Source organism: Rhodanobacter sp. C01 (assembly GCF_002001045.1).
Lineage (GTDB): Bacteria > Pseudomonadota > Gammaproteobacteria > Xanthomonadales > Rhodanobacteraceae > Rhodanobacter.
Genome location: NZ_MUNR01000004.1, coordinates 57,672 through 114,297 on the forward strand (window position 1 = coordinate 57,672; position 56,626 = coordinate 114,297).

Consider the following 56,626-nt stretch of genomic DNA (forward strand, 5'->3'; position numbering starts at 1 on the left):
GGGCACCAGCGCGAGCAGGGTCGCGTGGCACGCACCGTGGTGCTGAAACTGAAGACCGCGGACTTCCGCACGCTGACGCGCAGCCTCACCCCGGTGCAACGACCGCTCTCGGCAAACGAACTGGCCGACATCGCATGCGCGCTGCGCGAACGCGTCGAGCGCCCTGCCGACAGCCGTTACCGGCTCGTCGGCGTCGGCCTGGCCGGCTTCGTCGAGCAGGACAGCTACCAGGCGCAGAGCGACCTGTTCGACAGCCCGGTGTCGGAAGTCAGGCCCTGATCCAGCGCAACAGCTCGCGCCACGACGGCTTCTTGCCGTACATCAGGATGCCGGTGCGATAGATCCGCGCGGCCAGCCAGATGCAGGCGAGTAGCGCAAGCACCATCAGGCCCAGCGACAGCGCCAACTGCAATGGAGGTACCGAGCTCAACGACCAGCGCACCGGCATCGTGAAGGGTGCGAACAGCGGGATGTACGACATCGTCACGCCCAGGCTGCCGGTCGGATCCTTGATCAGGCTGAACACGGAGAAGAAACCCACCAGGATCGACATGGTGACGAACACCGCGTACTGCTGGGTCTCCTGGATCGTGTTGCACATCGCGCCAATTGCAGCGTAAAGCGCGCCGTAAAGCAGGAAGCCCAGCGCGAAGTAGAGCAGGAACACCACCAGCAGGCCCGGCGCCATGCTCGGGATCGGAAAGCTGCGCACCGCATCCGCACTCATGCCGAAGATGCCAGCCAGGTGCACGCGCTGGCTGCTGACCAGGAATACCGAGCCGCCCCAGATCGCCATCTGCGCGAGACCGGCCATGCCCACGCCAAGCACCTTGCCAAGCAGCATCTGGAACGGCGTCAGCGACGAAGTCAGCACCTCCATGATGCGCGAGCTCTTCTCCTCGATCACCGAGGTCATCGTCTGCTGGCCGTAGAGCAGGATCGAGATGTACAGGATGAAGCCCATGAAATAGGCGATCAGGAACGAGTCCTGACCGCTCTGCCCGGTCAGCCTGCCGTCGGACACCTTGGTGGTATCCATCTCGGCCGGCGCCATCGCGCGCTTCACCAGCGCCGCATCCACGCCCGACTTGCCGAGCCGCACGCCGGCAAGTGCGGTGGACACGCTGCGCTGCAGTTTCGACATCGAATCCAGCGAACCGACGTTGCTGCCGTAGTAGTCCAGCTTGCCGCTGGTCAGGGTATCGTCGGTGAGCACCAGCACGCCGTCCCAGCCGTCTTTCTGCCCCTTGCCGGAGAAACCGGTACTGGCGATCAGACCGTCGCGTACCGCAGCCAGGTTCGCAGCCGTGGCGGGAAACACCTGCACGCTGTAGCGCGCCCTGGTCGAGGAGCCATCCCCCAGCTTCTCGGACTGCATTGCCTGACTGACCGACGGACCCAGCCCCACCGAGGACGCATCCACCACAGCGACCCGGCTGGTGCGGTCCGAGCCGCTCATCATCAGCCCCGGTAGCACGGCCATCATCACGATGAACACCGGCAGCAGGATCGTGGAAATCAGGAACGCCCGGGTTCGCACACGCTCGACGAACTCCCGGCGGATCACGGCGATGATCTTCTTCATGCGGCTGCTCCGGCGTGCGCGATGGCGGCATCGGCACCGACCTTGGCAATGAAAATGGCATGCAGCGACGGCTCGACCACTTCGAACCGGCGCAGGCCGACCCCTGCGTGCACCAGCGCCGCCAACAGTTGCTCGGGGTCGGCACCATCGACCATCTGCAGTTCCGCCGAGGCACCGTAATCGTCGACCCGGGCAATCAGCGAACGGTCGGCAAGAATCGCCTCGGCACGCGGCTTGTCGTGGCTGAAGCCAAGCGCCACATGCCGGCCGCCGAAACCCGCCTTGACCTGCGCCACGGTGCCGCTGACCACGGTCTCGCCGCGCGCGATGATTGCGATGCGGTCGCACATGCGCTCAGCCTGCTCCATCACGTGGGTCGAGAACAGCACGGTGCGTCCGCTGGCGGCTATCTCCACCACGATGTCCTTCATCACCTGGGCGTTGACCGGGTCGAGACCCGAGAACGGTTCGTCGAGGATCACCAGCTCCGGCTCGTGCAGCAAGGCACCGGCAAACTGCACCTTCTGCTGCATGCCCTTGGACAGGTCCTCGACCTTCTTCAGCGCCCACTCGCTGATGCCCAGCCGTTCCAGCCACGCCTGCGCGCGACGGCGCGCATCGGCACGCGAGATGCCCTTGGTCTCGCCCAGGAAGATCAGGTGATCGAGCACCTTCATCTTCTTGTACAGCCCGCGCTCTTCCGGCAGGTAGCCGATGCGCGCCGACAGCTTGCGGCTGCCATGCGCGGAACCGAACAGCGACACCCTGCCTTCGTCCGGCTCAAGGATGCCCATGATCAGGCGGATCGTGGTGGACTTGCCTGCGCCGTTCGGCCCGAGCAGCCCGAAGATGCCGCCAGCGGAAACCTCCAGCGAAAGACGGTTGACTGCGGTATGTCCTGAAAACCGCTTGGTGACGGATTCGACGCTGACGCTAGGCAATGGCATGGTCCCGTGTCCCTGGCATGTCGGGCACGTGGCCCCCCTTTCGCGAAAATAGCATGCAGGCGCGAAAGCACGTAGATGACTTGTGGCGGGGTGCGCAGACGCCATCGCCAGCCGTGCCACGCAGATCGTGTACGCTGTGTGCCCCGCATTGTCCGTGACTGGAACAGTGACATGCATTTCGAACTGCCCAGAGTCCGCATCCACTCGCTGAAGGACTTCATCAAGCATTACCTGATGATCGTGCTCAGCATCCTCACCGCACTCGGGCTGGAGGCATGGATCGAACATGCACACCACACGCATGCAGCGGAGGCGGCAAGCCTGCAGATGACGGCCGAGCTGCGCCACAATCTCGCCGAGACACGCGATTCGCTGCGACGGAACGACGCGACCCTGCAGGCTGTCGGGAAGCTCGACGCGATGGTCATCGCCGACCTGAAAAGCGGCCTGCCGGCAGCCACGATCAACCAGCACATCCGTGCACAAAAAGCGGGCTTCCTGCTCAATCTGAATTGGCCAAGCCTGCCTTCGTCAGCCTGGGATGTGGCCGTGGCGAATCAGTCGGTAAGCTGGATCGAATCGGCCAGCCTGAAGAAGTATTCCGCCGCCTACGCAGCCCAGCGTGAATTGAACGACTGGGTGCAGCACGACAGCATGCTGATGCTGGACATGCCCAAGGTGATCAATTTCAAGACCGACCTCGACCTGGACCACGACGTGGATCCCCAGGCGTTTCTCTACACACTGCAGCAGATGAAGACGACCAACGCGAGCCTGAAGAACAACCTGCAGGAACTGGAGAAACATCTCGTCGATGCCGTGCCGGACGAAACGGCAGCGGGCCAGTAACCGAACCGTGCCGTGCTGGGCCGACGCCCATGTTCGCTCAGTCCGTGGCGGGCAGCGTGTACTCGAAATCGTAGAAATGCTGGCCACCGGTGATCGTGATCGCCAGTGTGCCGGCCAGCCCCTGCAGCTCATCGCTGCCGGAATCGGGCACCACCGTGATGACCAACTGCGGCGTACCGCGCGTCATTGTGCCGCTGTGCTGCAGTGCGAACGCGCCGCTGCGCCCATGCAGCGTACCGCTGACCCGCTCCAGCGCGACATAGCCGGCTGAACCGTCGACCGCGGTGCGAGTGGCCAGCATCTGGCCCTTGCCGGTCGCCGCGAGGTCGCCATGATACTGCTTGTCCAGCGCCATCCGACCGATGCTGGCATCGCCGACACTCTCTTCGGCCGGCTGCGGGATCATCTTCACTTCGAACGTGCCGCTGGCAAGCATGATGGCAACTTCCCGTGGTGTGCGAGGCGACCGGGCGGCTCCGACAGGCTCAACCGGTCATCGAAAGTACACTATATCCCTGTCTGGAAGGCCTTCCAGACGCACTCCTCATGGGCCTGACACTGTGCTGGTACCGGACGGAGACTTGCTGCTCATGGCAGCGCGAAAACTTGCCGCCAGGAAGTGCCTTGGGACACCGTTATCGGCCGGGGTTCTTTTGAGGAAGGCAGCCGCAGCAGCATCGTGTTTCAAGTAAGCGTCGAGGAAATTCATGGTATAGCGCGCGACCCAGGCGTAACTCGTGTTGGCATCATCCTGTCCGTAGTCGGCCACCTGATCTTCGGCAAAGCGCTGCGCACTCTTCCTGCGTCGAAACATGGAGCTGAATTCCCCGTGCGCCATGCCCACCATGTTGATGGTGAAGAGATCGCCGTGCATCCAGGCGTTCAGAACGTTTGGCCCCACCCTGTCCGCTGGAGGGCCGTCATAATATTTCTCGAAATCTTCAAGAAAATTCGGATATTCCGACGTGAAGAAAACAAGCGGAATGTCCATTCGCTCTGGATGAACATCACCGGCTTTCTTCACGAGCCCCGGGAAATAACGCATGCTGCCGTCCATCTCTGCCAAGGCGCGGATGCGGGAGTCCCGTGCCGCGGCAAACAGGCTCGATATGCCTCCCCAGCTCCAGCTCACCACGGCGACCCTGGTCGAATCCGCATCGGCAAGCGTTCTGGCAAACGCAATGAGGAAAGAGATGTCGCCAGCCTGCGCATTGATCCCGTCAAGGTCGTCCGTCATGTCACGCGTCGACACGCCCATCGACGGACTCGCAAGAACGACGTAACCGTGACTGGCCAAGTACTCGCACAGATCGGCGTTCTCCCAGGAGACAGAAGAATCGCTGGGTGCATAAATCAGAACCGGATAATGACCTTCTGATGCTTTCGCTTCCCGTACCGCCAACAGTTGGATAGCGAAGGATGTCTTCAACAATGAACGCCACCGGTTGTCTTTTTCAGCTGGAGCGTTGAACTGGATCTCGGTGTCGGCCAGCCGGACATAATCCCCAACAGTCATGGGTTTGGCTTGGCTTTTCAGCGCCGGATACCAGATCAGGGTTTGCAGCGGACGGGCGCCATCCCTGATCGATGGCTTTCCAGGGCTCTTGGGTGTCGAAGGGAAGCTTCGGGAGTGATCGTACTGATTCACCACCTTCAGCCCCACCGGATACGGTCCCGGCTTTTCCAGGAACCGGAATGAAGACGTCTGGGCCACCGCGGACGTGGAACTGAAGCATGCGAATAACGCAAGCAAGGCGACCAGGATTCTGGAATGCACGCAACTTTCCTTCCGGCGAAGCGCAGGGGATTTCTGCCGAGGATGGCGAGTCCGACGCGCCGTGCATCGGCACGTCGGACGCAACTCAGCTGAGCCGACGCGAGATCGCGAAGAATGCCAGGTTGCCCAGGCCGGTGGCACCGGCCAGCACGGCGACCAGGCCGGGAGTGACTTCCTGCCAGTTGAACCACTGGATCAGACCGAAGCCGACCGCGACCGACACCAGCACGATGCCCCAGCGCAGCGAGGAGTTGCGCCGACGCAGTGCCTCGTCGCGCAGGATCGAATTGACCAGTTCCTCGGAACCGCCGGCGTTGACCATGTGCCGGCGCACCATGGCGTCGACGCAGACCTTGATCGAGTAGGCAATGCAGATGAACAGGCTGATCGGGATGAAGTCGCCGAAATTCATGGGGTTCTCCTTGGGTTGATGGCTGAATGACTGGCTGTCGGGAGCATAGATACGGCCACCCTCGCGACGGTTGCAGCCATCCGCTTGCAACCATTGTGGCAATGCGCGTATCCCTTGCGGCATGGAAGACATCCGCAGCAGCCCGGACCGCGAACTGGTCGACGCCGTGCTGGCCAACCGGCCGGGCGCGTTCGAGCGCCTGGTCCGCGAGTATCAGGGCCTGTGCTGGCACATCATCCATCGCATGGTGCGCCACCCCGAGGACGCACGGGAGCTGTGCCAGGACACCTTTCTGCGCGTGCACCAGTGCCTGCACCAGTATCGCTACGAGAGCGCGCTGAAATCGTGGATCGGGCGCGTGGCATACACGATCGCGCTGCGCCACCTGCAGCACAAGCGCATCCCGCTGCTGGAAAACACCGGTGACGGCGACGACCATGCGCTGGTGGAAAACATCGGCGACGGCTTCGACCTCGAAGCCGCCTGTGCCGACGCGGAAACGACGCAGCACCTGCATGCCGCCATCGAGGCGCTACCGCCCTTGCAGCGGACCGTGCTGACCCTGTATTACCTTGAAGAAATCACGATACCCGAAATTGCCCGGATCACCGGGCTGGCCAGCGGCACCATCAAGAGCCACTTGTTCCGGTCACGACTGCGCCTGCGCGGCGAACTCGAAGCCCGGACCGGAGTTGCAGCATGAACCACGACATCGACGACACCATCCCGTCCTTCGACGACCCAGCCCACGAACGCGAATGGCTGTCACAGGAACGCGCCATGCGGCGCGAGCGTCTGCACCTCGACCCCGCAGGCGATGATGCCAAGGCCTTGCGCTACCGGATGCTGGCACGCGCATTGCGGCAACCGCCGCAGGAGTCCTTGCCGCCCGATTTCGCCCGGCACGTGGCCAGCTTGGCCGGTGCAGGCATGACGGCCAAACCGACATCCGGCACCCGCTTCGAACTTGCCCTGACGATCTCCCTCGTCATCGTCTTCGCGCTCGCCGGCTGCTGGGCGACGGTGATCTACGGTAGCGCGTGGTTGCCCTCGATCAGCGCGACACTACCCGCGCCCGATCCATCGGCCATCCGATGGCTGCTGGCCTTCGCCGGCTGCATCGGCATGTCATGGCTGCTGGGCTCGTGGCAGCAGCACAGGCATGGGCGCGACTGACACCGGAGATATGCACCGGCCGATCACTGCCGATCAAATATCCAGCACCGCATCCAGTCCACGATGCAGGCCGATGAGACCGGATACCTTGCGGATCGCCAGCAACGCGCCACCGACGTAAGGCTTCGCACTGCTGCCGGCGTTGTGGCGCAGGCTCAATGTCTGATCCGGCATGCCGAAGATCGTCTCGACCCCGATCACGAAACCCGGCAGGCGCAGCGCATGCACCTGGCTACCGGCCAGCGTGCCGCCGCGTGTTTCGCGCATGCCAATGGTCTGTTCCAGCGGCACCTCCAGTGTCGGCTGCCGCACCTTGCCCAACCGTCCGGCCAGCTCACGCACGGTGCCGCTGGGCGCATCCGGCTTGCCGGCTGAGGCATAGTCGATGATCTCCCATTGCGGAATCAGCTTCGCCGCCATCTCGGCAAACTTGATCAGCAGCACTGCAGTGAGCGCAAAGTTGCCGCAGGCCAGCACGCCACGCTGGCGCTCGCGCGCCAGCGCATCGATCTGCGCGTAATCCTCGTCGGTGAGCCCCGACGTGCCGACCACCACATGCACGCCGTGTTCCAGTGCGGCAAGGATGTTCGCCTTCGCGTTGTCGGGCTTGGTGTATTCGACGAAGACATCGCAGGGCTGCGCCAGCGCTTCGGCGGCGCTGGCAAAGATCGGCGCCGCCAGTCGCGGCTCACCCAGCACCTCGCCGAGTTTCTGCCCAGCGTGCTTGCGCGCCACCGCGGCGACCAGTACGAGATCCTCGGCGGCGGCGATGCCGCGCGTCAGTTCGGAACCGGCCCATCCAGTGGCGCCGGCAATACATACTTTCAATGACATGGTGACCTCTTGGTTCTTCATGGCGTTATCACGGCAGAGTAATCTGGCGGCGAAGAATTGTCCTGCCGGACAAACCAGCGGATCGAGCATGACCGTCAAGAACCAGCCCATGTCGATTGCGGTCCTGCTCGGCTCGGTACGTCATGCACGAATGGGCATACGCGCCGCGAAACTGGTCATGCAGGCGCTAGCGGCACGCGGCCATGAGGCTGTCCTGGTCGATCCGATGGAAGTGCAGCTGCCGCTGCTCGACCGCATGTACAAGGAATATGCACCGGGTACGGCGCCCGAAATGCTGGAGAACCTGGCCATGCTGTATCGCCGCGTCGACGGTTTCCTGATCGTCAGCGGCGAATACAACCACGGCATCCCGCCAGCGATGAAAAACCTGCTCGATCATTTCCTCGAAGAGTATTTCTGGCGACCGTCCGGCATCGTCTGCTATTCCGCCGGCCAGTTCGGTGGCGTGCGCGCGGCCGTCGCCTTGCGTGCCACGCTGGCCGAACTGGGCATGCCGAGCGTCCCCAGCGAGTGCACGATTCCGCGCATCGCTTCATCGCTCGACGAAGAAGGCCATGCACAGAACGAACATGTCACGCACACGCTCGATCGCTTCCTCGACGAATTCCTCTGGTATGCCCGCGCCTTGAAACGCGAGCGGCTGGACGGTACGCCGTATTGAACGCTCAGACACAACCCCTGGAAGCGAACGGCAGCTGGTGTCTGTACCTGATCGAATGCCGCAACGGCAGCTACTACGCCGGCATCAGCAACCGCCTCGATGCACGCTATGCCGCCCATGTGGCCGGCCGCGGCGCGCGCTATACCCGCGCCAACCCGCCGCTGCGGTTGCTGGGATTTCGCAGCTATCCGGATCGCGCCAGCGCTTCGCGTGCGGAATGGCAGATCAAGCAGCTGCCGCGGGAGCGGAAGCTGGCGTTTCTATTTGTCGATTCGTCGGAATAGTTGTCGATACCAGCATTGAGCGTTTGATCAAAACGTAGCCATGTATGGTCCGAATAAGTCTTTGCGTCATCCCAGCAAAAGCTGGAGGTGCTTTTCAACGGTGAATACCGATCATCCACTGTCGTTGCAAGGTGCTGCAGGCACTGGATTCCAGCTTGACCAGTTCGCTGTTGAAAAGCTCCTCGCTGGAATGACGAATTGTTCAGGCCACACCGAGCGAGCACTTTGCACCCGTCACCTCAATACCCGATCACTTCGCCATCCTTGCGCATCTCGGTGGCGCCCCAGTACACGTGCTGCTTGGCGTCGAACATGATCGCCTCGTAGCCGCCGAAATTGCCGGTACCCGGCACGACCTTGTAGCCTCGCTTGACCAGTTCGGCCTTCACCCCAGGGTCGAAGCCCGACTCCATCTCCACCGTGCCGATGCCCTGCGAGGCTTCGCCGGTGGGTTCGGCGTTGCCGTAGTGGCGCCAACGCGCGGCATCGCCGGCGTCCTGCACGTTCATGCCGTAATCGATCATGTTGGTCAGCACTTGGATGTGACCCTGCGGCTGCATGTCGCCGCCCATCAGGCCGAACGACATGTACGGCGCGCCATCCTTCATCACGAAGCCCGGGATAATGGTGTGGAACGGCCGCTTGCCGGCAGCGTAGACATTCGCCGCGCCAGGCTTGAGCGAATACAGCTCGCCGCGATCCTGGAACATGAAGCCGAGCCCGTCGGCGACCAGGCCCGAACCCATGCCGCGGTAGTTGGACTGGATGATCGAGACCATCATGCCGTCCTTGTCGGCGGTGGTGAAGTACGTGGTATCGCCGTTGAACAGCTTCGGATCGCCGGGACCGATGTCCGCGTTGGCGTGGTCGAGATGAATCAGCTTCCGCCGCTGGTCGGCGTAGCCCTCGGACAGCAGGCCCTTCATCGGCACATCGACGAAACGCGGATCGGCGTAGTACTTGGCCAGATCCTCATAGGCGAGGCGCTTGGCTTCCAGCATCGCGGTCAGCGCGTCGGCGCTGCCCACGCCCATTTTCTTCAGGTCGAAGCCCTTGAGCAGCTGCAGCATTTCCAGCGCGGCGAAGCCCTGTCCGTTCGGCGGCAGTTCGTAGACGTCGTAACCGTGGTAGTTCACCGACTGCGGCGTCACCCACTCGCCGTGATAACCGGCAAAGTCCTCGTAGCGCAGGTCGCCGCCGATGCGCTTGAAGTAGGCATCCATGGTGTGCGCGATCGCGCCCTTGTAGAACGCATCGCGGCCGCCCTGCGCGATCAGCGTCAGCGTGCGGGCCAGATCGGGATTGCGGAACACCTCGCCTTCGGCCGGCGCGTGACCGTCGATCAAATAGGTGTGGCGCGCATTGGCACTTTCCTCGATCAGCCCGTGCATCCGCTCGAACGCGGCCATGTTGCCCTTCCAGTACTGGGCAACCAGCTGGGTGACCGGGAAACCGTTCTGGGCATAGCCGATCGCCGGCGCCAGATCGTCGGCCAATGAGAGCTTGCCGAACTTGTCGTGCAGCGCGCCCCAGGTATCGACCGTGCCAGGCACGGTGATCGGCAGCGAGCCGACGGCGGGAATGTGATCCTTCACCGGCAGGCCGGCCTTGAGATACGCGGCCTTGACCTCGGCCTGCATCTTCGCCAGATCGCGGCCCTTTGCCGACGGGCCGGAGCCGTTGTAGCCGTAGAGTTTGTGCGTCTTCGGATCCCACACGATCACGAAGCAGTCGCCGCCAATGCCGTTCAACACCGGCTCCATCAGGCCGAGCGCCGCGTTCGCCGCGATCGCGGCATCCACCGCACTGCCGCCCTTCTTGAGGATGTCGATCGCGATCTGCGAGGCCAGCGGCTGCTCGGTCGCTGCCATGCCATGCTGGGCCAGCACCGGCGAACGGGAGGCCCAGGGATGGCCGGAGTAGCGATCACCCCGGCCGACATCGGCACTGACATTCGTCGCGGCCGTCAGCCCCACCAACAAGGCGACGGCAGCGCCGATCCGGATCTGCGAGTGACTCATCACGACTCCTTCGGGGCGACCCGAGTTTTTGTTTTATCGCGGCGGCGCGACTTACTTCTTCTTCGGCAGGTACAGGTCGGTGATCGTGCCTTCGTACACCTCGGCCGCCATGCCGATCGACTCGCTCAGCGTGGGATGCGGGTGGATGGTCAGGCCGATATCAGCGGCCTCGCTGCCCATCTCGATCGCCAACGCGACTTCGGAGATCAGCTCGCCGGCATGCACGCCGACGATGCCGCCGCCGACGATGCGATGGGTCGCTTCGTCGAAGATCAGCTTGGTGAAGCCCTCGGTGCGGTCGATGCCGATCGCGCGGCCGCTGGCCGCCCACGGGAACTTGCCCACGCCGATCTTCAGGCCCTTTTCCTTCGCCTCGCGTTCGGTCAGGCCGACCCAGGCGATTTCCGGATCGGTATAGGCCACCGACGGAATCACCCGTGCATCGAAGTAGCTCTTCTGCCCGGCGACGACCTCCGCGGCGACCTTCGCCTCGTGCGTGGCCTTGTGCGCCAGCATCGGCTGGCCGACCAAGTCGCCGATCGCGAAGATGTGCGGCACATTGGTGCGCATCTGGCTATCGACGTTGATGAAACCGCGATCGGTCACCGCAACACCGGCCTTGTCGGCGCCGATCTTGCCACCGTTCGGCGAGCGGCCCACCGACACCAGCACGCGATCGAACAAGGTGGTTTCGGGGATGCTATCGCCTTCGTAGCTGACTTCGATGCCCTTCTTGGTCGCCTTCGCCTCGACCACCTTGGTCTTCAGATGCACGCCCTTGAGCTTGCCGCCGATGCGCTTGGCCAGCGGCTTGATCAGGTCGGCATCGGCACCTGGGATGAGCTGATCCATGAACTCGACCACGGTCACTTCGCTGCCGAGCGCGGAATACACCGTCGCCATTTCCAGGCCGATGATGCCGCCGCCGACAACGAGTAGCTTGTTCGGTACGTCCTTCAGCTCCAGCGCGCCGGTGGAGTCGACGATGCGATCGTCGTCCCACGGGAACGAGGGCAGCTTCACCGACTGCGAACCGGCGGCGATGATTGCGTTCTCGAAGCGGACCAGCTTCACGCCGTCCTTGGTCTGGACTTCCATTTCGTTCGGCGAGACGAAGCTGCCGTTGCCTTCGAGCGTACGCACCTTGCGCTGCTTCGCCATCGAAGTCAGGCCGCCGGTGAGCTGACCGACCACCTTGCTCTTGAAGCCACGCAGCTTATCGATGTCGATCTTCGGCGTACCAAAGCTGACGCCGTGCGAGGCCATCGCCGCGGCCTCATCAATCACCGCGGCCGCGTGCAGCAGCGCCTTGGACGGAATGCAGCCCACGTTGAGGCAGACGCCGCCAAGCGTGGCATAACGCTCCACCAGCACGGTGTCGACGTCGAGATCCGCGGCGCGGAATGCGGCGGTATAGCCACCGGGACCGGAGCCGAGTACGACCAGCTTGCATTCGATGTCGGCCTTGCGGCCGGAGGCGCTCGCCGCCGATGGCGCCGGCGCAGCCTTGGCCGGAGCGGGGGCAGGTGCAGCCGCCTTGAGGGCTTCGGTCGGCGCGGCCTCAGCCTTGGGCGCAGCGACATCGCCGGCAACCTCGAGTACAGCAATCACCGCGCCTTCAGACAGCTCGTCGCCCACCTTCACTTTCAGTTCCTTGATCACGCCGGCGGCGCTGGAAGGAATCTCCATCGTGGCCTTGTCCGACTCCAGCGTGATCAGGCTCTGATCCTTGGTCACACTGTCGCCGGCCTTCACCAGCACTTCGATCACCGGCACATCGTGATTGCCGCCGATGTCGGGAACCTTCACTTCAATCGTGTTCGCCATCATCCGTCTCCTGTCAGAGCAGCAGGCGACGGATGTCGCCGAGCTGGGTGGCCAGGAAGGACGCGAAGCGCGCGGCGAGCGCGCCGTCGATCACGCGATGGTCGTAGGACAGCGATAGCGGCAGGATCAACCGCGGCGCGAACTCCTTGCCGTTCCACACCGGCTTGGTCGCAGCCTTGGAGACGCCGAGGATCGCCACCTCCGGCGCGTTGACGATCGGCGTGAAGCCGGTGCCGCCGATGCCGCCGAGCGAGCTGATCGAGAAGCAGCCGCCGGACATCTCGGCCGGCCCGAGCTTCTTGTCGCGCGCCTTCTTCGAGATCTCGCCCAGCTCGCGGGCCAGGTCGAGCAGGCCCTTCTTGTCGCAATCGCGAATCACCGGCACCACCAGGCCGTCAGGCGTATCCACCGCGATGCCGATGTGGAAGTACTTCTTCAGGATCAGCTTCTCGCCGCTCTCGTCGAGCGAGGCGTTGAACTGCGGGAACTGCTTCAGAGCCGCCACCACCGCCTTGATCTGGAACACCAGCGGGGTGACCTTCAGGTCCTTGTTCTCTTCGCCCAGCTTCTTGCGGAACGCTTCCAGCTCGGTGATATCGGCGTCATCGTGCTGGGTGACGTGCGGGATCATCGCCCAGTTGCGCGCGAGGTTGGCGCCGGAAATCTTCTGGATGCGCGAGAGCGGCTTCTCCTCGATCTCGCCGAACTTGGCGAAATCGATCTTCGGCCACGGCAGCAGGCTGAGGCCGCCGAGCGATGCCGCGGCGCCACCGGTGGGGCGTGCGCCGGAAGCAAGCGCGTGCTTCACATAGGCGCTGACGTCCTCGCGCTGGATGCGGCCGCCGCGACCGGAACCCTTCACCTGGGCGATGTCGACGCCCAACTCACGCGCGAAGGCACGGATCGCCGGGCTGGCGTACGGCGCATCGCCCGGCATCACCAGGCGTGCATCCAGCGGCGGTCGCGCCGCAGGCGACACGTCACCCTCCGGCACGTTACCGGGCAACACGCTGCGACCACCGATCGGCGCGGGCTTTTCTTCGACCTGCGGCGCTGCCACCTTGGCTGGCGCAGGTGCAGGCGCTGGCACCGGAGCAGCGGCTTTCGGCGCCTCGGCGGCAGGTGAGGCGACCGCGCCGTCCACCTCGATGATCGCAATGAGCGCGCCCTCGGACACCTCGTCGCCCACCTTCAGTTTCAACTCCTTGATCGTGCCTGCGAACGGTGCGGGCACTTCCATCGTGGCCTTGTCCGACTCCAGCGTGATCAAGCTCTGTTCCTTCTCCACGCGGTCACCGACTTTCACCAGTACTTCGATGACGGGCACGTCGGCATGGCCGATATCGGGAACAAGGGCTTCTTTGAGATCGGCCATGGGGACTCCTGCGATGGAAGGCGTGCCGCTCGGGGATGGCGGACGCATAGAGACCTCAATCATAGCGAAGCTGTGCCCGATTCGTATTGCACGAAAGCATGGCAAGCCCGTGCCGGCGCCAACCATGCGCATGCGTATGCATGACCTTGAGCGCACGCAGCCACGCCATCCATGCCCTAATCTGGAGCTCAGCCAACACCGCGCCGGGCGGTACAAGGAAGCAAACCATGCTGACGATTCGCGACCTGTCGAAAACCTACGCCAACGGAGTTCGGGCACTGCGCGGCGTGTCGCTGGATATCCCCAACGGCATGTTCGGGCTACTCGGCCCCAACGGTGCAGGCAAATCGTCACTGATGCGCACGATCGCCACCTTGCAGGATCCGGACGAAGGCACGATCAAGCTCGACGAGATGAATCTGATGGCCGACAAGCAGGCCACCCGCCGCCTGCTCGGCTATCTGCCGCAGGAATTTGGCGTGTATCCGAAGGTCTCGGCCGAGGCGATGCTGGAACACTTCGCCGTGCTCAAGGGCGTCACCGTGAAGAGCGAGCGGCGCGAGCTGGTCGAATCGCTGCTGCGCCAGGTCAACCTGTGGGACGTGCGCAAGCGCAAGCTCGGCACCTATTCCGGCGGCATGCGCCAGCGCTTCGGCATCGCCCAGGCGCTGATCGGTGACCCGCGCTTGGTGATCGTCGACGAACCCACTGCCGGCCTCGACCCGGAGGAACGCAACCGCTTCCTCAACCTGCTGGCCGAGATCGGCGAGCGGGTGGTGGTGATCCTGTCCACGCATATCGTGGAAGACGTCACCGACCTGTGCTCGCGCATGGCGATCATCGGCCAGGGCCAGGTGCTGCTGAGCGGCGAACCGGTCGAGGCGATCCGCTCGCTCGATGGCCGCGTGTGGCGACGCACGATCGACAAGGCGGAGCTGGACGGCTACCGCGCCCGCATGAACATCCTGTCCACCCGCCTTACCGGCGGTCGAACTCAGCTGCATGTGCTGGCTGATGCCCGGCCCGAGGAAGGTTTCGAGGCCGTCGCGCCCGATCTGGAAGACGTCTACTTCGGCCGCCTGCGTGTGCAGGCCACCGCCAAGGCCGCCTGACGCCAGCCGCTGTTTCGGCAGTCTTCCACTACAGGGACGGGAATATGTTCTTCGAGATACTCCGATTTGAATTGCGCCAGCAGCTGAAGGCGCCGCTGTTCTGGATCATCGCGGCGGTGTTCGGCACGCTTGCCTTCACCCTGGTGACTACCGACGCGGTGACCCTCGGTGGCGCCAGCGGCAATGTGCTGCGCAATGCGCCACTGGTGATCGTGAGGCTGCTCAGCGCACTCACCGTACTCAGCATGTTCCTGGTCACGGTGTTCGTCGCCGGCGCCGCGCTGCGTGATTTCGACCAGCGTACCGCCGAGCTGTTCTTCACCACGCCGATGAGTCGCCGCGCCTATCTCGGTGGACGCTTCGCCGCCGGCTATCTCGCTTCGCTGGCGATCATGCTGGCCTGCGTGCTGGGCATTGCCCTCGGCGGCATGATGCCGTGGATCGACGCCGCACGACTGGGCCCCGCCAGCTGGCATGGCTACGCGTGGGCATTCGGCGTGATGGTGGTGCCGGACATGCTGTTCATCGCCGCGCTGCTGTTCCTGCTGGCCAGCACCACGCGCTCGCTGCTGGCGACCTATATCGGGGTGATCGTCTACTTCGTGCTGCAAAGCATCGTTGGCCAGCTGACCAAGGACGTCAACAACCTCTTCGTTGCCGCCATGCTCGATCCGTTCGGTGGCCGCACGGTGGGACTGGTCACCCGCTACTGGTCGGCTTACCAGTCCAATCATGAACTGCCCGCACTGACTGGCGTGCTGTTGTTCAATCGATTGCTGTGGATCGGCGTCAGCCTGGCCATGTTCGGCGCCACGTTCGCCCTGTTCCGGCCGAACCGCGAGGGTCTGCAACTGCCACGACGCAAGAAGCGCGCGGAACCGCCGATGCTGCGTCCTCAGGCCAGCCATGCCGCGTTGACGCTGCCCAAGGTGCACCTCGCCGACGATCTGCGCGCACACCTGTTCCAGCTGCGCACGCAATTCGGGTTCGACACGCTCGGCGTACTGCGCGGCGTACCGTTCCTGATCATGCTGGTGCTGGGTCTGGCCAACCTGTTCGGCGTGCTGATGCTGTCCGGGCAGATCTATGGCACCGCCACGTGGCCGGTCACTCACCAGGTGCTGGAAGGCGTGCATGGCAGCTTCCAGTGGCTGCTGTTCATCATCATCACCTTCTACGCCGGCGAACTGGTATGGCGCGAGCGCAGCCAGCGCTCGGCCGAAGTCACCGATGCATTTCCGTTGCCGGACTGGATCCCCCTGATCGCCAAGCTCGGTGCCCTGCTGGCAGTGATCGTGGTGTTCGAGTTGATCGGCTCGTTGGTCGGCATCGGCTGGCAGCTGGCGCACGGCTATACCCATCTGGAGCTTGGCCTGTACCTGGAAACGCTGGCGCTGGATACGGTCCAGTTCGCGTTGCTGGCGGCGCTGGCGCTGTTCCTGCAGGTACTGTCGAACAACAAGTTCCTCGGCTATCTGCTGACCATCGTCTGGTTCGTCTGCCAGATCGGCTTCGGCCTGCTGCACTGGGAGCAGAATCTGTACAACTACGGCAATGTGCCTTCCACGCCGTATTCGGACATGAACGGCTTCGGGCATTTCCTCAAGGCCGCGTTGTGGTTCGACTTCTACTGGGCCAGTTGCGCGGTGGTGCTGCTGGTGCTGGCCGCGCTGTTCTGGGTGCGCGGCACCGGCCAGACATGGCGCGAGCGGATCCGCGAAGCGCGGACGCGGCTGCATGCGCCGACCAGGATCGCCATGGCACTCGGCCTGCTTGCCTTCGTCGGCAGCGGCGCGTGGATCTACTACAACACCAACGTGCTCAACCATTACCAGAGCAGCAGCGACAAGCTGCAGCAGCGCGCCGACTACGAGAAGAAATACGCCAAGTACAAGGATCTTCCGCAACCGCGCATCACCGCAGTGAAGGCGGATGTGGACATCTATCCATACCAGCGCAAGCTGGAGATTCGCGGGCATTACACGCTGGTCAACAAGCACGACACGCCCATCAGCGAACTGCATGTGAACTACACCGACGGCTTCACGCTGAAGTCGCTGGATTTCGCACCGCATGACACGCTGAGCGAGGACAAGGACCTCGGTTACACCATCTACAAGTTGAAGACGCCGCTGGCACCGGGGGCGTCGATGAACTTCGACTTCGATCTGGAATACGCCCCGCAGGGTTTCACCAACAGTCCGGAAGGAACCTTTCTCGCCTACAACGGCACCTTCTTCAACAACAGCGTGATGCCGCAGTTCGGCTACCAGACCGAAGCGCAGATCACCGATCGCAACGACCGTCGCAAGTACGGCCTGAAAGGCGAGGTGCCGAGGATGCCGAAGCTCGGCGACGAGAAGGCGCGTGCGGATACCTACATCAGCAACGACGCGGACTGGATCAGCTTCGACACCACCGTCTCCACTGCGGCCGACCAGATTGCGGTAGCGCCCGGTTACCTGCAGAAGGAATGGACGGCCAATGGTCGGCACTATTTCCACTACACCATGGACAAACCCATGCTGCCGTTCTTCTCGTACCTGTCGGCACGCTACGCCGTGAAGCAGGTGCCGTGGAAGGGCGTGGATATTTCGGTGTACTACAACCCGGCACACGCATGGAACGTGGACCGGATGATCCAGGGCGCAAAGGATGCACTGGACTACTACGACGCGAACTACACGCCATACCAGTTCCGCCAGCTGCGCATCCTGGAATTCCCGAACTACGCCGCCTTCGCGCAGTCGTTTGCCAACACGATTCCGTTCTCCGAGTCGATCGGCTTCATCGCCGACCTGCGCGACACGTCGAAGATCGACTACGTCTACTACGTCACTGCCCACGAAGTGGCACACCAATGGTGGGCGCACCGGGTGATCGGCGCGAACATGCAGGGCTCGACCATGCTCAGCGAATCGCTGGCGCAGTACTCCGCGCTGATGGTGATGAAGCAGAAGTACGGCGCCGACCAGATGCACAAGTTCCTGAAATACGAACTGGATAATTACCTGACAGGTCGCGCCACCGAGAAGCTGGCCGAGGAGCCCCTGGCGAAGGTGGAGAACCAGCAGTACATCCATTACCGCAAGGGCTCGCTGGTGTTCTACGCGCTGCAGGATTACATCGGCGAAAGCACGCTTGACGCGATGCTCAAGCAGTTCCTCATCAACAAGGGTTTCCAGCAACCGCCCTACACCACCTCGCAGGAGTTCATGGACGCCCTGACCAAGGCCGCCGGCCCGAAGTGGCAACCCCTGCTGGATGACTTCTTCTGGAAGATCACCCTGTTCGACAACCGCATGACCGAGGCCACCGCGAAGAAGCTGCCGGACGGCAAGTACGAAGTGACCATGAAGGTGCACGCCGGCAAGGTCTACGTCGACGGCACCGGCAAGGAAACCGATGCCACGCCGGACATCCCGATCGATATCGGCGTGTTCGCTGCCCCAGCCGACGGCAAGGATGGCAAACCGCTGTACCTGAAGAAGCAGATGGTGGCGAACGGCGACAGCACGATCACCGTGACCGTCGACAGCAAGCCGTTCGACGCCGGCATCGATCCGTACAACGAACTGATCGACCGCGTCTCCAGCGACAACCGGCGACCGGTGACGCTGCAGTAGCGGCCGCTCAGTCCGGTTTCGCGACGGACGGGACCACGCCCTGGACCAAGCGGATGTCCAGCGGCGTGGTGGGAATGCCGATCTCCTGTGCGTCGATCCGTTGCTTGATCGCGCACAGCAGGTCGGCCTGGACCGCGGAGTTGTCAGCGACGCGGGTCCAGCCACGCAGTACCAGGTTCACCTTCTCGCCGGCCAGGCTGTCGATCGATACGCCTGGCGACGGATTTTTCAATATCCGGGCATCGACTTCGAACAGCTGCGCGATGGCGCCCATCACCTTGTCGATGTCGTCGCGATGGCTGACACCGAACTTCAATTCGAAGCGTCGCGTACCACGGCGATTGAAATTGAGAATGGCGTCGCCACCAATTTTCGCGTTCGGCACGATCGCCTCGCGGTTGTCCGGCAGGATCAGAAGTGTGTGCATCAGGTTGATGGTTTCCACCGTGCCCTCGATGCCACCGGCAGTCACGTAGTCACCGACACGGAATGGCTGGAACACGACGAGCAGCACACCCCAGGCCAGGTTGCTCAGCGAACCTTGCAGCGCCAGACCGACCGCCAGTCCGGCCGTGCCCAGTGCGGCGACCAGGGGCGCTGAAGGGATGCCGGCCTGGGTCAACGCCATCACGATCAGCACCGCAACCAGCACACCGTAGATCAGATTGCGCAGGAAGCCGCTCAGCGTGGTGTCCACCTGCGCACGCTGCAGCGCTCGCTGTGTGAAATTGGCCAGCCGTGCGGCCAGCCAGATGCCCAGCAAGAGAATCAGCAACGCTTCCAGCAGGTGCAGTCCGTTCGTGATGACGGCTTCGGCAAGATCGTGCCCGAACAGGCGTTCCAGAAAATCATGCATGGCTGGCGCCTCGCGAAAAAATCCGCGCCAGCCTAGCAAATCTGCCATGAAGAATTCGCCGATGGCGACAACTCCATGACTCAGTGCGTGGGCGAACCGCCAAGCATCCGGCGTACTGTGCGCAACGAACATACCTCCCAGATCGCCACCAGCATCAACACCGCGGTCGTCGCCATGCCCAGCCGCGCTATCGACCAGTACGTGAACGTCAACGCCAGTGCGGCCAACAAGCCGAGCCCGACCAGATGTGACAGCGGCAGGTTGGTATTGTTCGCCGTCTTCTTGAACCACGCATTGCCGAACAGATACAGCGCCGGACCACCCAGCAGCACGGCGCCGCTGGTCGTGTCGACGCGCTGCGAGGCAGCGTGCAGGGTCAATTCGTCCGCCACTGCGCAGACGATGATGCCGGCGACGATCAGCAGATGCAGGTAGGTATAGGCGACCCGCGCCGTGCGTCCCGGATCAGTCGATTGCCGGATCGCCCGGCTGCCACGCTCGGCACCCAGATCGAAATAGATCCACCACATCGCGACACTGCCGGCGAAGGCACTGATGAACGCCAGCAGCGCCTGCGGCTGTGACAAGGTGTCGGCAAAGCTCGACCCGGTCACCAGCACCGACTCGCCAAGCGCGATGATCACGAACTGGCTGCATCGTTCGGCCAGGTGGCCGCCATCGATGTCCCAGTCACTGGTGCTTGATCGACCCATGCCGGGCACGTAGAACGCCAGCGCCGGCCCGAGGTATTCCAGCAGCAGCGCGGCGATCCACAGCGCCCAGCGCCACTGGCCATCCTGCCACCCGCCAGCCAGCCAGAGTGCACCGGACAGGACGAGCCAGACCGTGATGCGCTGGAAGTTTCGCTTGTTCGCCGGTGCGGCATCGCCCAGCGCCCACAGCATGAACAACGTGCGCCCCACCTGCATGAAGACGTAGGCACCGGCAAACAGCAGGCCGCGTGCACCAAACGCCTCGGGCAGCGCGATCGACAGCAGCAGCCCGGCCAGCATCAGCACCAGAAGCAGCAATCGCACCAGCGGGCGTTCGGGATCCAGCCAGTTGGTGACCCAACTGGTGAACACCCAGACCCACCACACGGCAAGGAACAGCAACAGCACCTGCAGCGCACCCGTCGCATTCAGGCCATGCAGCAAGGTGTGCGACAACTGGGTCACCGCATAGACGAAGACCAGATCGAAGAACAACTCGACATTGGTGACCTGGCTGTGCCCGCCGGCATGGCGCACGCGCAGCAAGCTTGGCCCTGACGGGCGAGGTTGGTTGGCTGATGGGGGAATGCTCACGATGCGGCCTCCGGCATGTCCCCGCATTTATCGCATGACGGGCCCGCAGGCCGCCATGCGGGCGTGGCTCAGCGCCGCTCGTCCTCGATATTGCTGACCTTGCCGTCGACGAGGGTCACGATGGTCACATGGTCGCCGCGCCGGTACTGCCACTTCTCGCCACCGGCATCCTTGCCTGGCGTGGCTGCCGCGCGGCTGCGGCCATGGCTGCCACGACCACTTTTGCGTGAACCGCTGCTGCGTGAACCACGGCCGCGGGATTTGTATGACGGCTTGCCCAGCAACTCGGTGACCCGCACCGCGCTGTCGCCGACGACGAGTACCTGGCTGCCCACGCGCATGCTGGTGGACGCCTGGACGGCGGTACTGAACACGAACAAGGCAACGATGAGACGAATGCGCATGACCTGCTCCCTGTCTGGATGAAATCCGGTCGCTCCCTCCACCACACCGCGATTCGGCACACAACGTGGGTTACCGGAAAAGCGCACGCCATGAATACCTCACGGTGTCGCCGAGCATAAACGCGGCATCGCCCCCGTCATCCACACTGCTCCAGCGCCATCTCCGCACGTGGCATCCCGATCTGTTTCGCGGCATATTCCGGCAACGCCCTGTTTTCGGCCCCTCGCAGCCATCGGCCGGCGCACGCGGACGCCGGTGATGGCGATTGCCGCTCGTCATCGGGATTCCATGTCTGACAAGGTGACACGCATCGGGCCGACGCCATCTGCAGCCAACCGCCATCACCACGATGTCAGTAGCGTGCGCTGCCTGCCAGGCTGTGCATGTCCAGATGAATGCCGCGCAGGCGTGGCAGCTGCCGGCGCAGCATCAGTGCCGATTCGGCCGGCATGCGCTCGATGGCCTGCTCGAACGCGTGCAGCAGCGCGCTCTCATGGTGGGACAGGGCGCGAATCCAGGCACCGTCGCGCCGCGCCACCGTGCGCACCAGCCAGCCCGTCACATGGCGATGCACGACACCACGCCAGCTGCCATGCTCACGCGGCTCGACATCGCCGTTACGCAGCTGCTCCTGCAGGTCAGCGATCAGCAGCCCCAGCGTATGCACGTTCTCGCCCAGCACCATGCGCAACCCCGGTTCGCAACCCGCGGCGGCATGCCGATACAGCAGCTGCAAGTCGATGCTGCGCCGGATCAGGGCATTGCACATGGCGGATAGGGGGCGCGGCAGCATGGCGTCCTCCTGGCTGGATGATGGCTGGATCACGGGGCCATCATCGTCCCCGGCGACTTAGCCGGAGATTAACCCGCGTCGATCAGGCGCACGGTGGTCAGCTGGCAGCAGATTGCGCTCTGCCCGGGCAATCCAGCTCACTGGCCAATCTGCAGCAGGTTCAACGGCCGACCGTCGCTGCCGCGCACGCCCTGCTGCAGCTCCGCCAATCGCTGGATCGACGGGCACAGGGCCTCGACCTGCGGGCGCAGCGCCTGCATCCGCTGCTGCAGGCGCGGTTGCAATTCGGTGGCCAGCGTCGTGGCACGGTCGCGCAGGCTTGCCGCCGTCTGCATGTCACCGTTCAACGCCGCATTGATCGCCTGCTGGCCGAGATCGGCCGCCAGCAGCGGCACCAGGTCAGACGCGATCTGGTTCATGTACTGGTCCACCGCATCACCCTGCCAGTCATGGGTGCTGCGGCTGGCCGCGATGCGCTGCTTGAGATCGCTGGCATGAGCGGCCAGCCGGCGCTCGAATTCCGCACGGGTCCCATCGCTCAGGCCGATGCCGGCAACCTCGGCGTGCAGGGCCTGCACCGCCATGTCCACTCCGTGCTCGCCCACCATGCGCACCCGCGGCGCCAATGCGCGCAATTCACGTTCGAACAGCGCCAGGCGATCCTGATCCTCCGCATTCAATGGCACGGCGACACCATCGGTACGCAAGGCACCCTGCTGCAGGTCAACGTGGAACGGTGCCGGCGATGGGCGATCGAACAGCAGGCTGTCAGGTTTCAGCGTGACGTCGTAGCTGCTGGTGGCGTGGCAGGTGGCGGCCATGTCCTGCGCATGCAACGGCAACGCGATCAGCAATGACAGGAGGCACAACGAACGAGACAGAGGCATCGGAAAGGTTCCATGAAGCGGGGCAATGCAGCGATACCTGCCGACAGACCAACCCATGCTGAATACGCGATACCCTGGAATGAAAACACCCCGACAAGCGGGGCGTTTTCATGGATGTCGTGGACTCAGCCGCCGCTCAGTGGGGTGAGCAAGTCGAGTGATGTGTCGGCCAAGAGCGCCCCGCCTTCAGGTACGGCATCTGCGCTCCCCAGCGAATCACGCCCGGACGCCCAGTCCGGCCTTTGCACGGGACCAGGCACATAGGCCTGCCATTGGCCGTAGGCCGCCTCCCGGACGGCAACATGTGTATCGAAAGCGACCGGAATCCTGACCACCCAGAAAGAACGGTTCACATCCTCGCCCACGGTGGGTAGGTTGAATCTGTCCCGTTTCATTGCATACAGGGCGGCATCGGCCAGAACCCTTCGGCACCAAACCATTTCGCTAGTGTTGCTCGGAACGACCCGGAGATTCACCTGCTCCGCCACTGCATCAGTGACATTGCCGTCACGGCCTACTTTCAGCAGCACGTACACCGTACCCGACACCTGTCTATCCGCCGCGTCACGTGGATAGACGGGTTGCGCCCTGGTCTTGTAGCTGATTGTTTCTGCCGATACCTCCGACTGATTCTTTACGCCGTCGCCGAACCAGACGGCCACGACACTGACGCTGTAATTGCCATCCCCCTGCGGCTTGGCCACCACGCGCAGACTCATCGGCGCCTTGGCGGCTGCCGGCTTGCCATCCACCATGACCGGCCGGAACCGCCACGCCGGTACGGCCTGGGCAAGCAGCCCGGTGACGACCTTGGGCAATGCCTTAGGATGGTCGAGCGTGTAATGCGTCACGCTGCCATCTGTCGCCACCTCGACCGTGCCCGAAACCAGCATGCTGGCCTGCACGCTCTTGCGCACGGCACTCGGCTCGTCGGCCATCACCACGCCCGATAGCAGCACGCAGAACAACCCCAACAATATGCGTTTCATCCATGCACCCCCACAGTGTGTGATACCAAGTCTAAAACCGGAGCCCAACGCTTGCAGCATGCACCGCGAAACCCATAGTGACCAGAAAGTCAGCGGCGGCCAAACTGCGCGCGTACCATCGGCCGGCCCAGCTGCCACGCCAGCCATAGCAGCAAGGGTATCGCGAGTGCCTTCAACGCCAATCCGACCTGCCAGATCCGCTGAGCACGGTTGATCATCCAGATCGCCATCTCGGCCACTTGTGGCTGCGTCAGTGCATGCTGGCGGGCGGTTTCGAAATCGTCCCAGTGCTGCAGCATCAGCACGCCGGTGGCCAGGGCCCACAAGGCGAGCAGCACGGCGATCACGCGCATGGTCGGCCGCGCCCACGCCTGCCGCAGGATGCAGCCGGCACAGACCACGACGACGATCAGTGCGGCCAGCAGATAGGCGTACTCGCCATGCTGCAGATACTGCACGCAACCGAGCGCGGCAATCAGCAGCAGGACCCACGGGGCGATGGCCCAAGCCGCGAAGCGCCGCGCCGGCGAGGATTCGACACGCACCGTCAGCGGCATCAGGACTTCGCCTTCAGCGTGGCCAGATCGCTCATCACCTGGGCGGAATTCTTTTCCGGGTCGACATCCACATAGACCTTGGCGATCCTTCCCTGCGGGTCGATCAGGAAGGTGGTGCGCTTGGCGTAATGCATGCCCATGTGTTCGGTGAGTACACCGTAGCTGGTGGCTACCGAGCGATCGGCATCGGCCAGCAGCGGGAACGGCACGTGGTATTTCGCGGCGAATTCGGCATGCGATTTCACGTCATCGAGGCTCACCCCGACCACCTCGGCACCGGCCTTGCGCAGCCTGGCGATGTCATCACGGAACGTGCATACCTCGGTGGTGCAACCCGGGGTGAAGTCCTTCGGATAGAAATACAGCACCAGCCAGTGGCCATGGAAATCGGCCGGCGTGTGCCAGTGGCCGTTCTGATCCTGCAGATGGAACGTGGGAGCGGAGTCGCCCACCTGTGGCCCGGCGGCAAAGGCCGAGCTCGCCAGGGTACACAGCAAGGTCAATACGAGCAGACAAGAAAGACGGCGCATGACGAAACTCCAGCAGGGAGAACCAGGGAAGAAATACAAGCTCGGAGTTTACGCGCACAAAAAACGAAAGGCGCCATGCGGCGCCCTTCGTCATCACATCACGTCTGCCGGGAAGCGCTACGGCATCAGCGCGGTTCGATGGTGAACTTGCCTACCGAAACACCCAGGTTGACACCCTCGCCGGTGCCGGCCAGTGCCAGTGAGGTGGTGCCCTTGGTCAGCACCTGCGCGGTCGAGCTCTTGACCACGCCAGCCTCGGCTCCGGCCTGCGCATAGTCGCCATAGACTTCGCGGATACCGTGCACATTGCTGATCTCGCCCTTGCCGTCATTGATCCGGTACTTGCCGGCGGTGATACCGCCACCGACCACGCTGATCTTGACGTTGGCACGCTGACCGTTGTCGCAACGGATGGTGCCGTTGCCTTCGGCATGCTTGTAGATCAGCGACCAGCCCGCCAGGTTGAACCTGAGATGGCATTTCACCGTAGCCTCGTCGGCATGTGCACTGGAAACCGGCAATGCCGTGGCCGCCGTCGCACAGGCCAGCACCAGGGCAGCCATTCCGAAAGTACGTTTGATCATGAGTCATCTCCTTGAATGAAATTCCCGACGCAGACCCGAACGCGCCTTTTCGGCGAATCGGCCCCACTGCGTGGTGGACACAGCGTGTGCATCATGACGTGATAACGGTGTGCAGAGCCATGAGCAGCCGTTCAGGTTTCCGGCCTTGATACTTCGGTAACAGGCGTCCGCGCAGACTGGCGACGGTTCCGCGAAGCCCGTGACGAGCTTGTGGGATGGCGGAAACACTGCCTAGACTCGGCATGACTCTCCGATGCCGGAACGCAGCGAAGGAAAACCATGGTCAAGTATTCACTGGTGGGTTACGACGGCTCCGATGCCTCCCGGCGTGCCTTTCAATTCGCCATCGATCTGGCTCGCTGCAGCGGGAGCCGGGTGCGTGTGGTCTCGGTGTTGCAGGTCACCGAAGGCGGTGCCGATGCCTCCACCCTGATGATGGCCGACTCCGGCACCCAGCGCGTCAAGGAGCTGCTGGATGAACTGACCACGATCGTGCCCGACGCCTCCAGCCTGGTGGATGTCGAGATGACGTATGGCAGTCCGGGTGATGTGCTGCTGGGCCAGATCGATCTGCATGGCGTCGATCACATCGTGATCGGGCATACCGAGCGCGGCGCGCTCGCGCGCTGGCTGCTCGGCTCGGTATCCGGCAATGTGCTGGCGCGCGCCCATGTGCCGGTGACGGTGGTGCGCTGAGCAATCACCGTTGATGACAACACGGCAAGTCGGCGCGCGTTAATCCGCAATCGGTGCAGTAACCGTATCCTGTGGCACCGCGTCACGCGATGGCAGCCTTCGAGGCCGCTGTCCCGCCGCGATGCAAAACAGGATGCCCGCTTGAGCCATTCCAACGCTCTGCCATGGACTCTGGAGAGTCTTGATTTCAACCGTATCGATGTCGCGCGTGTGCGCCACAACGAGGACCTGTTCTTCCTGCTGTGCAGCTCGTCGTTCGTCGAGAGCGGCTCGGATCTGTATACGCAGAACCTGATCGACCATTTCGCCGATGACCAGGAACTGCAGACCTGGCTGCGCCATTACTGGGAGCATGAGGAGCTGCAGCATGGCCGCGCGCTGACCGCTTATGTACGCTGCGTGTGGCCGGAGTTCGACTGGGATCGCGGCTTCAATGCGTTCTGGAACGAGTACGGCGCGGTGTGCACGGCCGAACAGCTCGAACCCTGCCGTGGACTGGAACTGGCCGCGCGCTGCGTGGTGGAGACCGGTACCGCCAGCCTGTACCGCGCACTGCACGAGATCACCGACGAGCCAGTACTGAAACAACTGACCAACCACATCAAGAGCGACGAAGTGCGCCACTACAAGCACTTCTACCAGCACTACCGGTTGTATCGGGAGCGCGAGGGTTTCGGTCGATACAAGGTGTTCCGCGCGATCCTGCGCCGGGTCAAGGAGATCAAGGGCGAGGACAGCGACATCGCGCTGCGTCATGTATTCAACCAGTGCTATCCACAGCACCTGGGCAACGAGACGGAATTTCGCCGTATCAGCGACCGTGCGCAGGGCCTGCTGCGTCGGCATATCCCGGCAGGAATGACGGTGAAGATGCTGTTGAAACCACTGAACCTGCCGAGTTCGCTGCAGAACATGCTGGAAAAGCCCCTGGCGCGCATGAGCGGGAAACTGTTTCTGCACTGAAGCGGCTGCCGACGCATTCCGCACTGGACGTGCAACCGATCCCTGACGATCGCTCCTTCAGTTGCCACCCACAGGCGACGCTGGTGTGCCGTCCTTGTTGTCACGGGCCATGACCTCAACATGGCGTCGTGCTTCCTTCTCGAGCCTGAAACGCGCCATATCCACCGGACGGATCTGCCTGATGGCGCAGGGAAGATAGCCGCGTGTCGTCAGTATCTTGTCGAAGCCCACCGACACTTCGCCGGCAAAGGAGGTAAATCCGATGCTGTTGGTGACGGTCAATCCGCTGCACGGCCAGGTATCCAGCAGGAACGCGCGCGTGGGCCGCGTATAGACCACCAGCTGGGTATCGTCGAGTGGCTCCCATGAGTAGACCGACTCGCCCGCGACCATGCGAAAGCTGTGTACCGGCGCACCGGCAGCGGCCCCGTAGGCGGCCTGCCGCTGCTGCATATCCTGGGCAGACGGCATGCTGGCGCAGGCGGCGAGCAACCCGGCCAGCACGCAGCCGGTCAACAGCAGGCACGCGCTGGACATTACTGCGCGATTCGCCCGGGTGCCCATGTCACTGGTTACCGGCTGGCTCGCGCGGCTGTTCGTCGATCTGGCGCTGGGCCTTCTGCGCGTTCCTCAGACGGGCCACGTCGATCGGGCGGATCTGGGTGATCGTGCAAGGGAAGTAGTTGCGCCCGGTCAGCACGTGATCGAAACGCACTGATACATCGTGGAAGCTGGATGTCAGCCCGACCACGTTCGCAAACGTCAGGTTCGGGCAGTTGTCCACATCGAGCAGCCACGCCTGGTTGGGGCGGACATAGACCGCCAGCTGCTGGTTGCTCAGCGCCTCCCACGAATACAGCGGGCTGAAGAAGTGGAAACTGCGCACGGGTGCACCGGCCGCCGCCGCATACTCCGCCTGACGCTGTGCCTGACGCTGCGCATACGGCACGCTGCTGCAGGCAGCGAGCAATGCGGCGCCGAGCAATCCCGACAAAAGATGAATGGCTTTCATGGCAATAGTCCGGTTGTGAACCAGGTTGTGTGGTTCCGACTGATAACGCACGACTCGACCACCGGCTTACGCCGGGTTACTTCTTTTTTCCCTTGCCGACGCTGGCCCACTTGGTCGGATCGAAGCCGCCGACTTCGTAAACCAGGGTCTGCTTTTTTTCGCCTTCGGCGAAAGTCACATCCATGCCGATCTTCCTTGCCTTCTGCAGCATGGCGATGAAACCCTTGTCATCGACCATCATCAGTGCCGGCTCGCCGGTCGGCGGCGCGAATGCCTTGATGTGGACCGGCTTGCCATCCACCGTGACGGCGAGCGTGCAATTGCCGCGGCAGACGAAACCGGGCTTGCTGCCATACAGGAACGCGCTCTGGCCCCAGCTGGTATGCCGGCGCAGCACCAGCTGCACGCGGTCGGCGCCACCGGAGGGCAGGCTGTTGACGATGGTGGCGGTGGACTGGGTGCCACCGGCCATCGGCGAGACCTGATAAAGCCACAATGCGGCCAGCCGGTTCTTCTCGCTGGCCACGGTGTAGCGCTGCTCGATTTCCGGCAGGGTTTGTTGCACCTCTTTTGCTGCGGCGCTGTCCGGGTAGCGGCTGACGATGTCCTTGCCCATGGTCACTGCCATCTCGTCGTTGTGGATGCGCAGCAGCTGGCGGTAGGTATCGAGGTTGCGTGCCACATCCGCCGATTCGGCCGATGCCTGCGGTGATGCCGTCCCGGACGCCGGTGCCGCACCCTGTTGCGAACAGCCGGGCAGCATCCAGGCGGCGCACAAGGCGATGGCGGCCGTGTGTGAAAGAGAGGGTTTCATCGGCGGTCTACCTGTGGGAACAGGCGGCTAGCTTGGAACGAGCTGCCGCCGTCATGCAACCACCACCGTCCTGTTCTGGCTGACTCCGGCTGGCTGGCTCAGTCCGGCTGGCTGAAGCGGTCGCGCAGCGCGGCACGGTAGCGCCGGCTGCAGGCGATCTTCGCACCGTCGCGCATCAGCAGGCGCGCGTCGCCGGTTTCCAGCGACTCGATCTCGGCGAGATAGTCGAGGTTGATGAAGTAGCCACGATGCACCCGCGCGAAACGTGCAGGATCGAGCCGCTCCTCGAGGGCCGCCATGGTGGTACGCAGCGGATAGTCGCGCCCGCGCACGTGCAGGTTCACGTAATTGCCCGAGGCCTGCAGCCACTCGATCTCGCTGGCATTGACCAGGAACTCCCGGCCCAACTTGCGCACCAGGAAGCGTTCGGGGCGCTCGACCGGCTCCACCGGCGGACCTTCTTCGGGCGCGACCAGCAATCGTGCCTCACCCTGCAGGCGCAGCAGCCACAGCCGGTACAGCGCCAGCATGGCAATGATCGAGAAATAGGTGCGCACATCCTTGAGGTATTCGTAGCCGAAGTTGGACCACCATGGGCCAAAATCGTAGTGCAGGCCTGCGCTGGCATAGGTCAGCTTGCGCAGCACGACCATGCCGCCCACATGGATCAGGCTGAACGGAATGCTGGCCAGCAGATGCAGCGGCAGGCTGCGTCGCCAGGTATCGAAACGGAATGGCCAGCGCTGCTCGACGGCGATCACCCCCGGCAGCAGGGCCAGAAACATCAGCGCGCTACTCCATTCCCACGACCACGGCTGCCATGTCGGCTGTCCGGCATGATCGATCGCCGATGTCACGCTGTTGAACGTCGCGTTCAACACATACATCACCAGCCAGAAACCGACCTCGAACGGTCGTCGCCAGCGCTGGAAGTCCCGGTAATCGAAAGTCGCGTGATTCGTCATGCGGCGATTCTACGGGCAACGCTGCCGATTGCTCCGGGCTTCGTCCCCAGCTGCCCACCGTTCGTCACTATCGCCCGTCCATCAGTCACTTGGCGCTGGAAGGAGGCACAGCAGCGCACCAGCATGGCGGCACTCCCCACCGGAATTTCCGCATGACACGCCGCCACGATATCGATGCCTTGCGCGTACTCGCCTTCGGCCTGCTGATCCTCTATCACACCGGCATGCTGTACGTGGCGCCGGTGGCTGACTGGCAAGGCCTGCCCCTGCACAGCCACTACCTTGCCACGTGGCTGCAGTACCCGATGCTGTTCCTCAACCGCTGGCGGATGGAACTGCTGTTCATGATCTCGGGGCTGGCGGTACATTTCATGCGCGGCAAGACCGGGCTGGGCTGGATAGCGTGGAGACGCACACTGCGCCTGCTGCTTCCGCTGATCTTCGGCATGCTGGTGGTGATCCCGATCCAATCGTACGTGGCGGGGCTGACCGACAACGCGATCGCGCCGGGCTTCGGGGCATTTCTGCTGCACTACTGGACCCACAGCTACAAGGACTACGGACTGACCTGGGCCCACCTGTGGTACCTGCCCTATCTGTGGGTCTACACGATGCTGTTGCTGGCGCTGTTGCCTGCGCTGGAATCACGTCTCGGCCAGCGCCTGCGCGCGGGTTGTCTGCAGCTGCGCGGCGCGAGCCTGCTGGTGCATCCGGTGCTGCCGTTGTTCGCATATGGCGTGCTGCTGTCCTGGCGCTATCCGGAAACGCATGCGCTGGTCGGCGACTGCTACGCGCTGGCGCTCTACGCCACGATGTTTTTCTACGGTTACCTGCTGGGCACCGACAACGGCCTGTGGGCGGAGCTGTCGCGCCTGCGCCACGTCACGCTGGCGGTGATGCTGGCCTGCTTCGTGGGGTACCTTGGCCTCGACCGGTTCGCAGGTCAGTTCATCCATGACCACGCCGCCTTGGTTGTGGCCAAGTTGCTCGCGGTCTGGCTGCGCTACAGCTACACCTGGATCGCGATCACCGCCGTACTCGGTTGGGGTCATGTACTGCTCAACCGCCCGTTTCGCTGGCTGCCGCATGCGCGCGAGGCGGTATACCCGTGGTACGTGCTGCATCAGAGCCTGCTGCTGTTCTTCGCGTGGCAGCTGATGCCGCTGGGGCTGGGTCCGGTCACCGAGCCGGCGCTGATCCTGCTTGGCACGATCGGTGGCTGCGCCTTGCTGCATGAGTTCGCGATTCGTCGCATGAACTGGCTGCGACCGCTGTTCGGACTTGAGATGTTGCACGCACAGCCTCGACTGCTCGCTGCGCCACCACGGCTTGCCGACGACCTCAGCTGAACTCAGAGCTATCGCCCACCATGCTCAGATCCAGGTGCTCGACCCGCAGCACCTGATCCAGCCAGACGTGCCGGCTCCACTCCGGTACGTCCGGGCGTTGCAGTTGCACCGTGGCGTTGATGCCCTCGTGTTCCTCGGCATCACGGAACATCTGCATGTTCGGCTGCGTGCTAACCACACCATCGCAGCTGCTGCCGTCCTTCATGACCAGCACGACATGGCCACGGACCGGCAGCCGGTCAACCAGTGACTCCAGCTGCTGGATGCTTGCTTGATCGGTATAAACGCGTTTCGCGTGCTTGCTCATGGGACACGCCCCGAACCACCCAAGGGTTCAGACGGTAGTTGGCAAAATGGCAACACCGTGTCAATTCACCCGTCTGTCAGCTGAACGGCGAGGCAGGCAATGGCGCTTTGCCGGTGGCATGGGTGGGCCGATAATGGGAAACCTGCAAGGATTCCCGATGTCATCATCCAACACGCCGCCAGCGGATTCGCTGCTGCAGCATCGCGCCTTTGTCGCGTTCTGGTTCGCCCGGATCGCCTCCAGTTTCGGTTTCCAGATGCTGTCGGTGGCGGTCGGCTGGCAGATCTACGCGACCACGGGCCGTGCGTTCGACCTGGGCCTGATCGGGCTGGTGCAGTTCGTGCCCTCGGTCTTGCTGGCGTTGCCAGCCGGCCATGTGGCGGACCAGTTTGATCGCCGACGCATCGTGCTGATCGGGCAGGTCATCGAATGGGTAGCGATCGTGATGCTCACCGGGTTGACCCTGACCGGGCATATCCACGAGATCGGCATCCTCGCACTGGTGCTCGTGATCGGCGTGGCCAAGGCCTTCGAGTTTCCCGCGCTGCAGTCGATGCTCCCCGCGCTGGTGCCGGCGTCGATCCTGCCACGGGCGATGGCGGTGAATGCCTCGGCCGGCCAGGCAGCGATGATCATGGGCCCGGCGCTGGGCGGCCTGCTCTACGTGGCCGGGCCTGGCGTAGTCTATGGGGTGGCTGCCGTGCTGTATCTGGTCGCCGCGACGCTGATGAGCCAGTTGCGTTACGAGCAGGCGCCACCCAGGCGCGAGCCAGCCACGCTGAAGACATTGTTCGCCGGCGTGCATTTCATCCGCGAACGCAAGGACGTGCTGGGCGTGATCTCGCTGGACCTGTTCGCCGTGCTGCTTGGCGGCGCCACCGCGCTGCTGCCGATCTTCGCCAAGGACATTCTGCACACCGGCCCGTGGGGACTCGGCCTGCTGCGCGCGGCGCCGGCGGTAGGCGCGTTGCTGATGTCGGTATGGCTGGCGCGGCACAACATGCAGCGACGGGTCGGCGCGATCATGTTCGCCTCGGTTGCCGGCTTCGGCGTGGCCACCCTGGTATTCGCGATATCGACCACGCTGTGGCTGTCGCTGCTCGCCCTGTTCGCGCTGGGCGCGTTCGACATGGTCAGCATGGTGATCCGCGGCGCACTGGTGCAGCTGGATACACCGGACGACATGCGTGGCCGGGTCAGCGCGGTGAATGCGATCTTCATCAACACGTCCAACCAGCTCGGCGAGTTCGAGTCGGGCATGCTGGCGGCGTGGCTGGGCGCGGTGAACGCCACGGTGCTTGGCGGCATCGGCACGTTGCTGGTGGTCGGACTGTGGATGGCCATGTTCCCCACTCTGCGCCGGCGCCAGCGACTACATGTCGAATCCCCTGCGCCACAGGCGGCAACAGATACGCTTTGATCCTGGTTCCCCGTCGGACACTGACCTGGGTGCCTGTGCCGAACCCGGATCTCATGGAGCCGCAACGTGATCACCACCTCGCCGACCGAATTCCTCGAAGCCTTCGCCACGCTGGCACCATTGCCGAATGCCGCAGCCACCGCGCGTGCGGCGTACCTGGTCGCACCCGCCGAGTTCACGCTGGCGGAGGAGTCGGCGCGCGACAACCGCTACATGGACATGAACCTCGCGGTCGATCCATTGAAGGCGCTGGCCCAGCACAGCGCGTTGGCGCAGGCCTTGCGCGCCGATCTTCCGGTAATCACGTTTCCCGGCAATCCGGCCACGCCGGACGCGGTGTTTCCGAACAATGTCTTCGCCACCGCACCAGGCCGATTGATCATAGGCCGCATGCGTCATGCAGTGCGCCAGCGAGAGGCCGAGCGTCACGATATCCGCGAGTTCTTCGGCGACGTTCTGGGTTACGACGAGATCGACCTGTCCGGCTGCGATGACCTGGTCGCCGAACTGACCGGCTCGCTGATCATCGACCACGCGCGCGGGATCGGCTATTGCGGCCTCAGCGAACGCTGCGACATGGCTGGCGCACAGGCGATGCACAAGGCGTTCGACCTGCGCCTGACGTTCTGCTTCGAACTGGCCGAATCCGAATACCACACCAATGTGGTACTGGCCCTGCTGGCCAGCCGCGCCGCAATCATCGCCACCGACGGTTTCCGCGATCAGGCGGTGCCGCAGGCCATCGCCAGGGCTTACGGCGATCGCGCGATCTGGCTGACCCCGACGCAGAAGCTGGCGTTCGCCGCCAATGCGATCACCTTGTCCGACCGGCGCATATGGATGAGCGCCCGTGCCGCCGGTGCGCTCACCGACGATCAGCGCGAGACACTGACTGATTGCGGTTTTGCTCTCGGCGCGGTGGACCTGAGCGAGATCGAGAAGGCCGGTGGCAGTCTGCGTTGCTGTGTGGGTGAGGTTTACTGATACCGTCACGGCATCGCCATCGGCACCAACGCGGCCTGCGTGCGATGGCTCGCGATCTTGTCTCGCAAGAACCATCGCACAGGGTGCGCTCCCGCATACCCACATCGTCGGAGCACAGCATGATTGTTGTCCACCATCTGAACAACTCGCGCTCGCAGCGCATCCTGTGGCTGCTGGAAGAACTCGGTGTGCCGTACGAGATCAAGCGTTACCAGCGCGACCCGAAAACCATGCTGGCGCCACCGGAACTGCGCGCCGTGCATCCGCTGGGCAAGTCGCCGGTGATCACCGATGGCGAGCTCACCCTGGCCGAATCCGGCGCGATCATCGAATACCTCGCCGATGGCTACGGTGCCGGTACGCTGATTCCCGCGCACGGCACACCGGAGCGGCTGCGCTGCAACTACTGGCTGCATTACGCCGAGGGTTCGGCGATGCCACCGCTGCTGCTCAAACTGGTGTTTCGTCGCGTTGAAACCACGCCAGTGCCGTTTTTCGTCAAACCCGTCGCCAAGGGCATTGCGCACAAGGTGCAGGACAGCTTCATCAATCCGCAACTGAAGCTGCACCTAGATTATCTGGAAGGCGAACTGGGCAAGAGCGAATGGTTTGCCGGCAACACGTTCAGCGCGGCCGACATCCAGCTGAGCTTTCCACTGGAAGCCTTCGCGGCCCGCGGCGGACTGGATGCCAGTTACCCGCGACTGACCGCCTTCCTGCAGCATATCCATGCGCGACCGGCGTACCAGCGCGCGCTGCAGCACGGTGGCGAGTACAGCCTCGGCGGATGATCCGCACCACCCGCTGAATGAACGAACCACTGCATGCGCCCACGCTGTCCACGCGCTGCTCACGGCACTGCTGGCAATCTGCGATTCCAGATACCGAAGGAGCAAGCAGATGCGCAACCGCGATATCGAGCGCCAGATCCGTGATGCCGGCGAACATGCCGGTGAACGTGTACGCCAGTACGCTGATGGTGCCGCGGGCACTGCACAAAGCCTGTTCGATCGTGGCCGCAGCCTCGGCGAGCGCTTCGGCAGGCGTGGCAACCGCTACGGCCAGCGACTGACCAACGCCGCCGAGGATTTCGCCGACGAGGCGAACTATCACTACCGCCGCCTGCGCCGCCAGGTGAATCGTCATCCGGCTGCCACCGTGGCGATCGTCGCGGGAACGATCGGTGCGTTCCTGTTGCTGCGTCGCGCATTCCGCAGCAGCGACGAGGAATAGCCGGCCTCGGCCTGATCCGCTCTGGACGAATGGACCCGGCCATTGACCGGAATCCGCCACGGCGGGCTCCTTGTTTGGACTTCCGTATTTCCTGCAACTCCGGCCTCCCCTGATCCTGCCGTCACGTACGACACCGGTCAGGTGAACCACTGCTAAGCTGGGTGCTTGCACTCATCCTTGGCAGCCTCATGCCCTCGAAAGACATCGCATTCCATCATCCGGTTGCGTTCTGGCTGGGCTGCGCCGCAGTGGTCGCCGGCGTGCTCGCGCATCTGCCGATGCTGGCGATGGCCGCACCGATGCATTACCACCTCGCCGGCATGCCGATGGACAACATGATGCGGATCGGCATGGTGCTGGTGCCGCTCGGGGTGCTGCTGGCAGGCTACGGACTGATGCCGCGGATGGCGCTGATGCGGCGAACCCTGCACGCCGACCGCAGCCCGCTGCCTTTCCATGTCGCCGACAGTGTGCCACTCAATCATGAGCACTGGAAACTGGTGGCAGTGCTGACCATTGCGCTGGCAGTGGACGTGATGAAGCCGGCCACGATCGGTTTCGTGATGCCAGGCATGTCGGCCGAATACGGCATCACCGCCTCGACCGCCGGATGGCTGGCGCTGTCGGCGCTGACCGGCACCGCGGTCGGCTCGATCGTGTGGGGTCGGCTGGGTGACCTGTTCGGCCGTCGCTCGACGATTCTGCTGTCGGCACTGATGTTCATGGGCACCTCGATCTGCGGCGCGATGCCGGCGTTCGGCTGGAACCTGCTGATGTGTTTCATGATGGGTGCCGCCGCCGGCGGCATGCTGCCGATCACCTTCACCCTGATGGCCGAGATGATTCCCACGGCGCACCGTGGCTGGCTGCTGGTGGCGCTTGGCGGCATCGGCACGTCGGCCGGTTACCTGCTGGCCTCGGGCGCGGCGACGCTGTTCGAGCCGAGCTACAGCTGGCGCGCGCTCTGGCTGCTCAACTTGCCTACTGGCGCGCTGATCGTCCTGCTCAACCGTTACATTCCCGAATCGCCACGCTTCCTTGCACTGGAAGGTCTCGAGGACCAGGCGCTTGCAGTGCTGCGGAAATTCTCTGGCGGCATTGCACCGGTCATTTCGGATGCACGGCACGCGCTGGAAGACACGCGGCTTGAGCCGCAGGGAGCAGCGAGGATAAGCCTGCCTGACCTGCTGCGCGGCCGCCATGCATCCATCACCTGGGGCTTGATGCTCTGCGCGATTGCCTGGGGACTGGTGAACTTCGGCTTCCTGCTGTGGCTTCCCGGCAACCTCGGCAAACTGGGCATCGATGCCCATGGCAGCAGCGCGCTGCTGGCACGTTCCGCGATACTCGCACTGCCCGGCGTCGGCGTGGTGGTGGGGCTTTACCAGCGCTGGAGCAGCATACGCACGCTGGTGCTTTTCATCGGATTGACTGCGCTGGCCCTGCTGTTCTTTTTCGCGATCGATCTGGCCGACATGCACTCCGCCTCCATCACCACAGTGGGTACCGTGGCGCTGCTGCTGAGCGTCAGCGGCGTGATCGCCACCCTGATCCCATATGCAGCGGAAATCTATCCCGTGCATCTGCGCAGCACGGGCGCCGGCCTGATCGCCGGAAGCTCGAAGTTCGGTGGCATCCTGGGGGCCGTGCTGGGCGTGCTTGGCCTGTTTGGCCATTTCATGCTGTCAGCCCTGCTGATCGCGCTGCCGATGGCCGCGGCGGCCTGGATGCTTGCGCGCGGCGGCATCGAGACGCGCGGCCACGGGTTGGAGGCGATCCAGGACGCGTTGTCCGAATAATCCTTGCCGCACGCAGCCGCCGTGTCCGGCTACCGACTTCACGAGAAGTCGGACGACCGGACAGGACAGCAGATGCCTAGCGCTCGATATGCCTCATCGCCACGATGCTGACCGCGACCCGACGATTCGGTGCCAGGCATGCACGCAGCCGGCTACCCGACAGATCCGGACACGCTACCAGCGGGTCGGCAGCACCACGGCCCTCGGTGGTGATCATCGCATCCGAGACACCATGCGCGACCAGATAACTGCGGACGGCCTCGGCGCGTCTGCGCGACAAGGTGTCGTTGTAGCCATCGCTACCGATGCGGTCGGTATAACCGATCAGATGCACGGCACGGACATCCCTGATCCGCTGCAGCCGCGCCACCAGCCGGTCGAGCTGGTCACGTCCTTCGTCACTGATACTGGCGATATCGGACTTGCCGAACGCAAACACGGCATCGGCCGAAAGATTCATCCGGCTCGTTTCCATTTCCGGAGCCGGTGCCGGCTCCGCCCGCCATGGCTGCGCTGGAGCGGAGGGTTCCATGACCCAACCTCTGGGGCCACAGCAAGCCACCAGCAACAGGGCTGTCGCACTGACGACGACCAGCGCGCAGTGACGCATGATCTTTTGCATGGCCTGTACCCTCGGACTCGTGATTTTGCCGGCATTCCTTCCCTGTACCGAGATGGCCTCCAGCCACACGCCAGCGTAGTCACGCGTTCGTGAATGGACGGGCAAAATCCAGGCAAAAAACCACCCTGCCGGACAAAGAAAACCCGCCGGTCAGCGGGTCTTCAGAAAGCTCACACGGTCAGCGGATTGGGCTTGTCCTGATCGAGCTTGTATTCCTTGATCGCGCGACTGACGTCCTTGGCGTTGACCTTGCCGTCCTTCGCCAGTGCAGCCAGTGCGGCATGCGCGATCCAGTAACGATCGACCTCGAAGAACTCGCGCAGATGCGCACGCGTGTCCGACCGGCCGAAGCCATCGGTGCCGAGCACGGTGTAACGCATGCCATCGGGCATGAACGCGCGGATCTGGTCGGCGAATTCACGCACGTAGTCGGTGGCGGCGATCGCCGGACCCTGACGACCGTCGAGCAGGCCGGTGACATACGGCACGCGCTGCTCGGCTTCCGGGTGCAGACGATTCCAGCGCTCGGCATCGAAGCCATCGCGGCGCAGTTCGATGAAACTGGGGCACGACCAGATGTCGGACTTCACGCCGAAGTCCTTCTCCAGCAGTTCGGCCGCTGCAATCACCTCGCGCAGGATGGTGCCCGAGCCGAGCAGTTGCACGCGCGGCTCGCCCTTCTTCGGCTTGCCACCGTCCTTGAACAGATACATGCCCTTGATGATGCCTTCTTCGCTGCCCACGGGCAGGTCGGGATGGCTGTAGTTCTCGTTCATCACGGTGATGTAGTAGTAGATGTCCTCCTGCTCCTGCATCATCCGGCGCGTGCCGTCCTGCAGGACCACCGCGACCTCGTACGAGAACGTCGGGTCATACGACTTCACGTTCGGGATCGCGCCGGACATCAGGTGCGAATGACCGTCCTCGTGCTGCAGACCCTCGCCATTGAGCGTGGTGCGACCGGCGGTGCCGCCGATCAGGAAGCCGCGCGAACGCATGTCGCCGGCCGCCCAGCACAAGTCGCCGATGCGCTGGAAGCCGAACATCGAGTAGTAGATGAAGAACGGCAGCATCGCCTGGTTGCTGATCGAATAGCTGGTCGCCGCGGCCATCCACGAGGCCATGCCGCCGGCCTCGCTGATGCCCTGCTGCAGCACCTGGCCCTTCTGGTCTTCGCGGTAGTACAGCAGCTGGTCGGAATCCTGCGGCTTGTACTTCTGGCCGAACGGCGCATAGATGCCGATCTGGCGGAACATGCCTTCCATGCCGAACGTGCGCGCCTCGTCGGCGACGATCGGCACGACGCGCTCGCCCAGCTGCTTGTCGCGCAGCAGCAGGTTGATGCCACGCACCAGCGCCATCGTGGTGGAGATCTCGCGCTCGCCGGTGCCCTTGGTGATCTGCTCGAACGCAGCCAGCTCCGGCGCCTTCAGCTTCGCCTCGGCCGTGCGCCGGCGCTGCGGCAGGAAGCCGCCGAGCGCCTTGCGACGATCCAGCATGTACTGCACTTCCGGCGAGTCCTTGCCCGGATGGTAGTACGGCACGTCCTTGAGCTTGTCGTCGCTGATCGGGATCTGGAAACGGTCGCGGAAGTGGCGCACCGCCTCCTCGTCCAGCTTCTTCTGCTGGTGGGTCGGGTTCTGCGACTCGCCGGCCGCGCCCATGCCGTAACCCTTCACCGTCTTGGCGAGGATCACCGTCGGCATGCCCTTGGTATTCGTCGCCGCGTGGTATGCCGCATAGACCTTGTGCGGATCATGGCCGCCGCGGTTCAGCCGCCAGATGTCGTCGTCGCTCAAGTTGGCGACCATCTCGCGCGTCTCCGGATACTTGCCGAAGAAATGCTCGCGCGTATACGCGCCGCCGAACGCCTTGCACGCCTGGTATTCGCCGTCGACGGTTTCCATCATCAGCTTGCGCAGCACGCCCTTGGTGTCGCGCGCCAGGAGTGGATCCCAGTAGCTGCCCCAGACCAGCTTCAGCGCGTTCCAGCCGGCGCCACGGAACACGCCTTCCAGCTCCTGGATGATCTTGCCGTTGCCGCGCACCGGGCCGTCGAGACGCTGCAGGTTGCAGTTGATCACGAAGATCAGGTTGTCCAGGCCTTCGCGACCGGCCAGCGAGATCGCACCGAGCGACTCCGGCTCGTCGGTCTCGCCGTCGCCGAGGAAGCACCAGATCTTGCGGTCGCTCTTTGGCACCAGGCCGCGGTGTTCCAGATACTTGAAGAACTGCGCCTGGTAGATCGCCTGGATCGGGCCCAGACCCATCGACACCGTCGGCACCTGCCAGTAGTCCGGCATCAACCACGGATGTGGATACGACGACAGCGCGCGCCCCTTGCCGACCACTTCCATGCGGAACAGGTCGAGCTGATCCTCGGCCAGACGACCTTCGAGGAACGAGCGCGCATAGATACCCGGGCTGGAGTGGCCCTGATGGAACACCAGGTCGCCCGGGTGGTCGGCACTCGGCGCGCGCCAGAAATGGTTGAAGCCGACGTCGTACAGCGTCGCGCTCGAAGCGAAGCTGGCGATATGACCACCCAGTTCGCCCGGCTTGCGATTCGCACGCACCACCATCGCCATCGCGTTCCAGCGGATCAGCGTGCGGATGCGCCATTCCATGGCGGCATCGCCGGACATCTTCGCCTCATTGCCGGGCGCGATGGTGTTGACGTATTCGGTGGTCGGGTCGAACGGCAAGTAGCCGCCGGAGCGACGTGTGGTATCCACCATCCGTTCCAGCAGGAAGTGCGCGCGTTCGGTGCCATCGTGCTGGATCACCGCATCGAGCGAATCGACCCACTCGCGGGTTTCGGTGGGGTCGATGTCCTGGTTGAGGATATCGTCGAGCTGATCCATTGAAGATTCTCCGCGGCGCCGTTGCGGCGCCAAGCTTGAGGGGACTCCCACCGTCGGGGAAGCGGCAGGGCAACACCTGAGTTTAGCCGTCGTGGCTCATGAGCGCCAAATGGATGCCCATTCGCAGGCGCACGGAAGGCATGCCGGACTCCTCGCGAGAGCCCGGCGATGCCTGTCAGCTGCGGCGCTCGCCCTGCATGGCGCGAATCTGCGCGTCCACCGCGACGATCGCGGTCATGTTGACCACCCGGCGCGCCGTCGAAGCCGGCGTGAGGATGTGCGCCGGCTTGTCCAGACCCATCAGGATCGGCCCGATCGCCACGCCATCGGTCATCACCCGCACCATGTTATAGGTGATGTTGGCCGCATCGAGATTCGGCAGCACGTACAGATTGGCGCGACCGCTCAGCGTGGTGCTGGGGAACATGCGCTGACGCAGCGCCTCGTCCCACGCAGTATCGGCCTGCATTTCACCGTCCATCTCCAGCTTCGGCATGCGCGACTTCAGGATCTGCCACACCTGGCGCATCTTCGCTGCACTGGGGTTGTCATGGCTGCCGTAGTTGGAGTGCGACAGCAGGGCCACCTTCGGCTCGATGCCGAACAGCTTCAGGCGATAGCTGGCCTGCAATGTGGCCTCGGCGATCTGCTCGGCGCTGGGATCGACCTGCACATGGGTGTCGAGGAAGAACCAGGCACCCTTGTCGTTGATCACGCCGGTCATCGCCGAGGTGCACTGCACGCCCGGATCGAGACCGAACACGCTGCGCAGGTAGCCGAGTTTCTTGTGGAAACGGCCGACCAGACCGCAGATCATTCCATCCGCCTCGCCGCGCTCGACCATCAGCGCCGAGATCAGCGTGGGCCGCGAACGCAGCAGGTTCTTCGCCGCTGCCGGCGACACGCCGCGACGCTCGGTCAGCGCGTGGTACTGCTGCCAGTACTCGTTGAAGCGCGGGTCGTTGTCGATATTGGTCAGCTCGAAGTCGACGCCGGCACGCATGCGCAGGCCAAGCCGCTGGATGCGCGTCTCGATCACATCCGGACGGCCGATCAGGATCGGGAACGCCAGCTTCTCGTCGATCACCGTCTGCACCGCGCGCAACACGGTTTCTTCCTCACCCTCGGCGTAGACCACGCGCTTGCGGTCGGCACGGGCACGCTCGTACACCGGCTTCATCAGCAGACCGGTGCGATAGATGAACTGACCGAGTTTCTCCTTGTACGCCTCCATGTCGGTGATCGGACGCGTGGCCACGCCGGAATCCATCGCGGCCTGCGCCACTGCCGGTGCCAGCATCACCAGCAGGCGCGGATCGAAGGGACGCGGAATCAGGTAATCGGCACCGAAGGTCGGCACATCGCCGCCGTAGGCACTGGCCAGATCATCGGCCTCCATCCGCGCCAACTCGGCGATGGCGCGCACGCAAGCGGTCTTCATCGCCTCGTTGATGCCGGTCGCACCTACATCCAGCGCGCCACGGAAGATGTAGGGGAAGCACAGCGCGTTGTTGACCTGGTTCGGATAGTCCGAACGGCCGGTGGCGATGATGCAGTCCGGGCGCACCTTTTGCGCGTCCTCGGGCGAGATCTCAGGATTCGGATTGGCCAGCGCGAGGATGATCGGCCTGGCCGCCATCGTGGCGACCATCTCCGGCTTCAGTACGCCGCCGGCGGACAGGCCGAGGAAGATGTCGGTGCCCTCGACGATCTCGGCCAGCGTGCGCTTGGTGGTGTCGCGCGCGTAACGCTGCTTGTCCGGATCCATCTGGTCGCGGCCGGTATAAAGCACGCCCTCGCGATCGTAGGCGAGGATGTGTTCCGGCTTCAGCCCCAGCGCCACCAGCATGTCGAGGCAGGCAATGCCGGCGGCGCCAGCGCCGGCCGTGGCCAGCTTCACGTCCTCGATCTTCTTGCCTACCACTTCCAGCGCATTGACCACAGCGGCACCGACGATGATCGCGGTGCCATGCTGGTCATCGTGGAATACCGGGATCTTCATCCGCTCGCGCAGCTTGCGCTCGACGATGAAGCACTCCGGCGCCTTGATGTCTTCGAGATTGATGCCGCCGAAGGTCGGCTCCATCGCCGCGATGATGTCGACCAGCTTGTCCGGATCGCGCTCGTTCAACTCGATGTCGAACACGTCGATGCCGGCGAATTTCTGGAACAGCACGCCCTTGCCTTCCATCACCGGCTTGCCGGCCAACGGACCGATGTCGCCCAAGCCCAGCACCGCCGTGCCGTTGGTGATCACCCCCACCAGGTTGCCGCGCGCAGTCATCTCGCTGGCCGCGTTGGGATCCGCGACGATCGCCTCGCAGGCATAGGCCACACCCGGCGAATAGGCCAGGGCGAGATCGCGCTGGGTCACCATCGGCTTGGTCGCGGTGACCTTGATCTTGCCGGGGCGGGAGTGGCGGTGGTATTCGAGCGCAGCTAGGCGAAGGTCTTCTGGGGTTTCCATGGGATCGCTGGAAATGGGGGGAGGGATGGCCACGGCGGGCGCAACCGGCATGTTAGCACCGGCCCCGACTGCGCCGGACCGCACCACCGGTGTTGCTGGGTTACGGCCGCGGCACGTTTACAGGCCCAGCGACAGTTCATCGGCATCCACACGGTTCATGTGGATGCCGTTGATGAAGACCGAGAAAGCCAGCTTGCCGGCCAGTCCGTGCACATGCTGCATCCATGGCGGCAGCCAGCGCGGCGGCACGATCGCCCCGGATTCGAAATGCGGCTGCAATGCGATCACGTCGTGCAGGGTCAGCTTGCCGGCAAACAGGTGGCGCAACAGGTCCATCCGTTGCTGCCTGAACGCCCAGCGGAAAAACGTGTGCACGGTGAGCAGGCCGGACAGGTAGACGTTGTCCTTGGCAAAGACCGCGCCGCCGCTTGGCGGCACGCCGCGGAATACCCGCTGGGCGGAGTGGAAACTGTCCGCCACGTTCTGCCCGCAAGCGCTGAAATACTTGTAGACCTCGACGAAATCGGCGCCGTTCAGCGCCATGTCGATCGCCAGGATGCGCAGGCTGATGCGCTTGAGCCGGGCAATGTCGATCGCCCCGGACATCAGTTCGGCGAATACCGCGAGCCCCTCCTGCGTCGCGGTGACCCGTGGAGAGGTACGCGCCAGCGAGGCCAGCAGCGGTTGCTGGCGACCGTTCAATGCGGTCAGCGAGTGCACGAAGGCCTCGTGGGCAAGCAGCTGGTGACGGTCGTACTCGCTGAAGCTGGTACCGCCACGCAGACGGATGCGGGTGGCGCCGGCGGCCGCCTTGGCAGTGAGTTCGGGATCGACCTCGACCTTGATCAGGCCGGCACCGAAAAATGCATCGAGTGTGGTCGCCAGCTCGTTGCGCAGTTGGTCGGCCGGCATCTCCACGCTGCTGTCGTCCGCCAGCAGATCGGCACCCAGTTCGTCGGACAGCTCGACGAAGTAACGTGCAGCATCGAGATTGCTGCGCTGGCTGCCGGGAATCAGATCGCCCGGCTTGCCGTACAGCGCAATCGATGGCGCCGTGATGCCCGAAGTGCCCACGGCCTCCAGCATCTCGGCCGCGACACGCCACGATTCGGCAGTACGACGCAGGTAGTCACCGATCGGATCGGTGCCCGACGGACCACCGTCGCCGGCTTCACGCTCGATCGCCTCCAGCTCGGCGCGCGCGACGCCAAGATCGGGTCGCGCGTAGGTCACATCGGGCAACGCGAACCGGCCTTGGCCATAGGCCGCAATCATGCGGTCCTCCAGCGAGGCTGGCCATGCCACCGTCGGCAGGATGCGAATACCCTTCACCGCCGCCAGCAGGCGCTGGTCGAGCACGGCGTAACGCTGCAGTTCGGGCGCAACAGTGCTGGCTGGCGTGCTCATCGCGCAGCCCCGCGCAGGGCGTCCACGCGCTGGATCAGCTCGATGGCGATCGGGTCGGGCCTGAACGCCGCCAGGAAACTGCGCGGACTGGCCGGAATGAAGGTGAGGTTGCGGCCGAAACGCGAGTCGGTGCGCAGCATCACGGTGACGCGGCGCGGGTTGGTCATCGTGGTGGCGTTGACGTTCATCACGTCGCCCAGCGCCACTCGGATTTTCTCGCCACGGTTTTTCACCACCAGCCAGTCGCCGTCCAGCCAGACTTCGTCCAGCAGGTCATGCAGCAGGGTGCGATAAAGCACGAGCATGACGCCGACCATGAACAGCGGCATCAGCACCAGCGGAAAGAAGGGTGGCGAGTGTTCGTCCGTAGCGGCATGGGTCGCCGCCCAGAACTGCAGGCCGAAGACGGTCAGCACAAAGCCGATCCACAGCACCGGAAAGACCCGCTTGTAGAAAAACGTAAGCGACGATGACAACCGACGCATGCCTGCATCCCCGAGCAACGATGCCGCGATACTAGATGCTTTGCAGCGCGCCGTGCACAGGCCCGGGAGCCACTGATCCTCCCAAGCAGCAATCAATCCCGTTCGCGCTGCCCGCGGTGACCGTGTGGACGCTCGATGGGCCGGCCGCCGCGCTGCCGGCGCAGGCGTGCTTCCAGCGTCGCCGCCTGTTCCTCGCGCTCATCGTGCAGCTTGAGGTAGTTTCGCCAGCGGTCCGGTGCCAGCTCGCCGGTATCCAGCGCCACCTGCACCGCGCAGCCCGGTTCGCTGCCATGACCACAGTCGGCGAAGCGGCACCCCTCGGCCAGTGCCTCGATATCCGCAAACAGGTCGAGGTTTTCCTCGCCGGTGAGCTTGAGCTCGCGCATGCCGGGCGTGTCGATCAGGCAGCCGCCGCTGGGCAGCTGCAGCAGCGCACGATGGGTGGTGGTGTGGCGACCCCGGCTGTCATGGCTGCGCACCTCGGCGGTGGCCATGCGTGCGGTGCCGAGCAGGGTATTGGTCAGGGTGGATTTGCCGGCACCGGACGAACCGACCAGCACGGCACTGTCGCCCGGCTGCAGGTATGGCGCCAGCTCGGCCACGCTGGCTGGATCCTTGCCATTCAGTGGGTGGATCGGTGTGCCGACGGGCAGCCGCACGCGCAGCGCCTCGATCTGCGCGGCCGCGTCCTCGCGCGTGTCGAGCTTGCTCAGCAGCACCACGGGCTGTGCACCGGAATCCTCGGTCAGCGACAGATATCGCTCGATCCGTGCCGGGTTGAAGTCTCCGTCCAGCCCGGTCAGTACCAGTACGTAGTCGATATTCGTGGCGATCAGCTGACGCTCGTAGCGTTCGCCGGCCGCCGCGCGCGACAACACCGTGCGGCGCGGTGCCACGCTGACGATATGCGGTGGCGTACCGCTCTCCACTTCGACGAAATCGCCGACCACCGGTCGCTCGGCGGGGTCGATGCCGCGCTTGAGGAAACGCCCGTCGGGCTGCGCCCCGAACAGGGTCTCGCCGTCATGCAGCTCGTAGCCGGCACGATGCTGGGCCACGACCCGCGCCAGCCGCAGGCCGGCGGCCGGCAGCACCTCACCACGCCAGCCGATGCGCCGCAGGCGTTCGATCGTTTCGGCATCACTCATTCGGGGGAATCGGTGGGCACGGTCCGGCGATTATGCCCTGCCCGCGCATGGCCCGCCGATGAACCGGGATTTGCCACGGATGACGCTCGCGCTGCACTGCATCACGCTGCTAGCATCGGTCTGCCGGTGCTGATGCCGGTCCCAGACTACTGAAGGATGCCGGCGTTGGCCTCGATCACACCCAGTGCGCACCTGGCGGACGTGCGCTATGAAATCCGTGGCGCCCTGACCAGGCGCGCTCGCGAACTGGAGGCTGCCGGCCTCGACATCATCAAGCTCAACATCGGCAATCCCGGCCGCTACGGTTTCGAGGCACCCGCCCATCTGCGCGAAGCGATTGCCAGCCATCTGCATGAGAGCGAGGCCTACGGCCACGAACAGGGGCTGGAAGCCGCCCGCGAAGCAATCGCGGCGCAGCAGCGCGCACGCGGCGCCAAGGGCGTCGAGCCGGAACGCATCTTCATCGGGAACGGCGTCAGCGAGCTGATCGACCTCAGCCTGCGCGCCTTGCTGCAACCCGGCGACGAAGTGCTGCTGCCGAGCCCGGACTATCCGCTGTGGAGCGCCGCGACGATCCTCAACGGCGGCCAGCCACGCTACTATCACTGTCTTGCCAGTCACGACCACCTGCCGGATCCCGACGAGATCGAGGCGCTGGTCACCCCACGCACCCGTGCACTGGTGTTGATCAATCCGAACAATCCGACCGGCGCGGTATATCCGCGCGCGCTGCTTGAACGCCTCGTGGCGATCGCGGCGCGACACCGCCTGCTGCTGCTCGCCGACGAGATCTACGACGAGATCCTCTATGACGGCGCGAGTTTCCAGCCATTGGCCAAGGTTGCCGGCGAGCTGCCCTGCCTCAGCTTCGGCGGCCTGTCCAAGGTGCATCGCGCCTGCGGCTACCGGGTCGGCTGGATGAGCCTGTCCGGCGATCCGGCACGCAGCACGGCCTACCGCGATGCGTTGCAACTGCTTGCCGCATTGCGGCTGTGCGCCAACGTCACCGCGCAATGGGCAGTGCTGCCGGCGCTGCAGGACGCGCCGACGATCGGCACGCTGACCCGCTCCGGCGGCCGCCTGCACGAGGCCCGCCGCGTAGTGGTGCAGTCCGTCGCCGCCAGCGAGTATCTGGAACTGGTCGCACCGGCAGGTGCCTTGTATGCGTTTCCGCAGGTGCGTGCCGACCGCTTTGCAACCTTCGACGACGAAACGTTCGCCTTGCGCTTGCTGGAGGAGGAATCGGTGCTGGTGGTTCCCGGTACCAGCTTCAACGTGCCGCACAGCCGTCACTTCCGCCTGACCCTGCTGCCGCCACATGCGCAATTGCGCGAGGTGTTCGTGCGGATCGAGCGGGTGCTGTCGCGGATGGCGCGGGAGCAGTCCCCGCACGCCGCGGTGGCGTGAGCCACCCCTGGCGAAGCGCATGATGCCTGCCGCCCACACACCGCATTACCTCGCCCTGGGTGATTCCTACACCATCGGCGAAGCCGTGGCCGCCGACCGGCGCTGGCCAGCCGTGCTGGTGCAGCGCCTGCGCCAGGCCGGGGTGGTGATCGACGACCCGCAGATCATCGCCGTCACCGGCTGGACCACGGACGAGCTGGCGCAAGGCATGGACGAAGCGACGCTTGCCCCGCCCTACGATCTGGTCACCCTGCAGATCGGCGTCAACAACCAGTATCGCGGCCGGGCGGCAGACGAGTACCGCCAGCAGTTCGCCAGCCTGCTGGCACGCGCCATCGCCCTCGCCGGCCACCGCGCCGCGCGTGTCGTCGTCGTATCGATCCCGGACTGGGGAGTTACCCGTTTCGCGCGCGAGCAGGACCGCGACAGCGCTCGCATCGCCAGCGAACTGGACAGCTACAACGCGATTGCCCGCGACGAGGTCGCGCGCATCGGCGCGCATTTCGTGGACATCACCGGCATCTCGCGCCAATCCCCCCTGCTCGTCGCCGACGACGGCCTGCATCCCTCGGCCGCGCAATATGCGTTATGGGTCGATGCGATCCTGCCCGTGGTGCGGACGGCGCTGCAGCCGTCACACTGACCCGCTCCACGGCAACCGTCCTGCAACCTGTTCGCCATCCCTCGGTGACCTTGCGCCTGCAAACTGCAGCCCCGGCATCCACCGGGAGTACGCGCCATGACCACCCTCCGCTGCCGCAGCGCCTTCATCTCCGACGTGCATCTGGGCACGCCTGACTGCAAGTCCGGTTACCTGCTCGACTTCCTACGCAAGCTTCGATGCGAAAAGCTCTATCTGGTCGGCGACATCATCGACATGGAGGCATTGGCCCGACGCGCCTGGTGGCCGGCGGAGCACAGCGCGGTGATCGCCGAGGTGCTCGACCTTGCGCAACGCGGCGTCGAGGTCATCTACATCCCCGGCAACCACGATGCACCGCTGCGCGGCCTGCATGGCCAGATCCTGGGTGGCGTGCAGATCGAACTGGACGCCGTGCATGTCGGCATCGACGGGCGCCGCTACCGGGTCAGCCACGGCGACGAGTTCGACCCCGAACAGATCGGTCGCGGCTGGATGCAACACGTCGGCGAGGCCATGCATCGCCTCATCTGCTGGAGCAACCGCCGCCTGCATGCCATGCGGCAGCGGCTTGAGCTGCCCTATCTGCCACTGTCGATCATCGTCAAATCGCACATCGGCAAGGCCTTGGCGTATATCCGCGCCTACGAGGAGCGCGTCGCCAGCGACGCCCGCGAGCGCGGTTTCGACGGACATATCTGCGGGCATATCCACTTTGGCCACGTGCGCGAGCTGGGCGGCGTGCTCTATCTGAACGACGGCGACTGGGTGGAACACTGCACCGCGCTGATCGAGGATCACACCGGCGCGATGGAACTGATCCACTGGAGCGAACAGCCCGCCGCGCTGGGTCGTGCCAGCCGCGAACTGGTGTGGCCCTCACCGGGCGCCGCACTGGCGCTGGCGCCGCTGGGCGTCCACCGCCGTGATCTGGGCGAATTGCATCGGGCAGCCTGAACCGCACGCACCTTGAAGGCCAGCGGGATCACCGCATATCGGGCGGCGTATCATTGTCTTCTTTGCCGGAGCCTCCCATGTCCCTCGACAGCACCACCCGCGAACGTATCGAAACCCTGCTCAAGGACCACCGCGTGGTGCTGTTCATGAAGGGCAACCGCCAGCAGCCGATGTGCGGCTTCTCCGCAGCCGCCACCAACACGCTGAACGAGCTGCTGCCGGATTACCACACGGTCAACGTGCTGGAGGATCCGGAAATCCGCGAGGGCATCAAGGCCTACGGCGACTGGCCGACGATTCCACAGCTGTACGTGGAAGGTGAGCTGGTTGGTGGCGCCGACATCATCCGCCAGATGTATGGCAGCGGCGAGTTGCACACCCTGTTCGGCGTCTCGGCGCCGGATCGGACGCCGCCGCAGATCACCATCACCGACGCGGCCGCCGAGGCCATCCGCCAGGGCACGGCGAACGCCGAAGGACTGGCGCTGCATCTGGAAATCGGCCCCGATCACAGTGCCGGCTTCCAGCTTGCCCCGGGCGCCGAGCACGACATCGTCGCCCACGCCAACGGCCTCGACGTGCACTTCGATCCGGCCAGCGCGCAGCGCGCCAAGGGCATCGTGATCGATTGGGTATCCACCGTGCAGGGCGAAGGTCTCAGCCTGAAATTCCCCGGCGCGCAGGAGATCAAGTCGCTCAGCGTGCAGCAGCTCAAGGCTCGGCTGGCTGCCAACGACATCGTCCTGATCGACGTACGCCCCGCCGCCGGCCGCGCCCAGGCCGCCCCGCTTGCGCAGGCGCGGGTGCTGGAAGACGAAGGCTTCGAAAGCCTCGCCGCCCTGCCGAAGGACACTGCACTCGCCTTCATCTGCCACCACGGCATCTCCAGCCGCGGCATGGCCGAACGCTTCGCCGCCCACGGCTTCAGCGACGTACACAACGTGGAAGGTGGCATGGACGCGTGGGCGCGTGAAGTGGATTCGCGCGTGCCGCGCTACTGATCAGGGCACCAGAGCTAAAAGAAGAGCGCCCGGTGAGGACGCTCTTTCTGATGGTGACAGGCTGTACTGCATTCGATCATCACACCCGGGGCTTCACGCCTTGGGTGTGAACAGCTCGCACTCCCGATTGAAGTCACCGATCGCGCCGACCAGATCGGCGACCGCCGCCCGTTCGGCCTCGCCGAGGTCGGGATTCCAGGTGTCCAGAATCAGCACCACCCGGGTTTCGTTGCTGTTGTTCCAGGCTTCGTGTTCAAACGTGTCATCGAAGGTGACGCAGCGGCCTTCCTGCCAGGCATGGGTCTCGCCACCCACGCGCAACGCGCACTCGGGCGGCACGATCAACGGCAGGTGCGTGACCAGTCGGGTATTGGTGACACCGCGATGTGGCAGGATATGCGTCCCGGGTCGCAGTACCGAAAACAGCGTTTCCGGCGAATGCTCGCGGACGTGCGCCAGCGGCAACGCATCAAGCAGCGCGGCAGTCTGCGGACAGCGGGCCGCATGCTCGTCATAGCGTTCACCGTGACGATGGAAGAAATAGGCATCCCAGGCAGCGGCCTCGGTACCGGAGGAGCGCAGCAGGTCGGCCGCATCCTGCGGCGAATCCGTCTGCAGGAATGACTCCAGGTCCCGCGGCTGCGCCAGCACCGTACGCAGTTCCTCACGGATCATCGCGGTGCTGGCTTCGAGTTCCGCCATCCACGGAAAGCGCTCGCGTGGATAGTACGGCTGGCTCGGTACACCCGGGAAATACAGGAACTTGGGCTTCTGTCGCGGATCGGGCAATGCAGCGTCCCGCTCGCCGAGGTAGATGGCAAGGCATTGCTCCACCCTGGCAAGTTCCGACTTGCCATAGCGCTGCCGCAGAGGCTCCAGCACATTGTCGAACAGACGGCGACGCCCGGCATCGACATACTGCATGGCCTGTTTCACGGCCACCCGGTATTCCGGCGCGGTCGTCTCGTCGCTTAGCCAGCGCCCCCGCGATTGGGCCTCGTTGATCGCCATGAAAGAGGCCACCAGGGCTTCGTGGGTCTCACCCAGTTGATCCAGCAACATGCCCAGGCGCAAACGTGCCACGAACATGTTTGGCGCAAGCTTGAGTCCACGACGCAAGTCGGCAACCGCTCCGGGGAAATCGCCGCCGGTCATCCGTGCCACGCCCAGCTGGTGCAATGTGATTGCATCCGAGGGATGTGCATGGTCTGCGCTGACGAGCAGCTCGATGGCCTGGTCCACCGCGCCACTGGCAAGCCGGATATTGGCCAGTTGCCGCAGCGCCTCGAGATCATCGGGGTGGGTTTCGAGCAGCTGCGCATAGGATCGCTCTGCCAGCCCCACATCTCCTCGACTCAGCCCCGAGCGGGCTTGCTCACGATGGTCCGCGACGCGCTGATCTGACTCGTTCTTCATTGCCTGATTCACTACCGGATGGGTCGCGGACCTTGAATACGGCGCCGCGACGAACTGAACTAACCGGCATAATACGCGGTGACGCATTCCCCTGCCGCGCCGGGAATGCCTTGTTTCGAAATACGGCTTGCGCCCGTTGCATGGACGCCGGGTCGCCACTGCCCGCCTGAGGTCAAAAAAAGCAGCCATGATTCCTCGCCTACAGGGACTGAGCCCCACCGCCCGCGTGAACATCATGGTCGCCGGCGAAGCGCTTGAGACAGGCCGGGTGGACGAAGCCGAGCGCCGCCTCGCCGACGCCGTCACGACGGATCCGCAGCACCCCGAAGTCCTGCGCATGCAGGCCGGTATCCACAGCCTGCGTGGGCGGCCCCAGCAGGCCATCAGCACGATGCGTCTGGCATTGGCGCAACGCCCGCAGGATGCGCTGTACCACAACACCCTGGGCACCCTGCTCGGGAGTGCCGGCGACTATGATGCGGCGATCGCCGCGTTGCGCCATGGCTGCGAGCTTCAACCCGACCTGGCCATCGCTTGGTACAACCTTGGCGTGATGCTGACCCGCTCTGTGCGCAATGACGAAGCAGCGAGTGCCTTGCGGCATGCGGTTGCGCTGGCGCCGGATCACGTGGGCGCACGCGCGCTGCTGGGCGACATGCTGCGCACCCGCGGCCATACCGGGGAAGCAGAAGCGGAATACCGCAAGGTGCTCGCGGAACGGCCCTGGACCGGCATCGCATGGTGGGGCCTCGCCGACCTGCGGACCGTACGCTTCAGCGGTGACGACATCGCCCACATGCAGGCCGCATTGCAACAGCCACGTGCCAGCGAAGACGACCGCATCGCGACGGGTTTCGCGCTGGCCAAGGCCCTGGACGATGGCGACTACCATGCCGATTCGCTCACCACGCTGGCCCAGGCCAATGCCATTGCCAGGCATCGCCAGCAGTGGAACGCAGACGCCTTTTCCGCAGGGATCACGGCAATCCGGCAAGCCTTCACGCCACCGCCCGCGGCTGCCACGGAGCCACTCGGCAAGGAGGTCATCTTCATTGTCAGCCTGCCACGATCCGGTTCGACCCTGGTCGAGCAGATCCTCGCGTCGCATTCATCGGCCGAAGGCGCCGGCGAACTGCCCGACCTGCCGCTGGTACTGGCCGAGGAGTCGCGCCGCCGCGGCGCACCGTTCCCGCAATGGGTGCGCGCAATGCAGCCGGCCGACTGGGCGCGCCTGGGGCAGCGCTATATGGAGCGTACCCGGCACTGGCGTCGGCAACGCCCCGTGTTCACCGACAAGCTGCCGAACAACTGGATGTACATCGGCGCGATCCGCGCCATGTTGCCAGGTGCACGCATCATCGCCTGCCGGCGCGACCCGCTGGAAACCTGTTTTTCCTGCTACCGCCAGCATCTGGCCGGAAGCGAGTACACACGCACCTTCGATGACGTAGCCGCCTTCTGGCGCGACTTCGACCGCAGCATCCGCCACTGGCATGCGCTGCATCCGTCGCAGGTGTTCGAGCATGAGTACGAGCAACTGCTGGCCGATCCGGAAGCCAACATCCGTCGATTGCTGGATTTCTGCGGCCTGCCGTTCGAGCCGACCTGTCTGAGCTTCAATGAAAACCGGCGCGAGGTGCGTTCGCCCAGCGCCACCCAGGTGCGTCAGCCGCTCCACGACACCAGGCGCGCACCGCGCTACGGCGCCCTGCTCGATCCGTTGCGGGCGGCGCTTGAGCTGCCACCATGGCAGCGTGACAGTACCCCATGACCATCACTTCCGCACCGACACCCGATGCAAGTGAGCGCCATCTCGTTGCCTACGAACGGCAGCGCGCGCAGGGGCGCATGCAAGCCGCCCGGCGCGAGCTGCTGGAGGCTCTCGCCGGTGTGCCTGAATTGGAGTGGCTGGCCTGTGCACGCGCACTGGTACTGCGCAGCGACACTGAAGCGGCACATGCCGTGCTGTCTGCTGCGCTCATCACGCATCCAGGCTCAATCGATCTGCGTTTCGCACTGGCCGGCATCCTGCAGCAACGCGGTGAATCGGCTGAAGCTGAAACCATGCTGCATGAGCTGCTTGTGCGACAGCCGGCGCACGCTGCGGCCACCTTTCTGCTAACGAGCCTGCTGAGTCAGCAAGGTCGCACGCACACCGCGGCTGTTGTCATGCGCAGCCTGTTCGCACGCGCGCGACAGGATGTCGATACGGTCATCCGGGCGGTGGAGATGCTCGACGACATGCAGCGGACAGCGGATGCCGCAGCCATCTGCGAGGCCGAGATCGCCGCAGGCACCAGCGATCCGCGAATCCATGCCTATGCCGGCATGCTGGGCATCCAGCTCGGTCAATTCGAACGCGTGCGCGAGCGCTATGCCTTCGCGCTCACGCACAGCCAGCAAGCGGTGGAATGGAATATTCCGATCGGCCTGTCGAGCCTGCAGCGCTACGAGGACGACAGCCATCCGGACTTCGAGCTGTTCCGCGACGTGCTGCAGCAACCGGGCCTAGGCGAGAAGGCACGTATCACGACGCTGTTCGCCCTGGGCAAGGCCCACGACGACATCGCCGACCATGCGCAGGCGGCGGACTATCTGCGCCAGGCCAATGCGCTTGCCCATGCGCACTCGACCTGGTCGCGCAAGCGCTGGCGGCGCCTCGTCGAGGCACGCCTGGCAGCCAGGCCACTTCCATTCCGGCTGACCGCCCCGGACGAGTGGACGCCGCTGTTCATTGTCGGCGTGCCGCGCTCCGGCACCACCTTGCTGGCCGAATTGCTCGCACGCCATCCGCTGGTCTGCAATCGCGGCGAGCTGGGCTGGCTGGCGACAGTGGCTCGACGGCTGGAACAGGCTGGCGCCAGGGAACCGGCCGCATTTGAACAAGCCGCAAGCACCTATGCAGCGCAGCTGCGCCAGGACGACTCCGACGCGCACTGGTTCATCGACAAGCAACCGCTGAACCTGCTGCACATCGACCTGATCCTCGCGCTGTGGCCGAACGCGCGCATCATCCACTGCCGACGCAACCCGCGCGATACCGCATTGTCGCTGTGGTCGCAGTCGTTCCACGACCCCGCGCACGACTATGCCTACGACTTCGGCGATATCGCCGCGCTCATCCAGGGCTGCGAGCGCATGCATGCACATGCGCTTGCGCGTCATGCCGCGTCGATCCATACCGTGCTTTACGAGGAACTCATCGCCGACCCCGGTTCCTGCCTGGACGGACTGGCACGCTGGCTTGGATTGCCCGGACACGACCTGCTCGCCACCCCGAGCCCTGACCATGCGATCAGTACCGCCAGCGCATGGCAGGCACGCCAGCCGATCCATGCGCACTCCGTGGCACGCTGGCGTTCCTACGCGCCCCATGTCCCGGAACTGCTGCGCTTCCCGGACAAATGATTGACCGCAGCACTTCATGCCCGCCAGCATGCAATTCAAGCGTCGAAGCATGCTACAACGGCGACACCTTTCCCATGACCAAGACCCGGCATTCCCCGAAGTGACGCCAACCCTTCCGCACCCCGACATGGCCGAGCGCTTTCGCAGTGCGCAGACGCTCTGGCAGCAAGGCCAGGTGGGCCCTGCCCACGCGTTGCTGGATGACATCCTGGCCCATCACCCGATGCATCCCGAAGCCGTGCCGCTACTCGCCAAGTTGTTTCAGAGCCAGGGCAAGCTCAATGCCGCCAGCCAGCTGATGGCCGACCTGTGCCGCCATTCGGGTCTGGAGGCGGCGACCACCGTGCACAGTGCCCGGTTCATCCAGCAGTGCCAGCGCCAGCGACTGGCCGCCACCCTGTGCGAGGAGGCTCTCGCCAGCGGCAAGGTCAGCGCCGAGCTTCATGTGCTGGCAGGCAATCTCGCACGGGAGCTCGGTGAATTCGATCGCGCGCGCGCACACTACATCGAGGCGCTGGAGGCCGGTGTCGACCTAGATACGAACTTCGTGCTCGGCGCGCTTGCCGCCACCCGGCGCTATACCGACCGGACCGATCCCGACTTCGCGCGTTTCATCACGCAGTTTGAAAACTCTGCCGCCTCCTTGCACGCGCGCGCGGTAACCGGCTTCGGTCTCGCCAAGGCCTATGACGATATCGGCGACTATGCCGATGCGGCGCAAACCTTGCATACGGCCAACCGGCTTTCAAAACAGGCGCAGCCATGGTCGCGCGAGGCATGGGGGTACTGGCTGGAGGCCCGACTGCGTGCACGCACGTTTGAAACACCGTTGCCGCCGGCGCCCGATTTCGTACCTATCTTCATCGTCGGCCTGCCGCGCAGCGGCACCACCCTGGCGGCGACGCGACTTGCCGGGCATCCGGACCTGCGCGACCGCGGCGAACTACCGATGCTCGACTTCATCGTCGAACGGCTGCAGTCGGGCAATCTCCTGCGCGATGCCGGCGCCCTGCGTCAGGCGGCCGAGCTCTATCGGGTGCACGCCGTCCAGGACGATCCCCGCGTACGCTGGTACATCGACAAGAACCCGAACAACTTCCGCTACCTCGACCTGATCGCAGCACTGTTCCCGCAGGCCCGGATCATCCATTGCCGGCGCGACCCGCGCGATACCGCGTTGTCGATCTGGTCGCAGAGCTTCGCGCATCCGCAGTATGGCTTCGCCAGCGACCTCGACGACATCGCCGATTTCATCCGCAGCCATGACCGGCTGATGCAGCATTGGCAGCAGCGTCTGCGCGTGCCGGTGCACGGCCTCAACTACGAAGCCATGGTCGCCGATCCCGTAGCAGCGCTCGGCGCGCTGCGGGATTTCATCGGTCTGCCTGCCTCCGCCGCAAAGACAACGCCTTCCGCGACTACGGCGACTGCCGCGATCAGCTCGGCCAGCGTATGGCAGGCACGCCAGCCGATCTACGGCACGTCGGTGGGGCGCTGGAAAACCTATCTTCCCTACGTGCCGGAGCTGGCCCGGTTCTGAACCGGGCCGCCGCCGGCCTATCTGGCCCTGGCGGCAGCGGCGAACCGTTCGGCATGGTCCAGCGTGACCTGCAGACCGGGCAGTACCCGGTTGATCAGATCCTCATGCCGGCGCCACTTGTCTGGAGCAGGCTCGGTCACGGTGTAGCGCGAAAGCGGCAACGCACTGTCGAGCGGGCGATCCCAGTCGAATCCAAGCTCGCCACACAGTCGCGCCACCTCCGCCGCAGGGTCCGCAAGGAACGCGTCATAGCGCGCCACATGGCAACGTCCCGGTGGCAGTGCATCAAGATCATCGAGCAGGATGC

At 64.3% G+C, this 56,626-nt stretch carries 54 protein-coding genes (2 of these 54 only partly in view); 23 read left to right on the forward strand and 31 right to left on the reverse strand.

Annotation, left to right across the window (positions count from 1 at the left end):
* Positions 1-279: the end of a DNA polymerase IV gene (gene dinB / locus B0E50_RS00715; protein WP_077439164.1), read on the forward strand. Its footprint begins 825 nt before the window's first position; only the last 279 of its 1,104 coding nucleotides appear in the window; its start codon lies beyond the left edge, outside the window; it ends in the stop codon at positions 277-279.
* On the opposite strand, the gene B0E50_RS00720 is transcribed toward dinB, so the two are convergent.
* Positions 269-1,585 (reverse strand): ABC transporter permease, encoded by a 1,317-nt coding sequence (locus B0E50_RS00720; RefSeq protein ID WP_077439165.1) that lies wholly within the window; start codon positions 1,583-1,585, stop codon positions 269-271. The genes dinB and B0E50_RS00720 overlap by 11 nt on opposite strands.
* Entirely contained in the window at positions 1,582-2,532 is a 951-nt protein-coding gene (locus B0E50_RS00725) for an ATP-binding cassette domain-containing protein (RefSeq protein ID WP_254427126.1), read from the reverse strand. The genes B0E50_RS00720 and B0E50_RS00725 overlap by 4 nt, the downstream gene beginning before the upstream one ends.
* A gap of 171 nt (positions 2,533-2,703) precedes the next feature.
* On the opposite strand from B0E50_RS00725, the gene B0E50_RS00730 reads away from it, so the two are divergent.
* Positions 2,704-3,381, forward strand: coding sequence for a hypothetical protein (locus B0E50_RS00730; RefSeq protein WP_077439166.1), 678 nt, complete (start codon positions 2,704-2,706; stop codon positions 3,379-3,381).
* A 37-nt stretch (positions 3,382-3,418) separates the two neighbouring features.
* Here B0E50_RS00730 and B0E50_RS00735 read toward each other — a convergent pair whose 3' ends face one another.
* From B0E50_RS00735 to B0E50_RS00745, 3 genes are all read right to left on the reverse strand, one after another.
* A complete protein-coding gene (locus tag B0E50_RS00735) occupies positions 3,419-3,817 on the reverse strand; it encodes a DUF3224 domain-containing protein (protein ID WP_077439167.1) in 399 nt (132 codons plus the stop codon).
* A 108-nt stretch (positions 3,818-3,925) separates the two neighbouring features.
* Entirely contained in the window at positions 3,926-5,158 is a 1,233-nt protein-coding gene (locus B0E50_RS00740) for a hypothetical protein (protein ID WP_077439168.1), read from the reverse strand.
* Between the two features lie 85 nt (positions 5,159-5,243).
* On the reverse strand, positions 5,244-5,570 hold the full coding sequence (locus tag B0E50_RS00745; RefSeq protein WP_077439290.1) for a hypothetical protein: 327 nt from the start codon (positions 5,568-5,570) through the stop codon (positions 5,244-5,246).
* Between the two features lie 121 nt (positions 5,571-5,691).
* Here B0E50_RS00745 and B0E50_RS00750 point away from each other — a divergent pair, with 121 nt between their 5' ends.
* Together B0E50_RS00750 and B0E50_RS00755 are read left to right on the forward strand one after the other, a co-directional pair.
* The gene (locus B0E50_RS00750) at positions 5,692-6,273 is read left to right on the forward strand and encodes a sigma-70 family RNA polymerase sigma factor (RefSeq protein WP_077439169.1); all 582 of its coding nucleotides are present in this window, start codon (positions 5,692-5,694) and stop codon (positions 6,271-6,273) included.
* Positions 6,270-6,746: a hypothetical protein gene (locus B0E50_RS00755; RefSeq protein ID WP_077439170.1), complete on the forward strand. Its 477-nt coding sequence runs from the start codon at positions 6,270-6,272 to the stop codon at positions 6,744-6,746. The genes B0E50_RS00750 and B0E50_RS00755 overlap by 4 nt, the downstream gene beginning before the upstream one ends.
* Positions 6,747-6,779: 33 nt before the next feature.
* On the opposite strand, the gene dapB is transcribed toward B0E50_RS00755, so the two are convergent.
* Positions 6,780-7,601 (reverse strand): 4-hydroxy-tetrahydrodipicolinate reductase, encoded by an 822-nt coding sequence (dapB, locus tag B0E50_RS00760; RefSeq protein ID WP_254427127.1) that lies wholly within the window; start codon positions 7,599-7,601, stop codon positions 6,780-6,782.
* A 67-nt stretch (positions 7,602-7,668) separates the two neighbouring features.
* On the opposite strand from dapB, the gene B0E50_RS00765 reads away from it, so the two are divergent.
* Complete coding sequence (locus tag B0E50_RS00765) at positions 7,669-8,262, forward strand: NADPH-dependent FMN reductase (RefSeq protein WP_217343171.1); 594 nt, start codon at positions 7,669-7,671, stop codon at positions 8,260-8,262.
* Positions 8,259-8,546: a GIY-YIG nuclease family protein gene (locus B0E50_RS00770; protein WP_254427128.1), complete on the forward strand. Its 288-nt coding sequence runs from the start codon at positions 8,259-8,261 to the stop codon at positions 8,544-8,546. The genes B0E50_RS00765 and B0E50_RS00770 overlap by 4 nt, the downstream gene beginning before the upstream one ends.
* Positions 8,547-8,785: 239 nt before the next feature.
* Here the strand turns inward: B0E50_RS00770 and ggt are convergent, their stop codons facing one another.
* Genes ggt through aceF form a run of 3 tightly spaced genes read right to left on the reverse strand, consistent with a single transcriptional unit; the run spans position 8,786 to position 13,769 of the window.
* Positions 8,786-10,567, reverse strand: a complete 1,782-nt coding sequence (gene ggt, locus B0E50_RS00775; RefSeq protein WP_077439171.1) for a gamma-glutamyltransferase — start codon at positions 10,565-10,567, stop codon at positions 8,786-8,788.
* A 51-nt stretch (positions 10,568-10,618) separates the two neighbouring features.
* Positions 10,619-12,394, reverse strand: coding sequence for a dihydrolipoyl dehydrogenase (gene lpdA / locus B0E50_RS00780; protein ID WP_077439294.1), 1,776 nt, complete (start codon positions 12,392-12,394; stop codon positions 10,619-10,621).
* 13 nt (positions 12,395-12,407) lie between these two features.
* The gene (gene aceF / locus B0E50_RS00785) at positions 12,408-13,769 is read right to left on the reverse strand and encodes a dihydrolipoyllysine-residue acetyltransferase (RefSeq protein ID WP_077439172.1); all 1,362 of its coding nucleotides are present in this window, start codon (positions 13,767-13,769) and stop codon (positions 12,408-12,410) included.
* 227 nt (positions 13,770-13,996) lie between these two features.
* Between aceF and B0E50_RS00790 the strand changes: the two genes are divergently transcribed.
* Together B0E50_RS00790 and B0E50_RS00795 are read left to right on the forward strand one after the other, a co-directional pair.
* The gene (locus B0E50_RS00790; RefSeq protein WP_077439173.1) at positions 13,997-14,881 is read left to right on the forward strand and encodes an ABC transporter ATP-binding protein; all 885 of its coding nucleotides are present in this window, start codon (positions 13,997-13,999) and stop codon (positions 14,879-14,881) included.
* 44 nt (positions 14,882-14,925) lie between these two features.
* On the forward strand, positions 14,926-18,507 hold the full coding sequence (locus tag B0E50_RS00795; protein ID WP_077439174.1) for a M1 family aminopeptidase: 3,582 nt from the start codon (positions 14,926-14,928) through the stop codon (positions 18,505-18,507).
* A 7-nt stretch (positions 18,508-18,514) separates the two neighbouring features.
* Here the strand turns inward: B0E50_RS00795 and B0E50_RS00800 are convergent, their stop codons facing one another.
* The 9 genes from B0E50_RS00800 to B0E50_RS00840 all read right to left on the reverse strand — a co-directional run bounded on the left by B0E50_RS00800 (position 18,515) and on the right by B0E50_RS00840 (position 25,415).
* Positions 18,515-19,411 (reverse strand): mechanosensitive ion channel domain-containing protein, encoded by an 897-nt coding sequence (locus B0E50_RS00800; protein WP_254427129.1) that lies wholly within the window; start codon positions 19,409-19,411, stop codon positions 18,515-18,517.
* Between the two features lie 32 nt (positions 19,412-19,443).
* Positions 19,444-20,670: a low temperature requirement protein A gene (locus tag B0E50_RS00805; protein WP_254427130.1), complete on the reverse strand. Its 1,227-nt coding sequence runs from the start codon at positions 20,668-20,670 to the stop codon at positions 19,444-19,446.
* A 68-nt stretch (positions 20,671-20,738) separates the two neighbouring features.
* Entirely contained in the window at positions 20,739-21,074 is a 336-nt protein-coding gene (locus B0E50_RS00810; protein ID WP_077439176.1) for a DUF2845 domain-containing protein, read from the reverse strand.
* 353 nt (positions 21,075-21,427) lie between these two features.
* Positions 21,428-21,868: a DUF2383 domain-containing protein gene (locus tag B0E50_RS00815; protein WP_254427131.1), complete on the reverse strand. Its 441-nt coding sequence runs from the start codon at positions 21,866-21,868 to the stop codon at positions 21,428-21,430.
* Between the two features lie 137 nt (positions 21,869-22,005).
* On the reverse strand, positions 22,006-22,755 hold the full coding sequence (locus B0E50_RS00820; protein ID WP_077439177.1) for a DUF2884 family protein: 750 nt from the start codon (positions 22,753-22,755) through the stop codon (positions 22,006-22,008).
* Positions 22,756-22,880: 125 nt separating this feature from the next.
* Complete coding sequence (locus B0E50_RS00825) at positions 22,881-23,744, reverse strand: energy transducer TonB (RefSeq protein ID WP_077439178.1); 864 nt, start codon at positions 23,742-23,744, stop codon at positions 22,881-22,883.
* An 89-nt stretch (positions 23,745-23,833) separates the two neighbouring features.
* Positions 23,834-24,301, reverse strand: coding sequence for a hypothetical protein (locus B0E50_RS00830; RefSeq protein WP_077439179.1), 468 nt, complete (start codon positions 24,299-24,301; stop codon positions 23,834-23,836).
* Positions 24,301-24,831 (reverse strand): peroxiredoxin, encoded by a 531-nt coding sequence (locus B0E50_RS00835; RefSeq protein WP_077439180.1) that lies wholly within the window; start codon positions 24,829-24,831, stop codon positions 24,301-24,303. The genes B0E50_RS00830 and B0E50_RS00835 overlap by 1 nt, the downstream gene beginning before the upstream one ends.
* A gap of 125 nt (positions 24,832-24,956) precedes the next feature.
* Complete coding sequence (locus B0E50_RS00840) at positions 24,957-25,415, reverse strand: hypothetical protein (protein ID WP_077439181.1); 459 nt, start codon at positions 25,413-25,415, stop codon at positions 24,957-24,959.
* Positions 25,416-25,694: 279 nt separating this feature from the next.
* On the opposite strand from B0E50_RS00840, the gene B0E50_RS00845 reads away from it, so the two are divergent.
* Both B0E50_RS00845 and B0E50_RS00850 read left to right on the forward strand, forming a co-directional pair.
* A complete protein-coding gene (locus tag B0E50_RS00845; RefSeq protein WP_077439182.1) occupies positions 25,695-26,111 on the forward strand; it encodes a universal stress protein in 417 nt (138 codons plus the stop codon).
* Positions 26,112-26,252: 141 nt separating this feature from the next.
* Positions 26,253-27,074 carry a ferritin-like domain-containing protein gene (locus tag B0E50_RS00850; protein WP_077439183.1) on the forward strand — a complete coding sequence of 274 codons (822 nt, stop codon included), beginning with the start codon at positions 26,253-26,255 and terminating at the stop codon, positions 27,072-27,074.
* A gap of 57 nt (positions 27,075-27,131) precedes the next feature.
* Here the strand turns inward: B0E50_RS00850 and B0E50_RS00855 are convergent, their stop codons facing one another.
* From B0E50_RS00855 to B0E50_RS00870, 4 genes are all read right to left on the reverse strand, one after another.
* Entirely contained in the window at positions 27,132-27,611 is a 480-nt protein-coding gene (locus tag B0E50_RS00855; RefSeq protein ID WP_077439184.1) for a DUF6491 family protein, read from the reverse strand.
* Positions 27,612-27,639: 28 nt separating this feature from the next.
* Positions 27,640-28,086: a DUF6491 family protein gene (locus B0E50_RS00860; RefSeq protein WP_077439185.1), complete on the reverse strand. Its 447-nt coding sequence runs from the start codon at positions 28,084-28,086 to the stop codon at positions 27,640-27,642.
* A 76-nt stretch (positions 28,087-28,162) separates the two neighbouring features.
* The gene (locus B0E50_RS00865) at positions 28,163-28,900 is read right to left on the reverse strand and encodes a hypothetical protein (protein WP_077439186.1); all 738 of its coding nucleotides are present in this window, start codon (positions 28,898-28,900) and stop codon (positions 28,163-28,165) included.
* Positions 28,901-28,998: 98 nt separating this feature from the next.
* Positions 28,999-29,865: a LytTR family DNA-binding domain-containing protein gene (locus B0E50_RS00870; RefSeq protein WP_077439187.1), complete on the reverse strand. Its 867-nt coding sequence runs from the start codon at positions 29,863-29,865 to the stop codon at positions 28,999-29,001.
* 152 nt (positions 29,866-30,017) lie between these two features.
* Here B0E50_RS00870 and B0E50_RS00875 point away from each other — a divergent pair, with 152 nt between their 5' ends.
* Positions 30,018-31,214 carry an acyltransferase family protein gene (locus tag B0E50_RS00875; protein WP_077439188.1) on the forward strand — a complete coding sequence of 399 codons (1,197 nt, stop codon included), beginning with the start codon at positions 30,018-30,020 and terminating at the stop codon, positions 31,212-31,214.
* Here the strand turns inward: B0E50_RS00875 and B0E50_RS00880 are convergent.
* Complete coding sequence (locus B0E50_RS00880) at positions 31,207-31,521, reverse strand: DUF3247 family protein (protein ID WP_077439189.1); 315 nt, start codon at positions 31,519-31,521, stop codon at positions 31,207-31,209. The two genes, B0E50_RS00875 and B0E50_RS00880, sit on opposite strands and share 8 nt — an antisense overlap.
* 157 nt (positions 31,522-31,678) lie before the next feature.
* Between B0E50_RS00880 and B0E50_RS00885 the strand changes: the two genes are divergently transcribed.
* The 5 genes from B0E50_RS00885 to B0E50_RS00905 all read left to right on the forward strand — a co-directional run bounded on the left by B0E50_RS00885 (position 31,679) and on the right by B0E50_RS00905 (position 36,957).
* A complete protein-coding gene (locus tag B0E50_RS00885; protein WP_077439190.1) occupies positions 31,679-32,941 on the forward strand; it encodes an MFS transporter in 1,263 nt (420 codons plus the stop codon).
* A 66-nt stretch (positions 32,942-33,007) separates the two neighbouring features.
* Positions 33,008-33,925: an arginine deiminase-related protein gene (locus B0E50_RS00890; protein ID WP_077439191.1), complete on the forward strand. Its 918-nt coding sequence runs from the start codon at positions 33,008-33,010 to the stop codon at positions 33,923-33,925.
* Positions 33,926-34,044: 119 nt separating this feature from the next.
* Positions 34,045-34,716 (forward strand): glutathione S-transferase, encoded by a 672-nt coding sequence (locus tag B0E50_RS00895; RefSeq protein WP_077439192.1) that lies wholly within the window; start codon positions 34,045-34,047, stop codon positions 34,714-34,716.
* Positions 34,717-34,825: 109 nt separating this feature from the next.
* On the forward strand, positions 34,826-35,158 hold the full coding sequence (locus B0E50_RS00900; protein ID WP_077439193.1) for a hypothetical protein: 333 nt from the start codon (positions 34,826-34,828) through the stop codon (positions 35,156-35,158).
* A 188-nt stretch (positions 35,159-35,346) separates the two neighbouring features.
* Complete coding sequence (locus B0E50_RS00905; RefSeq protein ID WP_077439194.1) at positions 35,347-36,957, forward strand: MFS transporter; 1,611 nt, start codon at positions 35,347-35,349, stop codon at positions 36,955-36,957.
* Positions 36,958-37,033: 76 nt separating this feature from the next.
* On the opposite strand, the gene B0E50_RS00910 is transcribed toward B0E50_RS00905, so the two are convergent.
* The 6 genes from B0E50_RS00910 to rsgA all read right to left on the reverse strand — a co-directional run bounded on the left by B0E50_RS00910 (position 37,034) and on the right by rsgA (position 45,950).
* On the reverse strand, positions 37,034-37,417 hold the full coding sequence (locus tag B0E50_RS00910; RefSeq protein ID WP_168170765.1) for an OmpA family protein: 384 nt from the start codon (positions 37,415-37,417) through the stop codon (positions 37,034-37,036).
* Between the two features lie 332 nt (positions 37,418-37,749).
* A complete protein-coding gene (aceE, locus tag B0E50_RS00915) occupies positions 37,750-40,443 on the reverse strand; it encodes a pyruvate dehydrogenase (acetyl-transferring), homodimeric type (protein WP_077439196.1) in 2,694 nt (897 codons plus the stop codon).
* A gap of 175 nt (positions 40,444-40,618) precedes the next feature.
* Positions 40,619-42,910: an NADP-dependent malic enzyme gene (locus tag B0E50_RS00920; protein ID WP_077439197.1), complete on the reverse strand. Its 2,292-nt coding sequence runs from the start codon at positions 42,908-42,910 to the stop codon at positions 40,619-40,621.
* Between the two features lie 117 nt (positions 42,911-43,027).
* Positions 43,028-44,317: a flavohemoglobin expression-modulating QEGLA motif protein gene (locus B0E50_RS00925; protein WP_077439198.1), complete on the reverse strand. Its 1,290-nt coding sequence runs from the start codon at positions 44,315-44,317 to the stop codon at positions 43,028-43,030.
* Complete coding sequence (locus B0E50_RS00930) at positions 44,314-44,802, reverse strand: hypothetical protein (protein ID WP_077439199.1); 489 nt, start codon at positions 44,800-44,802, stop codon at positions 44,314-44,316. The genes B0E50_RS00925 and B0E50_RS00930 overlap by 4 nt, the downstream gene beginning before the upstream one ends.
* 92 nt (positions 44,803-44,894) lie before the next feature.
* Entirely contained in the window at positions 44,895-45,950 is a 1,056-nt protein-coding gene (gene rsgA / locus B0E50_RS00935) for a ribosome small subunit-dependent GTPase A (protein ID WP_077439200.1), read from the reverse strand.
* 165 nt (positions 45,951-46,115) lie between these two features.
* Here rsgA and B0E50_RS00940 point away from each other — a divergent pair, with 165 nt between their 5' ends.
* The 4 genes from B0E50_RS00940 (at position 46,116) to grxD (ending at position 49,955) form a co-directional block, all read left to right on the forward strand.
* Entirely contained in the window at positions 46,116-47,357 is a 1,242-nt protein-coding gene (locus B0E50_RS00940; protein WP_077439297.1) for an aminotransferase class I/II-fold pyridoxal phosphate-dependent enzyme, read from the forward strand.
* A 22-nt stretch (positions 47,358-47,379) separates the two neighbouring features.
* Positions 47,380-48,000 carry an SGNH/GDSL hydrolase family protein gene (locus tag B0E50_RS00945; protein WP_077439298.1) on the forward strand — a complete coding sequence of 207 codons (621 nt, stop codon included), beginning with the start codon at positions 47,380-47,382 and terminating at the stop codon, positions 47,998-48,000.
* Positions 48,001-48,096: 96 nt separating this feature from the next.
* Positions 48,097-48,954 carry a UDP-2,3-diacylglucosamine diphosphatase gene (locus B0E50_RS00950; protein WP_077439201.1) on the forward strand — a complete coding sequence of 286 codons (858 nt, stop codon included), beginning with the start codon at positions 48,097-48,099 and terminating at the stop codon, positions 48,952-48,954.
* A gap of 77 nt (positions 48,955-49,031) precedes the next feature.
* Entirely contained in the window at positions 49,032-49,955 is a 924-nt protein-coding gene (gene grxD, locus B0E50_RS00955) for a Grx4 family monothiol glutaredoxin (RefSeq protein WP_077439202.1), read from the forward strand.
* A gap of 93 nt (positions 49,956-50,048) precedes the next feature.
* Here the strand turns inward: grxD and B0E50_RS00960 are convergent, their stop codons facing one another.
* A complete protein-coding gene (locus tag B0E50_RS00960; RefSeq protein WP_077439203.1) occupies positions 50,049-51,371 on the reverse strand; it encodes an aspartyl/asparaginyl beta-hydroxylase domain-containing protein in 1,323 nt (440 codons plus the stop codon).
* Between the two features lie 187 nt (positions 51,372-51,558).
* On the opposite strand from B0E50_RS00960, the gene B0E50_RS00965 reads away from it, so the two are divergent.
* From B0E50_RS00965 to B0E50_RS00975, 3 genes are all read left to right on the forward strand, one after another.
* Positions 51,559-53,142, forward strand: coding sequence for a sulfotransferase (locus B0E50_RS00965; RefSeq protein WP_077439204.1), 1,584 nt, complete (start codon positions 51,559-51,561; stop codon positions 53,140-53,142).
* A complete protein-coding gene (locus B0E50_RS00970; protein WP_254427132.1) occupies positions 53,139-54,779 on the forward strand; it encodes a sulfotransferase family protein in 1,641 nt (546 codons plus the stop codon). The genes B0E50_RS00965 and B0E50_RS00970 overlap by 4 nt, the downstream gene beginning before the upstream one ends.
* A gap of 100 nt (positions 54,780-54,879) precedes the next feature.
* Positions 54,880-56,319, forward strand: a complete 1,440-nt coding sequence (locus B0E50_RS00975; RefSeq protein ID WP_168170766.1) for a sulfotransferase — start codon at positions 54,880-54,882, stop codon at positions 56,317-56,319.
* A gap of 17 nt (positions 56,320-56,336) precedes the next feature.
* Here B0E50_RS00975 and B0E50_RS00980 read toward each other — a convergent pair whose 3' ends face one another.
* A protein-coding gene (locus tag B0E50_RS00980) for a sulfotransferase (protein ID WP_077439206.1) crosses the window boundary here: on the reverse strand, positions 56,337-56,626 show its 3' end. The gene runs 1,570 nt beyond the window's last position; only the last 290 of its 1,860 coding nucleotides appear in the window; the start codon falls outside the window, past its right edge; it ends in the stop codon at positions 56,337-56,339.

What these genes read in the sequence shown, in the direction of transcription:
- B0E50_RS00720 (WP_077439165.1), bottom strand. Translation starts at nt 1,585, where the DNA reads ATGAAGAAGATCATCGCCGTGATCCGCCGGGAGTTCGTCGAGCGTGTG.
- B0E50_RS00725 (WP_254427126.1), bottom strand. Translation starts at nt 2,532, where the DNA reads ATGCCATTGCCTAGCGTCAGCGTCGAATCCGTCACCAAGCGGTTTTCA.
- B0E50_RS00730 (WP_077439166.1), top strand. Translation starts at nt 2,704, where the DNA reads ATGCATTTCGAACTGCCCAGAGTCCGCATCCACTCGCTGAAGGACTTC.
- B0E50_RS00735 (WP_077439167.1), bottom strand. Translation starts at nt 3,817, where the DNA reads ATGCTTGCCAGCGGCACGTTCGAAGTGAAGATGATCCCGCAGCCGGCC.
- B0E50_RS00745 (WP_077439290.1), bottom strand. Translation starts at nt 5,570, where the DNA reads ATGAATTTCGGCGACTTCATCCCGATCAGCCTGTTCATCTGCATTGCC.
- B0E50_RS00750 (WP_077439169.1), top strand. Translation starts at nt 5,692, where the DNA reads ATGGAAGACATCCGCAGCAGCCCGGACCGCGAACTGGTCGACGCCGTG.
- B0E50_RS00755 (WP_077439170.1), top strand. Translation starts at nt 6,270, where the DNA reads ATGAACCACGACATCGACGACACCATCCCGTCCTTCGACGACCCAGCC.
- dapB (WP_254427127.1), bottom strand. Translation starts at nt 7,601, where the DNA reads ATGAAGAACCAAGAGGTCACCATGTCATTGAAAGTATGTATTGCCGGC.
- B0E50_RS00765 (WP_217343171.1), top strand. Translation starts at nt 7,669, where the DNA reads ATGACCGTCAAGAACCAGCCCATGTCGATTGCGGTCCTGCTCGGCTCG.
- ggt (WP_077439171.1), bottom strand. Translation starts at nt 10,567, where the DNA reads ATGAGTCACTCGCAGATCCGGATCGGCGCTGCCGTCGCCTTGTTGGTG.
- lpdA (WP_077439294.1), bottom strand. Translation starts at nt 12,394, where the DNA reads ATGGCGAACACGATTGAAGTGAAGGTTCCCGACATCGGCGGCAATCAC.
- aceF (WP_077439172.1), bottom strand. Translation starts at nt 13,769, where the DNA reads ATGGCCGATCTCAAAGAAGCCCTTGTTCCCGATATCGGCCATGCCGAC.
- B0E50_RS00790 (WP_077439173.1), top strand. Translation starts at nt 13,997, where the DNA reads ATGCTGACGATTCGCGACCTGTCGAAAACCTACGCCAACGGAGTTCGG.
- B0E50_RS00795 (WP_077439174.1), top strand. Translation starts at nt 14,926, where the DNA reads ATGTTCTTCGAGATACTCCGATTTGAATTGCGCCAGCAGCTGAAGGCG.
- B0E50_RS00800 (WP_254427129.1), bottom strand. Translation starts at nt 19,411, where the DNA reads ATGGCAGATTTGCTAGGCTGGCGCGGATTTTTTCGCGAGGCGCCAGCC.
- B0E50_RS00810 (WP_077439176.1), bottom strand. Translation starts at nt 21,074, where the DNA reads ATGCGCATTCGTCTCATCGTTGCCTTGTTCGTGTTCAGTACCGCCGTC.
- B0E50_RS00815 (WP_254427131.1), bottom strand. Translation starts at nt 21,868, where the DNA reads ATGCTGCCGCGCCCCCTATCCGCCATGTGCAATGCCCTGATCCGGCGC.
- B0E50_RS00820 (WP_077439177.1), bottom strand. Translation starts at nt 22,755, where the DNA reads ATGCCTCTGTCTCGTTCGTTGTGCCTCCTGTCATTGCTGATCGCGTTG.
- B0E50_RS00825 (WP_077439178.1), bottom strand. Translation starts at nt 23,744, where the DNA reads ATGAAACGCATATTGTTGGGGTTGTTCTGCGTGCTGCTATCGGGCGTG.
- B0E50_RS00830 (WP_077439179.1), bottom strand. Translation starts at nt 24,301, where the DNA reads ATGCCGCTGACGGTGCGTGTCGAATCCTCGCCGGCGCGGCGCTTCGCG.
- B0E50_RS00835 (WP_077439180.1), bottom strand. Translation starts at nt 24,831, where the DNA reads ATGCGCCGTCTTTCTTGTCTGCTCGTATTGACCTTGCTGTGTACCCTG.
- B0E50_RS00840 (WP_077439181.1), bottom strand. Translation starts at nt 25,415, where the DNA reads ATGATCAAACGTACTTTCGGAATGGCTGCCCTGGTGCTGGCCTGTGCG.
- B0E50_RS00845 (WP_077439182.1), top strand. Translation starts at nt 25,695, where the DNA reads ATGGTCAAGTATTCACTGGTGGGTTACGACGGCTCCGATGCCTCCCGG.
- B0E50_RS00855 (WP_077439184.1), bottom strand. Translation starts at nt 27,611, where the DNA reads ATGTCCAGCGCGTGCCTGCTGTTGACCGGCTGCGTGCTGGCCGGGTTG.
- B0E50_RS00860 (WP_077439185.1), bottom strand. Translation starts at nt 28,086, where the DNA reads ATGAAAGCCATTCATCTTTTGTCGGGATTGCTCGGCGCCGCATTGCTC.
- B0E50_RS00865 (WP_077439186.1), bottom strand. Translation starts at nt 28,900, where the DNA reads ATGAAACCCTCTCTTTCACACACGGCCGCCATCGCCTTGTGCGCCGCC.
- B0E50_RS00870 (WP_077439187.1), bottom strand. Translation starts at nt 29,865, where the DNA reads ATGACGAATCACGCGACTTTCGATTACCGGGACTTCCAGCGCTGGCGA.
- B0E50_RS00875 (WP_077439188.1), top strand. Translation starts at nt 30,018, where the DNA reads ATGACACGCCGCCACGATATCGATGCCTTGCGCGTACTCGCCTTCGGC.
- B0E50_RS00880 (WP_077439189.1), bottom strand. Translation starts at nt 31,521, where the DNA reads ATGAGCAAGCACGCGAAACGCGTTTATACCGATCAAGCAAGCATCCAG.
- B0E50_RS00885 (WP_077439190.1), top strand. Translation starts at nt 31,679, where the DNA reads ATGTCATCATCCAACACGCCGCCAGCGGATTCGCTGCTGCAGCATCGC.
- B0E50_RS00895 (WP_077439192.1), top strand. Translation starts at nt 34,045, where the DNA reads ATGATTGTTGTCCACCATCTGAACAACTCGCGCTCGCAGCGCATCCTG.
- B0E50_RS00900 (WP_077439193.1), top strand. Translation starts at nt 34,826, where the DNA reads ATGCGCAACCGCGATATCGAGCGCCAGATCCGTGATGCCGGCGAACAT.
- B0E50_RS00905 (WP_077439194.1), top strand. Translation starts at nt 35,347, where the DNA reads ATGCCCTCGAAAGACATCGCATTCCATCATCCGGTTGCGTTCTGGCTG.
- B0E50_RS00910 (WP_168170765.1), bottom strand. Translation starts at nt 37,417, where the DNA reads ATGAATCTTTCGGCCGATGCCGTGTTTGCGTTCGGCAAGTCCGATATC.
- aceE (WP_077439196.1), bottom strand. Translation starts at nt 40,443, where the DNA reads ATGGATCAGCTCGACGATATCCTCAACCAGGACATCGACCCCACCGAA.
- B0E50_RS00920 (WP_077439197.1), bottom strand. Translation starts at nt 42,910, where the DNA reads ATGGAAACCCCAGAAGACCTTCGCCTAGCTGCGCTCGAATACCACCGC.
- B0E50_RS00925 (WP_077439198.1), bottom strand. Translation starts at nt 44,317, where the DNA reads ATGAGCACGCCAGCCAGCACTGTTGCGCCCGAACTGCAGCGTTACGCC.
- B0E50_RS00930 (WP_077439199.1), bottom strand. Translation starts at nt 44,802, where the DNA reads ATGCGTCGGTTGTCATCGTCGCTTACGTTTTTCTACAAGCGGGTCTTT.
- rsgA (WP_077439200.1), bottom strand. Translation starts at nt 45,950, where the DNA reads ATGAGTGATGCCGAAACGATCGAACGCCTGCGGCGCATCGGCTGGCGT.
- B0E50_RS00945 (WP_077439298.1), top strand. Translation starts at nt 47,380, where the DNA reads ATGCCTGCCGCCCACACACCGCATTACCTCGCCCTGGGTGATTCCTAC.
- B0E50_RS00950 (WP_077439201.1), top strand. Translation starts at nt 48,097, where the DNA reads ATGACCACCCTCCGCTGCCGCAGCGCCTTCATCTCCGACGTGCATCTG.
- grxD (WP_077439202.1), top strand. Translation starts at nt 49,032, where the DNA reads ATGTCCCTCGACAGCACCACCCGCGAACGTATCGAAACCCTGCTCAAG.
- B0E50_RS00960 (WP_077439203.1), bottom strand. Translation starts at nt 51,371, where the DNA reads ATGAAGAACGAGTCAGATCAGCGCGTCGCGGACCATCGTGAGCAAGCC.
- B0E50_RS00965 (WP_077439204.1), top strand. Translation starts at nt 51,559, where the DNA reads ATGATTCCTCGCCTACAGGGACTGAGCCCCACCGCCCGCGTGAACATC.
- B0E50_RS00970 (WP_254427132.1), top strand. Translation starts at nt 53,139, where the DNA reads ATGACCATCACTTCCGCACCGACACCCGATGCAAGTGAGCGCCATCTC.